Genomic DNA, 56555 nt, shown 5'->3' on the forward strand with positions numbered 1-56555 from the left:
TTCTCGATGTTGTCCATCAACTGATTGGCGAGGCTCTGCTGCGCCTCGTCCGACGCCCATGCCACGTGCGGCGTCAGGATCACGTTGGGCCGGTTGGCCGCGCGCAACAACGGATTATCGTCGGCGGGCGGCTCGCCCGCGGTCACGTCGAAGCCCGCGCCGCTGATCAGACCTTCGTCGAGCGCCTGCACGAGCGCGGCTTCATCCACGAGGCCGCCGCGCGCCGTGTTGATGATCAACGGCCGGCGCTTCATCGCGTGAAACTCGGGCATGGCGAGCATGTTGCGCGTGTGCGGCGTGAGCGGGCTGTGCACGGTGACGACGTCGCTGGTCGCGAGCACTTCGTCCCATGGCGTGTAAAGCGGACCGAGCCCTTCGCGTCCTTTGTGCGCGGCGAACATCGGCTGCATGCCGAATGCCTTGCCCAACTCCGCCACGCGCTGCCCAAGCACCCCTTCGCCGATGATGCCTAGCCGCGCGCCGGCCAGATCGTGAATCGCGTGCGTGAAGAAACAGAACTGCCCGGATTTTTGCCACTCGCAGGCGAGCACGTCGTCGCGATAGGCGACCAGATTGCGCCGCAGCGCGAGGATCAGCGCGAACGTGTGCTCTGGCACAGTGTTGATCGCATACCCGCGAATATTGCTCACTGCAATGCCGAGCCGCTGAGCGGCGGCCTTGTCGACGCAGTCCGTGCCGGTCGCCGCCACCGCGACGAGTTTCAGCTCCGGCAATTGCTCCAGCACTTCACTCGTCAGCGCGACCTTGTTGGTGATCGCAATCGACGCGCCAGCGAGCCGCTTGAGCAATTGATCCGGCGCAGTGCGGTCGTGCTCGATCAACTGATGCTCGAAGCGCGGCTCGCGCAGCACGATCTGCGGCGCGAGGGTCGTGCGGTCCAGAAAAACGATCTTATGCATGATTAGGTATCCGATGATTTACAGATGCCGCTTCGCTTCAGCGACGATATGCTGCGCGGTGATGCCGAAATGCTCGTACAGCGTCTCGGCCGAGGCGGACGCACCGAAGCCCGTCATGCCGACAAAGCCGCCGCGCTCGCCGAGATAACGGTCCCAGCCGAAACGCAATGCCGCTTCCACGCCGATCCGCACGGTGCCCGGACCGAGCACGGCGGCACGATAGGCGTCGTCCTGTTCGTCGAAAATCTCCCAGCACGGCATGGACACCACGGCGGTCGCGATGCCTTCGTCCTGCAATTGACCACGCGCCTGCAAGGCCAACGCGACTTCGGAGCCGGTTGCGAGCAGCGTCACGGCGCGCGCTCCGCCTTCGGCCTCGGTCAGCACGTAAGCGCCGCGTTGCGACAACGGCGCGGCGCTATGTGCCGTGCGCACCAGCGGCAGCGCCTGGCGCGCGAACACCAGTGTGCTCGGCCCGCGCCGATGTTCGAGCGCGAGCGCCCAGCATTCGGCGGCCTCGACGGCATCGGCGGGACGCAACACGCGCATGTTCGGCATCGCGCGCAGCGAGGCGAGAATTTCGACGGGCTGATGCGTCGGTCCATTTTTGCCGACGCCGATCGAATCGTGGCTGAACACGAAGTGCACCGGCAGGCCCATCAAAGCCGCCATGCGCATGGCCGGCCGCTGATAGTCGGCGAACGCTAGATATGTCACGCTCGTCGCGATCACGCCGCCGTGCGCCGCCATGCCGTTGGCCATCGCGCCCATCACGTGTTCGCGCACGCCGCAGTGAACGTAGGCGCCGCTATGGTCCTCGGCAGTAAACGCATGCAACTGACGCTTGTGGCCCGTGGGCGCTTCGAGATCGGCGCAGCCGACCATGCGTTCCGGCAACAGCGGCGCGAGCAGATCGCTGATCTCGCCCGAGACGGTGATGCCGGGTTGCGGTTCTCCGCGCTCCACGGCGCGTTTGCGGTAGTCGTCGAGCACGTCGCGCCAGCCTTGCGGCAGGTGGCCCGACAGGACCCGTTCGAACTCGTCCTGCTCTGCGGCGGGCAGCGCGGCGAGACGTTCGTGCCATGCGTAATACTGCGGGTCGCTACGCCGTCCTGCCGCGCGCCATGCTGCGAGGATCTCCGCGGGTATCTCGAACGGCGCGTGCGGCCAGCCAAGGGTGTCGCGCGCCGCGTCCGCGTCTGTCTGGAACAGCTTGCCGCTGTGGCCGCCACGCTGTCCTTGCAAACGCGCAATGCCGCGGCCGATCACGGTTTTGCACGCGATCATCGAAGGTCGCGGGTCCGAGCGGGCGATCGTCAGCGCCGCCGACACGGCTTCGAGATCGTGCCCGTCGACTTCGATGACCTGCCAGCCGCCCACGCGAAAGCGCGCGCAGACGTCCTCGCTGATGGAGAGGGAAGTGCTGCCGTCGTCGGTGATCTGGTTGTCGTCCCAGCAGAGAATCAGCTTGCCCAGTTGCAGATGCCCGGCGAGCGAAATCATTTCCTGGCCGATGCCTTCCTGCAGACAGCCGTCACCGACGAATGCATACGTGTAGTGGTCGACGAGCTCGCTGCCGAACTTCGCCGCGAGATACGCTTCGGCAATGGCCATGCCGAACGCGTTGGCAATGCCCTGGCCGAGCGGGCCGGTGGTGGCCTCGATACCGTGCGCCGGTTCGTACTCGGGGTGGCCCGCGCAATGCGAGCCGAGTTCGCGGAAGGTCTTGATCTGCTCGAGTCCGATGGCGTCATAGCCGGTGAGATACAGCAGCGCGTAGAGCAGCAGCGAGCCGTGACCGTTGGACAGCACGAAGCGGTCGCGATCGGGCCAGGTCGGATCGGCGGGATTGAATTTCAGGTGGCGGGTGAAGAGCGCGGTCGCGATTTCGGCCATGCCGAGCGGCACGCCCTGATGGCCTTCGCTGGCGCGCAGAATCGCGTCGATGGAAAGGAAGCGGATCGCGTCGGCCAACGGCAAGGGCGCGGGCTGAGCGGCAGCAGGAGCGGCGCGCGACAGCTGCGTGAGTGATGGAAGCGCAGTGTTCGGTGCGGCAGACGTGGCTTCGGTGGTGGACATGGCAAAAGTCTCCTCTACGCCGCTGCGTTACGTGCAGCGGGCGGCAATAGATAACTTGGACGAAGCGACCCAAATGAGCGGCCTGATTAGGCAGCCCAAATAAGCGGCCCAAATAAGCGGCCCAAATAAGCGGCCCAAATAAGCGGCCCGAAGAAGCAGGCGAAAAAAGCGTGCTGAAGAACATCGCGCGAGGCAGCGCGGCGCATGCCTCGCGCTTCAGGGGATCAACGGCTCAATGCAGGAACCCCGTCGAAATCCACGGCACGGCGGCCACAATGATCAGGCCGACCATCAACGCGGCGATGTAACCGAGAATCGGTTTCATACCTTCGTCGGGATGGATGCGGCTCACCGCGCAAGCTGAGTAGTAGCCGACGCCGAACGGCGGCGCGAACAGGCCCACGCCCATCGAGAGAATCACGACCATCGCGTAATGCACGTCGTGGATATGCATGGCGCGCGCGATCGGGAACATCAGCGGGCCGAACAGCACGATGGCCGGAATGCCTTCGAGCACGCTGCCGAGAATCACGAACACGCAGATCGAGGCCGCCATGAACATCGCCGCGCCGCCCGGCAATGCGCCGAGGGTCTGCGCGAGTTGGCCCGAGAAGCCGGATTGCGTCAACGCCCACGCCATGGCGGTGGCCGAGCCGATGATCAGCAGGATCGCGCCGGACAGCGTGGCCGTATCGATCAGCATGGGCTTGAGCCGCTGCCACTCGAAACGGCGATAGATCAGCAAGCCGGCCAACACCGCATAAGCAATGCCGATGGTGGAAACTTCGGTCGCCGTCGCGATGCCTTCGACCACCGCCGCGCGAATCACGAACGGCAGCGCGAGCGCCGGAAACGCGATCACCAGTTTGCGCAGAATCTCGCCGCGCGTTGCACGTTTGACGTTCGACATGTCCTCGCGCCGATAACGCCACTGCACGACGATGCACAACGTAATCGCCAGCACGATGCCCGGCAGCATGCCGCCCGTGAAGAGCGCCGAGATCGACACGCCGGTCACCGAGCCGAGCGTGATCAGCACGAGGCTCGGTGGAATCGTCTCGGTCTGCGCACCGGTCGCGGCGAGCAGCGCCACCAGATCACCCGGTTTCGCGCCGCGCGCTTTCATCTCCGGAAACAGCACCGGCGCGACCGCCGCCATATCGGCGGCTTTCGATCCCGAGATGCCGGACACCAGATACATGGCGCCGACCAGCACGTAAGAGAGACCGCCGCGCACGTGACCCAGCAGGCTCGCGAGAAACGCGATCATCGCCGCGGCCATGCCGGTCATCTCGATCAACTGGCCGAGGAACACGAAGAGCGGCACGGAGAGCAGGATCAGATGCGACATGCCTTCGTCCATCCGGCCCACGACGACCGGCATCGGCGTGTTGGTGGTCAGCGCGAGATAGCCGAAGGTGGCGAGTCCGAACGAAAACGCGATCGGCACGCCGCTCAGCACGCCGAGCGCCACGAGGCCGACGAAGAAGATCAGCAGGTTCACATTGCCGAGGTCGCGCAACACCGGCCCGAGCGCGATGAAGATGCCGACCAGCGCGCCGACCGTCGCGAGCGCGCCCAGCACGAGACGCCAGTTGCCGAGCCGCGCGAGCCGCACCACCGCGACCAGCAGCATCAGCGCCGAGCCGATCGGCAACGCGGCGGCGCGCCACGAGTTCGACAGTTCGAGCGCGGGTGTGGTGATGAACGACTCGTCCTGCGCGAAGCTGATCGCCGGGCCGATCACCATCGCGAGAAACGCGATCGGCGCGGCGATCGCCACCACGTCGAGAAATGCGCGCACGCCCGGCGGCGCCATGCCGACCAGCGCCGTCATCCGCATATGCTCGCCGCGCCGCAAGGCGATCACGGCGCCGAGCATGGCGAGCCAGAGGAACAGCATCGAGGCGAGTTCGTCGGACCACACGAGCGGCGAGTGCAGCAGATAGCGGCTCGTCACCCCCGCGAGCAGCACGGCGATTTCCGCGAGCACCAGCAGGGCAGCGGGTATCTCCACCAGATGCCCGAGCGCGGAATCGAGCGCACAGGCGAAGCGGTGCTGCCGCTCGTGCGAATAAGAGATCGAGATCATCGCATCACCCCAGTTTTCCGACGGACTTCTCCAGCAGGCTCCAGGCTTCGTCGCCGTATTTGCTCTTCCAGTCGTGGTAGAAGCTCGTCTTGGCCAGCGCGCCGCGGAATGACTCGCGATCCACGTCGATGAAAGTAATGCCCTTGGTTTTCAGATCGTCGCGCAGCGAACTGCTCAGCTTGGCGATGTCCGCGCGTTGCAGCATCGCGGCCTTTTCGAATTCGCGCGTGACGATAGTGCGGATATCCGCCGGCAGCCGTTCCCACGCGGCGCGGTTGCCGAGAATCCAGTAACCGTCCCACACATGCGACGTGAGGCTGATGTACTTCTGCACCTCATAGAGCTTGGCGGTGGCGATGATCGGCAGCGGATTCTCCTGGCCTTCCACCACGCCGGTCTGCAGGGCCGAATACAGTTCGTTGAAGTTGATCGGCGCCGGGCCCGCATCGAGTGCCTTGAAGAGAGACGTCAGCATCGGCGCCTGCGGCACGCGGATCTTGAAGCCCTTCAGATCGGCGGGCGCACGCAGCGCACGGGTGGACGAACTGATCTGCCGGAAGCCGTTGTCCCACACCTTGCTGACCGACACGATGCCGGACTTGGCGATCTGCGCGCGAATGTAATTGCCGAGATCGCCGTCCATCGCTTTCCACACCGCGGCGTAGTCCTTGAACGCGAAACCGGTGTTGACGATGCCCGCAGCCGGCGTGAGGGTCGCGAGAATCGACGACGCCTGGTTGAAGAACTCCACGCCGCCATTGCGCACTTGAGAAAGCAGGTCGGTGTCGGAGCCGAGCTGGTTCTGCGGAAACAGCTTGATATCGAGGCGGCCGTTGGTCGCTTCACGAATGTGATTGATCGCCTCCTGGGCGCGGATATTCACCGGATGAGTCGGATCCTGGCCGGTGGCGAGCTTGTACGAAAACTCGGGCGCGGCCATGGCGCGTCGCGAGACGCTCCACAAAGGCACGGCTGCGGACAAGGTGGCGCCGGCTTTCAGAAAGGTGCGGCGGCTGATGCCCTGCGGGGCGTTCGAACGGGTAGTCATGGTGTCTTCCTCCAATATGGCGTGTCGTTATGGTTATGCTGGAATCTCGAGCGCGGCGGCTGCACGTGTCGCGCGCCGCGCCCGTTTGCTGTCTACTGCCAGGTCTCCATCGCCGCCGCCGGCTTCCCGCCAGACGGCCCGTCCTGCCGGGACGGATCAGCCGTGAATGAGCATCCCGCCGTTCACGTCGATCACCGCGCCGGTGATATACGACGACAGGTCCGACGCGAGGAACAGGAATGCGCCGGCCACGTCGTCGGGTACGCCGAGGCGATTCAACGGAATGCCCGCGAGAATCTCGACGCGCTTGTCGTCGCTGATCTTGCCGGCGTTGATGTCGGTCTGGATCAGGCCCGGGGTCACGCAGTTCACGCGGATGCCGTCGTTGCCGAGTTCGCGCGCCATCGCTTTCGCGAGACCGAGTACTCCGGCTTTGGCCGCCGAGTAATGCGGGCCGCCGAGAATGCCGCCGCCGCGCTGCGCCGACACCGACGACATGCAGCCAATCGAGCCGCTCTTCTGTTTCTTCATTTGTGGCACGACCGCTTGCGACAGATACAGCACGCCGCGCAGGTTGACGTCGAGAATGCGATCCCAGCTCTCCGGGTCGATGTCGAGCAGCTTGGCCGCCTGGGTGATACCGGCGTTATTGATCAGGATATCGATCGAACCGAAATCGGCGACGGTGCGCTCGACGGCGGCCTGGCATGCGCCGCGATCGGTGACGTTGCACGCATAGCCGCGATGCTCCGGCCCGATCGAAGCGGCGGCTTCGATTGCGGCCTTTTCGTCCAGATCGAAAATGGCGATACGCGCGCCATGAGCGGCGAATTTGCGGGCGGTCGCCATGCCGATGCCGCGCGGCGACGCGCCGCCGGAAATGACGGCGACCTTGCCGTCGAGAAGACGTGACTCTGACATGATGCGGATCTCCTGAATGTGATGCTTATGGTTTGCTGCTTTCTTTGCTATCGGTTAATACGCTTGCTTGTGCCGATCAAATCGACGCCTAGCGCAGCCAGCCCTTGATCGTGTCGCACATCGCCTCGGTCGAAATACCGTAGCGATCGTGTAGCGTCGGCAGCGCGCCGGCATCGAGAAAGGCGTCGGGCAGGCCGATCTGGCGGAAGGGCGGCGTGACGCCGTTGGTCAGCAGCACGGTGGCCACCGCCTCGCCGAGTCCGCCGATCACCGTATGGTTCTCCGCCACGATCACGAGGCGCCCCGGCCGGCGCGCTTCGCGCAGCAGCGTGACCGTGTCGAGCGGCTTGATGGTCGGCACGTGCAGCACGCCCACGTCGATGCGATCGGCGGCGAGCGCCTTGGCCGTTTCGAGTGCGCGCATTGTCATGATCCCGGACGAGATGATCAGCACTTCGGCGCCGTCGCGCAGCAGCTTCGCTTTGCCGAGTTGGAACTGGTAATCGTATTCGTCGAGCACGACCGGCACGTTGCCGCGCAACAGCCGTGCGTACACCGGGCCGCGATGGTCGGCGATCGCCGGCACCATCTGTTCGATTTCGAGCGCGTCGCACGGGTCGATCACCGTGAGGTTCGGCATCGCGCGAAAGAGAGCGAGGTCTTCGGCCGCCTGGTGGCTCGGACCGTAGCCGGTCGTGAGGCCGGGCAGCGCGCACACCATCTTGACGTCGAGGTTGTCCTCGGCGATCGCCTGGTGGATGAAGTCGTAAGCGCGGCGCGCGGCGAACACCGCATACGTAGTGACGAACGGCTGCGCGCCTTCGTGCGCCATGCCGGCGGCCGCGCCCATCAGCAGTTGCTCGGCCATGCCCATCTGATAGAAACGCTCGGGGTATTCCTTCGCGAACAGATGGAGGTCGGTGTATTTGCCGAGGTCGGCTGTCATACCGACTACTTCGGGCCGGTTGCGCGCGAGTTCCACCAGCGCGTGGCCGAATGGTGCGGAGCGGGTGATCTGGCCTTCACCGGCGATCGAGGCGATCATCGCCGAGGTTTTCAGGCGCGGTTTCGGTGCGGCGGCGCTCATACGGTTCTCCCGGCTTCGAGCGCCTGCAGCGCGAGTTGCCACTCGTGCGCGTCGACGCGGATAAAGTGGTTCTTCTCGCGTGCTTCGAGAAACGGCACGCCGTACCCCATACGCGTATCGCAGACGATGATGCGCGGTTGCGCTTCAGAATGCGCGCGTGCCGCATCGAACGCGGCGACCACCGCCGCGAGGTCGTTGCCGTCCACGCGTTGCACGAACCAGCCGAACGCCTGCAGTTTCTCGACCAGCGGCTCGAACGCCATGACCGCTGAAGACGGTCCGTCGGCCTGCTGGTTGTTGACGTCGACCATCGCGATCAGGTTGTCGAGCTTCCAGTGCGCGGCGGACATCAGCCCCTCCCACACTGCGCCTTCGTCGAGTTCGCCGTCCGAGAACAGCGTGTAGACGGTGGCGTCCGAACCTTTGCGCTTCAGACCCAGGCAGCGGCCGACCGCTATCGTCAAGCCCTGGCCGAGCGAGCCGCCGGACATCTCCATGCCGGGTGTGTAACTCGCCATGCCGGACATGGGCAGGCGGCTGTCGTCGCTGCCGTAGGTCTCCAGTTCTTCGTCGGCGATGATGCCGGCTTCGATCAGCGCCGCGTACAGGGCGATCGCGTAGTGGCCGTTGGAGAGCAGGAAGCGGTCGCGGCCTTCCCAGTCGGGATCGTCGGCGCGATATTGCATGGCGCGGAAGTAGGCGACGGCCAGCACATCCGCGATGTCGAGCGCCTGGCCGATATAGCCTTGCCCTTGCACTTCGCCCATGCGCAGCGCGTTGCGGCGGATCTGGTAGGCGTGCTCCGCGAGCTCGGGAAAGGGCGCGGCTTCTCTGAGGTTCATTGTCTCGTCTCCTTGTTTGCATGGGCTGTATCGATGCCGCAGCCAGTGATAACAAGCGTAACCGTCCGCCCACCAGCGCTCAAACGAATTAAGATGGCCGATGGATGAATTGAATTCACGTGGATGCTGCCATGCACAATCGCGTCACACTCAAGTCGATACAAGCGTTCGAAGCGGCCGCGCGGCTTTCGTCGTTCGCGCTCGCAGCAGAAGAACTGTTCGTGACGCCTTCGGCGATCAGCCATCAAATCAAGCTGCTCGAAGAGCAATTGAGCATTCGTCTGTTTCATCGGCTGCATCGCACGGTGCTGTTGACGGACTCGGGGCGGCAATACGCAGAGGAAATCACCTCGGCGTTCGCGCGTATCGACGCGGCGACGCGCGAGATCGGCCGCGTGGCGAAGAGCGACATCCTCACGATTCATTGCACGCCGAGTTTTGCGACCCAGTGGCTGATGCCGCGCATCGCGCGGTTCAGCGCGGCACATCCGGATATCGACGTGCGTTTGAACGCGTCGTCCGAAGCGGCGGATCTGATTTCGGAAGCGGTCGATATCGACATCCGCTATGGTCCGCGCAAGCTGCAACCGGCCGGCACGTTGGTACTGGAATTGCCGCCGGAGACGATCGTGCCGCTATGCGCGCCGGCGCTCATGAGCGGCGACTATCCGCTGCGCAGCATCGAGGACTTTCAGCACCACTCGCTGATCCATAGCGAAGGCTGTCTGGTCGGCTGGCGGGACTGGATGCGTTTGCATCGAAAGACACGGATCGATATTGGACGCGGGCCGCGCTTCGACCGCTCGTTCATGGCGTTGAGCGCCGCGGTCGATGGCTTGGGCGTGTGTCTGGAGAGCCTGCTGCTCGCGCAGCGCGAACTGGAGACCGGGCGCCTTGTCGCGCCGTTCGGCGCGGACGGCCTCAGCGTAAGCGGTTATACGCTGAATCTGCTGAAGTCGCGTGCGGATTTGCCGAAGCTACGCAGCTTTCAGGATTGGCTGTTTGCCGAATTGGAGAGGTAAGGCGCTCCTCGCATGGCCGCCTCCCAGGGCATTTTTAACCAAGACGGCCTCGCACGGGACTGGGTATGCTTGCCATATTCAGTCAATGCATGCGAGGACAACAAGGTGGCGCACTATCTTTGCCATGAGCAGCCGGACCTGCTGGACTTCGAAACGACCGTGATCGCGGCGCGGCCCGGCGCTGTCGTGCTGGGCCGATCCGCTCTGCATCCGGGCGGCGGCGGGCAGGTCTCAGACGCGGCCATGCTCACGCACGCGCACGGCGCCGTGCGCATCACAGGCGTCGCGGCGGAAGGCGATATGCTGTGGCATCTGCTCGACGAGCCGCTGGAGCTGGCCGGCAACGTGCACGTGGCCATCGACGCGGCGCGCCGCGCCACCGTCGCTCAACTGCATACCGCTACGCATATTCTCAATGCACTGGTGTATCAACGTTTTGCCGGCGCGCTCGTGACCGGCGCGCAGATCAACGCGGACGGCACCGCGCGCATGGACTTCGATCTGCCCGACGCGGATAACGACGCCCTGCGTCTGCTGGAAGAGCCCGCCAACGAAGTGATCCGCAATGCGATGGACGTGCGCGTCTACTATGTCAGCGCCGACGAAGCGAAGGCAACGCAAGGCCTGATCCGCAGCCTCTCGGTGGCGCCGCCGCCGACGCCGGACGGTAACGTGCGTATCGTCGAGATCGGCGATCTGGACCGGCAGGCGTGCGGCGGCACGCATCTGACCAACACCGCGCAGTCGCGGCCCATTCGCATCGCGAAGATCGAAAACAAAGGCCGTCGCAATCGTCGTGTCAGAATCGAGCTGGTTTGATGGGTGTTCAGAAGGGAGCGTGTGCTATGGAGACATCGGATAAGAGCGAGCCGGAAGTGGTCTGCTGGCGAGACGGCGCGCTCGACGGCGCGTGTCTTGCGAGCGCACGTTATGGCAATCACAAGTTCGACCGCCATCTGCACGACGAACTGGTCATCGTCATGACGGAAGCCGGCGCGGGCCAATGCCATACGCGCGCGGGCAGCGAGATTGCCGGACCCGGCAGCGTGCTGGTGTTCGGGCCGGGCGAATATCATAGCGGTGAGGTTTGGGAGGGCCGCGAATGGATTTATCGCGCGATCTATCTCGACATGGAAGGGCTTGGCGCGCTGAGCGCGGTGTTCTCACCCGATGCGCGCGCCGACAAGCCGCTGCTGATTCCGCCGGGACTTTATCAGGATCCGCACCTCGCGGGTTTGCTGGTCAAGGCGCACGCGAGCATGGATGAACAGGGCGCTGTCTCGCTGATGGAGCGTCAGGCGAACTGGTGGGCCGCGATGGGCATGCTGGTCGGACGCTATGGGCGCTCCGGTGAGGAGCCGGTCGAGCCCCGGCGCGAAGCGCGCAAGATGGAGCAGGTGCGCGAGTATGTCGCCGCCAATTACGAGCGTGATATCTCAGTCGACGAACTGGCGGAACTGGTCGGGCTGAGCCGTTTTTACCTCACACGCGCTTTCTGCAAGGAATTTGGCTTGCCGCCGCACGCCTACGCGACCCAGGTGAGGTTGCTGGCGGCGAAGCGGATGCTCGCTGCCGGCCACAATGCGGCGACGGCCGCGGCAGCGGTGGGCTTTTACGATCAGAGCCATTTGAACCGGTTGTTCAAGCGCGCCTATGGCATCACGCCTGGCGCGTATGCGGCGTTGAAGCCGGGGCATTGAGCCGCGGCTCGCGGCTCGCGCCTCGCGTTTCGCCGCCACCATCACGCGGGCAGAGGCACATCCTCGATCAGCGCCGCCCGCACCGCACGAATCCTGCGGTCGACGAAGTACCCTCCGCCTTCCACGTAACGCAGATAAAGCCTCCCGCACAACGAGCATTGCCACACGGCGCACCGGTTATACGGGAAGTATTTCGGCGCGATAGGCGCGTCCGCCGCCCAATAACTGGTTTTGCCCGGCAGATACTCACTGAACGTCGGCTCCGGATCGTCCTCCGGCAACAGCGTGCCGATTTCCTCGAACTGCGTTTCATCGAGCGACAAAGGTTGCGATTGCCAGCCGTCGAGCGGGGTTTTCGTGCACGAGCAGGGCGCGGTAGCGCGCGTTTGCGCATTGCGCGCGAGTTCGAGGAGTGTTGCCGTGTTCAGATATTGCGCCATGTGGCCCACAATCAGTTGTTCATCATTCGTTCCCGGTGCGGAACGACCCACGAGCGGTCGAATCTGCCGTCGGCTATCGACTTCAGCGCCGCTGTTTCTTTCGCATGCTGGCGACGCGCGCCTTCGATCACCGCTTCCACGTCGGCGGGCGCGATGGCGAGCAAGCCATCTTCGTCGCCGACAATGATATCCCCGGGATGCACGACCATGCCACCGACTGTGACAGGCACGTTGATTTCGCCCGGTCCGTTCTTGTACGGCCCACGATGCGTGACGCCGCGCGCGTACACCGGAAAATCGCGCTGGCGCAGCGCGCCGACGTCACGGATCGCGCCGTCGATCACGAGACCCTGAACGCCGAGACTTTCCGCGAAGCTGGCCATGATCTCGCCCATCAGCGCCTGGGTGAGATCGCCCGCGCCGTCGATCACGAGCACGTCGCCGGGCCGGCAAAAGTCGAACGCGCGATGAATCGCGAGATTGTCCCCTGGCCGGGTGTGGACCGTGACGGCGGTGCCTGCCATGGGTCTCGGTTGGTGATAGGGCCGCAAGCCCACCATGCCGCTCGCGCGCGCCATGTTGTCGCTCAGCAGCGACACGGCCAGTTCACGCAATGCGTCTAGCGTGGCCGGCCTCGCCTGCGGCGCGGACTCGTATTCGCGCCATCCGATTGGATTCATACCGTTGCCCCTTGAGTTGCTGGTGTAGCGAGCTGTCGATCGAGTTGACGATCGAGTTGACGCGAGAGCCGCGCATACACGGCGCGCGCGTTGTCTTCGTAAATACGCTGGCGGTCGGCGTCGCTGAGCCAGTCGATGGCGTCGATATAGCGGCGGGTGTCGTCGTAATAGTGGCCGGTTTCCGGATCGATACCCTGTACCGCGCCGATGGTTTCCGACGCGAACAGGATGTTGCCGACCGGAATGACCTTGGCGAGCAGTTCGGTGCCGGGCTGGTGATAGACGCAGGTGTCGAAGAACACGTTGTTCAGCAGGTATTCGCTGAGCAGCGGACGCTTCATGTCCTGCGCGAGTCCGCGATAACGTCCCCAGTGATACGGCACGGCGCCGCCGCCGTGTGGGATGATGAAGCGCAGCGAGGGAAAGTCGGCGAACAGATCGCCCTGCAGCAATTGCATGAACGCCGACGTGTCGCCGTTGATGTAATGCGCGCCCGTTGCATGGAAGTTTGGATTGCACGACGACGAGACGTGGATCATCGCCGGCACGTCGAGTTCCACCATCGCCTCGTAGAGCGGATACCAGGAGCGGTCCGTGAGCGGCAGACCGGACCAGTGGCCGCCGGACGGATCCGGATTCAGATTGCAGCCGATAAAGCCGAGCTCTTCGACACAGCGCCGCAATTCGGCGAGGCAGTTGGCGGGCGGCACGCCCGGCGCCTGCGGCAATTGGCACACGCCGACGAAGTTGCGCGGAAACAGTTCGCACACGCGATGCACAAGGTCGTTGCATTCGCTCGACCAGAGGGCGTTGGCCTGGGCGGTGGCGAGGTGATGACCCATGCCGGCGGCGCGGGGCGAGAAGATCGTGAGGTCCGTTCCGCGCTCGCGCTGGATCCGCAGCTGGCCGGTTTCGATGCTCGCGCGAATCTCGTCATCGGTGATCGATGGCCGTGGCGGCGGCGTGCCGCCGTCCTTGAGCGCGGCGATCTGCTGCGCGCGCCAGACTTCGTGCTGGCTCGGTGCGGTCGTGTAATGACCGTGACAATCGATGATCATGGTGTGCCAATCCTGTGAGTTGTCGCTGCGCGTGCATGCGCAGCGCGCGCAGATTCGATCCGCTGTCTGTTCAATCAGCCTGTCTGGCCGTGCCGCTTTTCAGGCGCGCGGGGCGGGGTCGGCGGCGGCGAGGGAAGTTGCTTCGTCTTCCGCCGGTGTGACCCGCATGACCAGCGCGATGATCGTCGCAACAACCAGAAAGGCCGCGATCGTCAGCAAGGCCAGCTTGAAATTGCCGGTTGCGCTGCGCACGAGGCCGATGCTCCACGGCCCGACCAGGCCGCCGAATTGCGCGATGGTGTTGATCAGCGCGATCGTCGCGGCGCCCGCCGCGCCGGTCCTGAACGACGATGCGAGGCTCCAGAACAGCGGGTTGCCCGCATAGATGAACAAACCGGTCACGCACAGCAGCCCATAAGCGATCACGGGGTTCGGTGCGTAGGCGCTGCCGGCAATGGCCAGCGCGCTCATGCCGTACACGAATGCGAGGTGCTTCTTGCGGTCGCCGGTGCGATCGGAACTGCGGCTGACGAGGAACGTGCCCAGCACGCCGAGCAAAGGTGGCGCGGCCGATAAAAAACCGACTTCGAGATTGGTCAGGTGGCCGAGGCTCTTGACGATCTGCGGCAACCACAGAAACAGGCCGTAAATGCCAACCAGCGCGCAACCGAACAGGCAAGCAAGACTCCATACGCGGATGTCGCCCGCCACGCGCAGCAGCGGGAAATGCGCGTTACCGCCCACGGCTTCGCGCTCGGCGGCGAGCGTCGATTCGAGCCAGCGCTTTTCGTCGACGGACAGCCAGTCGGCATCGGCGGGGCGTTCGGTCATGATGCGCAGCGTCAGCAGGCCGAGCAGCATGGCCGGCACGCCTTCGAGAATGAACATCCATTGCCAGCCCTGCAAGCCGAGAATGCCGTTCGCGTAGGTCATCAACGCGGTGGAAATGGGACCGCCCAGCACCGCGGAAAATGAACCGGCGATGATATAGCCGCCCACCGCACGCGCGCGGTAGCGCACGGGAAACCATTTCGTCAGGTAGACGGCGACGCCCGGCAGAAAACCCGCTTCCATGACGCCGAGCAGAAAGCGCAGCACGTAGAAGCTCGAATCGTTGAACACGAACGCCGTGGCGGCGGCGACCGCGCCCCAGGTCAGGAGAATGCGTGCGATCCAGCGGCGTGCGCCCACGCGATGCAGCAACAGGTTGCTCGGCACTTCCAGCAACATGTAGCCGACGAAGAAGATGCTGCCCGCGAACCCGAACACGGCCGGACTGAACCCGAGCTGCCTGTTCATGTCCAGCGCGGCGAAACCGATATTGATCCGGTCGAGATAGTTGAAGAACATCATCGCGAAGAGCAGGGGCATCAGGCGCCCGTAGACTTTTCGCATGGTTACGGCTTCGTTGATCGCGTCCATCCTGTCTCCTACCTTGCGGCGACGGCCGTAGCCGTGGCTGCGTTCTAATCATATGTGAGCCAATGATAAGAACGCGCGCGGTGGGAGTCCAAGACCGCTTGCTTATGCTTCTATAACTGATTGCTTATAGTGCTGGGCCCGGGAGCGGCGCGGGAAGGCAACCCAGAAACGCTCGCAGATGAGGCGAAGGGTCGTCGGTGCGGAAAGTGGCTGCGAGTGTGGAGCGATACGACGAGCCGGGTCCGGTGAGGTGGCGGAAAACCACATCAGTGCGCCCGTGCCGCGCCACCGATTCGCCGATAAAGGTCACGCCCAGACCCGCGGCCACCAGTGCAATCGCGGTCTGGATTTCATAAGCCTCGTGCGCGACGACCGGGGTGATGCCCGCATCGCGATAGAGCGATTGCACGGAGCGTTTGAATTGGGCGTTCTGATGCTTCGGATACAGAATCAACGGAGTATCGGCGAGTTCGGCAATGCGCACTTTCTTGTGCGCGGCAAGCGGATGCCCCGGTTCGAGCGCGGCCATGACGCGCTCGCGCAGCAGCGGATACGACGTGCAACCTTCAATCGTTAGCGGCTGCCGGCCAATGCCGATGTGAATACGCATGTCGCGCAGCGCATCGGTCTGTTCTTCGGTGAGCATCTCGAAGAGTTTGAGTTCGACCTGCGGAAACGCCTCGTGAAATGCTTTCAGCGCGGGCGGCAGAACGCTGTACATCGACGAGCGGGTGAAGCCGATGCTCAGCCAGCCACGCCGGCCTACGCCGATTTCCTGCGCGACGAGGGTCATCTGTTCCAGCGTGCCGAGTATTTGTCGCGCCTCGCTGCACAGATACTGGCCCGCCTCGGTCAGGCTCAGCGGACGCCTCGCGCGATCGACCAGTTGCGTGCCGAGTCGTTCTTCGAGCGAACGGATCTGCTGGCTCAGTGCGGGCTGCGCGATATGCAGGCGTTCGGCGGCGCGGCTGAAGTTGAGCTCCTCCGCGAGAATCACGAAGCACTGCAGGGCTCTGACGTTCATATCGATTCTTTTCTCCGCGCCCGTCGCGGTGCGAGGGCTGGCGTTTGCGCGCTGCTCGCCGGTCGATGGAACATGCCGTAGATTTCATCGAGCAGCCAGGCAATGCCCGGATCCGCCGAAAATTGCGAGTGCGAGTGAACCTGAATTTCAATGGGCGGCAGCGCGAACGGCAAAGGCAGGATGCGAAAGGCTTTATTGCGGTTGAAACGCTGCGCGATACTCCGCGGGAAAATCACGGCGAGGTCGGTATGCTGGACGATCTCCGGCGCCACCACGAAATGCGGCAGGCGCAGCACGATATCGCGGCGCAGATTCAATTCTTCCAGCCATTGTTCGACCATGCGGTGGCCGGTCGCATTGGTGCTGGCATACACATAACGCAGGCTCGCGAGATCTTCCTTGGTCGGCTTCTGTTTGCGCAGCGGGTGACCGGCGCGCACCACGCACACATGTTCGTCGACGAAGAGCGTTCTGCTTATGCAACCGGGGTCGAGGCCGGGCACATAGCCGAGCGCGAGATCGATCTTGCCGCTGCGCATGGCCGAGCTCACCGAGTCGACGGAGACATTCGCAATTTCCAGGCGAATGCCGCGCGCGTTGCGATCGAGCATCGACAGAAGCGGCGGCAGGAAATAGAACTCCGACATATCCGACATCGACACGCGAAACACGCGCTGCGCCGTGGCCGGATCGAACTTGGCGATTTGCTGGACCGCGTCGTTGATGATCCCGAACGCCTGCGTGAGCGGCGCGTGCAGGCGCAAGGCGGCGTCGGTTGGAATCATGCCGGTGGGCGTGCGAACGAAGAGCCGGTCGTCGAACAGCACGCGCAGCCGGCGCAACGCGTGGCTGACGGCAGGCTGCGTGAGTCCGAGACGTTCCCCGGCGGCGGTCAGGCTGCGCAGATCGGAGATGGCGAGAAACACGCGCAGCAGGTTCAAGTCCGTAATGCCGGGGTGCGACTTGGTCATGACGTTCGGATCGCGGCGAGAGAGGGCATTTATTTGGGTTTCAGATTACCGTAAATGCTTCGCATAGGGAAATGCAGCGTCGCTCCGCTGTACGGCGGGAAGGCGTTGAAGTCCTGCTTCATGCTGGCCCGAACCGGCGACGCGAGGGCCGCGGCCAGCGACGCGGCATCGTCGAAAACCACCTTGTTGCGTTGCATGGACGTGGCGCGCGCCACGTCGAGGCCCGAACGGTAATCCAGACGCGTGTAGATTTCGAGCTCGCGAATGCCGGGCAATTGCACCATGAGCGGCGGATGATGCGCGAGGTAATGCGCGAGCCACGCGTTGAAGTCCTGCGCTTCGCCTTCGTAGCTGACGAGGTATGTGCAGCGCTCGGCGCGAGCGCCGGGGTCACCCGGATTCGGCGTGGCGAACTGCCTGACCGCCATGGCCTGCTGCGTGAAAGCGAGACCCGTGGTCGAAGCGCATTCGACCACGTCGTGCAACGCACCCCCCGGTTGCAGCGCGTGTTCAAGCGGTTCGAGATCGTCGAAATACCATTGCAACACGCAGCGGGGGCGGGCGGAAGTGTCGGTCGTCGACAAAGGATCGCAGTCGTCCGATTCCTCGGGCACGTGAATCGCGAGACGGCGCAATCCCTCCGTGTCGCGCGAGGCCGCTTCGAGCCGTGACAGCTCGGGGGGCCGCGCTTCTCGCTCAGGCGCACCGTGGCCAATCAGAAAGAAGCAGACTTCCACGTTCACCTCGTTGCTTGCGCGGTAAGCGGCGCGGTTGCTGGCGGCCTGCTCAAGCGATGAAACTGCCGGCCGAAATAAATCAGCCCGTCGCCGTCCGAGCGCAGCGCAACGTGGCGGATCTGCGCGAACATGACCGAGTGCGAGCCGACCGTCTTGATGTCCACGATCTCGCCTTCGAGACTGGCAATCGCATCCTGCAGCACCGGTGCCGGCGACTCGCCCACGGTCCAAGCGTGACGGCCGAAGCGCTCGTCCATCGAGCACGCCGTCATGCCGGCAAAATCACGCGCGAGTTCCTGGCACTCCGCGGCAAGCACATTGATGCACACGCTGCGGTTGCGATGCAGTACGTCATGCACGTAGCTGGCCTGATTGATACAGACGAGCATGGTCGGCGGAGCGTCCGTCACGGAGCACACCGCGCTTGCGGTGATGCCACAGCGGCCGCCGGGTCCATCCGTGGTGATGATGTTGACGGCGGCAGGCAGGCACGCCATCGCGTCGCGGAAACGCTTTCTGGTGTCTTCGATCGTCACGTTCATTTCCTTTTGCATGGCAGGAGGCTGGGCGCGCCGTGTTACGGAAAAGGCGTGACTGGCGGCACGCCCGCGAACAGCGCGCCGGAGGCGTCATACGTGCCTTCGCCCAGAAACGCATGTTGTGTCACGACGATCGAATCCCGCACGAGACGCTGCAAGCGGTTCTCGCGATAGATCGCGGCAACGCCCGCCATCTGATACGCCTGCATCACCACTTCGGCGCCGATCTGCGCGGCGTGCGTCGCGCTCAGGCGCAACAGATTCGCCTGCTCCTGCGAGACGGCATCGCCGTTGATGATCGTCCGCCATGCGGCCTCGGCGGATTCGTAGAAGAACGCGCGGGCGCTGCGCCAGTTGGCCTCCGCTTTCGCGAGGCCGGAGCGGTAATAGCCGCGGTCGGCTAGGCGCGGCGCGCCGGTGGTCGTTTTGGTCGAGCCGGACATGCCTGTCAACAGATCGAGCGCCGCCCGCGCGAGACCGATGTTGACGGCAGCGTGCACCTGGGCCTGATAGGCGACGGCGGGGTAGCGGTACAGCGGTTCGTCGATCAGCGCCGCGCCGCCGCGCACGAAGGTCCATGGCGTCTCAACGAATTTATCCCGGAGCCGCAGATCGTGGCTGCCGGTTCCCTGCATACCGACCACGTTCCAGTTCTCGACGATCTCGACCTCATGCGCGGGAAACACCGCGGTGAACGGCTTGCCCGCGGCCGCCGCGCCGCAGTTGGCGGGCGTGCCGCCGATGCCGACGCCGATCCAGTCCGCGCCCTTGCAGCCGCTCGCGAAGCGCCACTGCCCGCTCACCACGAAGCCACCCGGCGCCTGGGCAGCGGGTTGCAGCGGATAGAGGCCGCCCGAGAAAACCTGGTCGGGGCCGGTGGCGTAAATCTGCTCCTGTGTTTCGATCGGCAGCGCGGCGAGATACGTATTCGCCGAGCCGAACGCGGCCACCCAGGCAGCGGAGCCGTCGGCAATCGCGATACGTTCGAGCATCCGCAGGAATTGCGCCGGCGGCAGCGCGTCGCCGCCGAAGCGTTGCGGCGTGCTGGCGCGGAAGATGCCCGCGCGCTTCATCTTCGAGATCATGTCGCGCGGGACATGGGAGAGTCGATCGAACTCGTCGCGGCGGCGCTCGATTTCGCTGATCAGCGCGTCGAGTGTGATCGGGCCGGCGTACTCAGGATACGGATCGGCATGATCGAGCGCCCTGGGTTCGTAAGCGTAGGTCGAAACATTGCTCATCGGAAGGCTTTGCATGATGACGGCTTGAAAATGGAGTAAATGAGTTCGGACGAATTGGCGTCGGCGGGGACGTCAAGCGCTTTCGCGCTCTGCATGCTCTTTGGCCTTCGCCTCGAGCCGCAGCGCTTTGGGAAAGGTCTCCGGTGCGAAGCAGGTGGCGGCTACCGTGATCAATCCGAGCACGACCAGATAAATCGCCACCGGTGCGGCGCTGCGGTAATGCGCGAGCAGCGCGGTCGCGACCATCGGCGAGAGTCCGCCGCCGAGTACCGACGAAATCTCGCGGCCGATACCGAGCCCCGAAAACCGCAGATGAACCGGCAACAACTCGCTGATGAACGCGGGCTGTGCGCCTTCCAGAATGCCGAGCGTGATGCTGTTGGCGAGTACGAGCGCGGTGATGACTTTCCACAGCACGCCCGAGCCGAGCAGCGTGAAATACGGGTAGGCCACCAGCACCATCGCCACGGCGCCGGCGAGATAGACCGGCTTGCGGCCGATCCGGTCCGTGAGACGCCCCATCAACAGCGACACGGGGATCATCAGCAACATCGACACGGTCAAGCCGCCTAACACCCAGCTCGATTTCAGGCCGATAAACTGGCCATACGCAATCGAGAACGCGAAGAAGATGTACGACGCCGCGCCTTCGCCGAAGCGCAGGCCGAACACGGTCAACACCTGGCGCGGGCATTGGCGCAGCACTTCGACGACCGGCATGCGGGCATCGCGGCGCGTAGCCTTGACTTCGGCGAACTCCGCGCTTTCGTCGACGGAGCGGCGCATCCACAGGCCGAGCGCGACCAGCACGGCGCTGCAGAGGAACGGCACGCGCCAGCCCCAACTGTGAAAGTCGGCGGGCGTGAGCGTTTGCACGAGCAGAAACGCGGCGGTGGACAGCACGAAGCCGAACGCTGCGCCGCACGGGCTCCAGGCCGCGAGCGCGCCGCGCCGGGAGGCGGGCGCGCTTTCGTGAATCAGCAGAATGCTGCCGCTCCATTCGCCGCCTGCGGCGAGGCCTTGCAAAATGCGCAACAGCACCAGCATGACGGGCGCCGCGAGGCCGATCTGCTGATAGGTCGGCAGAAGACCCATGCACACGGTGGCCGTGCCCATGACGAGCAGCGTCAGCATCATGACCGTCTTGCGGCCGTAGCGGTCGCCGATATGGCCGCACAGCACGCCGCCGATCGGCCGCGCGATAAAGCCCACCGTAAAACCGCCGAACGCCGCGATCGTGCCCGTCAGCGGATCGCTGCCGACCGGAAAGAACAGCTTGCCGAACACGAGCGCGGCGGCGGTGCCATAGAGGAAGAAGTCGTACCATTCGAGAACCTGACCGAGCACGGCCGTCGTCACTGCGCGACGAACCTTGCTGGTGGGCCGGATGGCGGGCAGGGGTGTCAGAACGGCTGTCGCGTCAGAATTCATGGCAGTGGGAGGGTCACGAGGTGAAGGGTCGCGCGCTCACGCCTTTTTGATCGGCAGGAGCGGCGAGACGAATCCGGCAGGCATGTCGAACGATAGGACCGTGAAAAAGCGCGGTCAAATTCGGGCCAAAAATGCCCGTCATGAATCGTGTGCATGACGGTTACGCTATTGCACGCGCGGCCGTTGCAGGCACTTGCGCGTGTGGGTTCCAACGAGAGCGGGTTGGCGGTTTGTTCGGGGAACTGAGATTTGGCGAAGCGCGGCCATGGCTCTACACTGTGTTCACATTCGGCGAACCACGGAGAGAACCGGCATGCGACTGACCGATTTCGATACGCTGACGTTCGACTGCTATGGAACGTTGATCGACTGGGAAACCGGTATTTTCGAAGGCTTGCGGCCGCTGCTCACGCGTGTGGAACCGCCACTCACGCGCGACCAGGTGCTCGAAGCACACGCGCGGCACGAATCGTCGCAGCAGAGATACACGCCGGGGCGGCGTTATCAGGAGCTACTGCCGATCGTCTACAAGCGTCTCGCGGAAGAGTGGCAGGTGCCGTACACGCTCGCCGACTGCGTGGCGTACGGCAAGTCGATCCAGAACTGGCCCGCGTTCGACGATTCCGCTGCGTCGTTGCAATACCTGAAGCAGCATTACAAGCTGGTGATTCTGTCGAACGTCGATAACGAAAGCTTTGCTTATAGCAACGCGAAACTACAGGTCGAATTCGACGCGATTTTCACGGCCGAGGATATTGGCTCATACAAGCCGTCGCCGCGCAATTTCGAGTACATGCTGGAAAAGCTGGGCGAGCGAGGCATCAGGAAGGAAAAGATTTTGCACACGGCCGAAAGCCTGTTCCACGACCACAAACCGGCGAACGAATTCGGCCTCTCGTCGTGCTGGATTTATCGCCGGCACGCAAAGCAGGGCTTCGGTGCGACGATGGATCCGGGCTCACAGCCGAAGATCGACTTCCGCTTCAACAGCATGGGTGATCTGGTGAAAGCGCATCAGCGGGCTTTGCAGGCCAAATAGCGATTGAATGAAAACTGCCGCCTCGGTACAGCGCCTCTTTGGAATGTAAGGCGCTGCGCCGAGGCGGCAGAGTGTGCAGGTCAGGCGTTCAGTTGCCAGCGGGATAGCGGCTCGTCAATCAAGCCCGCCTTGGCACAGGTACTTGATCGACATGTAATCGTCGAGCCCGTACTTCGACCCTTCGCGGCCATAGCCCGATTCCTTCACGCCACCAAACGGCGCCGCTTCGCTCGACACCGCGCCTTCATTGATGCCGATCACCCCCGCTTCGAGCTGTGCGGCCACGCGGTTGATACGCCGCACGTCCTGCGTGTAGAAGTAGGCGGCGAGGCCGAACGGCGTGTCGTTGGCGAGGCGGATCGCTTCGGCTTCGTCGTCGAAACTGAAGAGCGGGGCAACCGGGCCGAAGGTTTCTTCGCAGCAGACCAGCATGTCGTCGCGCGCGTCCGTCAGCACGGTCGGCGCGTAGTAGTTCGGGCCGAGTTCCGTCAGGCGCTTGCCGCCGGTCAGCACTTTCGCACCGTGTTTGACGGCGTCTTCCACGTGACGGGCGATTTTCTCGATTGCGCGTTCGTTGATCATCGGGCCGATCTGCGCGTCCGGGTCCGTTGCGGGCGCAACCTTCAAGGCGGCGACGCGCCGCGCGAGCAGCTCGGCAAAGCGCGCATAGACGCCGGCTTGCACATACACGCGGTTCGGACACACGCAGGTCTGGCCGCCGTTGCGGAATTTCGCCGCCATCAGACCGGTGACGGCGGCGTCGAGATCGGCGTCGTCGAATACGATAAAGGGCGCGTTGCCGCCCAATTCCAGCGAGAGCTTCTTGAGCGTGCCCGCGGATTCACGCGCGAGATGCTTGCCGACCGGCGTGGAGCCGGTGAACGTGATCTTGCGCACGCGCGCGTCGGCGAGCCAATCGGCAACCGCGGCAATGCCCTGTTCACGCGAGGCCGACAGCATGTTCAACACGCCGTCCGGCAGACCGGCTTCCTGCGCGAGCGCGGCGAGGGCGAGTGCGGTGAGCGGCGTGTCTTCGGCGGGTTTGGCGACCACGGTGCAACCGGCCGCGAGCGCGGGCGCGATCTTGCGCGCGATCATGGCCAGCGGGAAATTCCACGGGGTGATGGCCGCGACCACGCCGACCGGTTCCTTCACCGCGCTCATGCGCTTGCCGCGCTGCTGCTGCGGAATCAGATCGCCGTAGATGCGGGTCGCTTCGTCGGCGAACCACGCCACGTACGACGCGCCGTAAGCCACTTCGCCGCGGCTTTCCGCGAGCGGCTTGCCCTGTTCCATCGACATCAGCTTCGCGAGGTCGTCGGTATTGGCGACGATCAGCGCGTGCCAGCGGCGCAGAATCTCGGCGCGCTCGCGCGGCAGCTTATCGCGCCAGGCGGGGAACGCGCGGGCTGCGGCGTCGGTGGCGGCGCGCGCGTCCGCGGCGCCGCTGTTCGCGACTTCGACGATCGTTTCGCCGGTGGCCGGGTTGGTGACGGCAAAGCGGGCGCCGTCGGCGGCACCGGCCCATTTTCCGTCGATCAGGTTCTGCGGGCGAATCAGTTCACTGCGCGTCAATGCGAGAGACATCGGGTTGCTCCTTCAGGTTGCCCTTGATTCGGCGAGGCTCGCGGCGGCGCGGCCGCGTACCGTGGGCCGATTGATGGATCGATGCTACGCCTGTGCCGCAATCGATCAATTTGCCAATCGGGGCGTTGGCGGTTTGTACGCCTTTTTTTTCGTGCTGTGACAGCATTTTCTGCTGAATGGCTTGCAAATTCATTTCGGCCGTCGCGGCCCGGTCGACGCGCGCACGATCAGCGTGGGCGGCGGGGCGAGCAGCATCGACGGCTGCTGGTCCGGCGTCTGGATCAGCCGGATCAGACTCTCGACCGACAACTCCGCGATCGCCGCGGTCTGAATCGCGACCGTCGTCAAAGCGGGATGCACCTGGTGCGCCAGTTGAATGTCCGTAATGCCGATCACCGAAACGTCGTTTGGCACCGCTCGGCCCAGCGTCAGCAGCGCCTGTGCCGCACCGATCGCGAGCAGGTCGTTGGTCGCGAAAATCGCGGTGAGATGCGGCCGGTTTGCCATCAGTTGCATGCAGGCGGCGTAGCCCGCGTCGATCGAGTCGCGGATTTGCAGCACCGCCGCCGCGTCGGTCTCGATACCGGCGGCGCGCATCGCGGCGCGAAACCCGTTGGAGCGCGCATCCTGCAAGCCGCCGCAACCGTCGCCGATCAGAAGGCCGATTTCGCGGTGGCCGAGCTCGAGCAGATGCCGCGCGGCCAGCTCGCCCGCGAGATGAAAATCCACGGCGATGCAAGGCAGCGCGGGAGGCGATTCCGGGTGTTCCCACATGGCCAGCAAAATCGGCGCGCTGTGCGTAGCCGACGCACACAGATCGTTGATCGTGATGTCCGTGTTCATGACTAGCACGCCGTCGGCCAGCGTGCCCGCGATCTGGTTCAGATACGCGCGGCCGATCTCGGCGTCATCGTCAGTATTGCAAACCATCAGGAAGTGGCCGGCTTTGCGCGCGGCACGCTCGGCGGCCAACACGAACTCGGGGTAGAACGGGTTCGAGATATTCGACAGCATCAAGGCGAGCGTCGACGAGCGGCCCTCGGCCAGTGCGCGTGCATTCAGGTTGGGCCGGTAGCCGAGATCGGCGATCGCCTTGAGCACGCGTTCAGCCGTTTCGGGGCGCACCTTCTCGCGGTTGCGCAGCACGTTGGAGACAGTCGCGGCGGTGACGTGAGCGCGCTTCGCAACTTCGGACAGAGTGACCATGACTTCTTTATCCCATATTCAGGGAATGCGATTCAAATGTTGCAAGCTGCGGGCGACGTTGATAACTTGCTGGAAAACATCCAGGAGACACCCGCCATGACTTTTTCCCTCGAACTCGAATTTAAGCGATTAAATGCCTGCCGCGCAAGGGTTGGCCACTTATTTTCCCAAGAAATTTAAGCGGTTAAATCCACGGAGGCAGCATGGCGGCAATTCGTTTGACGAACGTGCAGAAGTCGTACGGTGACCATCCGCCGGTGATCCGGCGCGTGAATCTGGAGATAGCGCAGCACGAGTTCTGCGTCTTTCTGGGACCTTCGGGTTGCGGCAAGTCGACTCTGCTGAGAATGATCGCGGGGCTCGAAGACCTGAGTGAAGGCGAACTGCATATCGGCGGCCGTCTGGTGAACGACGTACCTGCCGCGGCGCGCGGCGTCGCCATGGTGTTCCAGAGTTACGCGCTGTTTCCGCACATGACCGTGTTCGACAACATGGCATTCGGTCTGAAGCTCGCGAAACAACCCAAGAATGTGATCGACAGCAAGGTGCGCGAAGCCGCGCGCATTCTGCAACTGGACAGCTTTCTGGAGCGCTATCCGAAAGCGCTTTCGGGCGGGCAGCGACAGCGCGTCGCGATCGGCCGCGCGATCGTGCGGGAGCCCGGCGTGTTCCTGTTCGACGAGCCGCTGTCGAATCTCGACGCCGCGCTGCGTGGCCAGACGCGCGTCGAAATCGCGCGTTTGCATCAGCGCTTTGCCAACGCGAGCGTGGTGTACGTGACCCACGACCAGGTCGAAGCGATGACGCTCGCCGACCGGATCGTGCTGCTCCATGCAGGCGCGGACGCCGAGCGCTTCGGCAGCATTGCGCAAAGCGGCGCGCCGCTCGAGTTGTATCACCATCCAAAGTCGCGCTTCGTGGCGGGTTTCATCGGTTCGCCGCGCATGAATTTTATCGACGCCGTGGTCGATTCGATCGAGCCGGGGAGCGTAACGGTCACGCTGACGCAAAGCGGCGAGCGATTGACCGCACAGGTCGACGGTCAACGTTTGCAGCGCGGCCAGCCGGTCACGCTCGGCGTGCGGCCGGAACATCTGCGCCTCGACGGCGCCGGGCAGTCCGTGCAGTGCACGACGGTCCTGTCGGAACGGCTCGGCGAGCACAGCTATATCCACGCGGATCATACGGCGGGCACGCTCATCGCCAAGGCCGCGGGCGATACGCCGATCGGTTCGGGCGAGCGTATTGCCATTCACGTTCCGCCTTCTGCCTGTCATCTGTTCGACGCGGATGGGATTGCACTGCGGCGCAGCGCGTTCGAGCCCGAACGCGCCGCCGCTTGAGTTTTGGTTCGTGAGCGTTTGAAGCATCAACTGATTCATCAAAGCCGAATTCCGCCACAGAGCGGGTTACATTGCCGGCAGCCGCGCTGCCGGCCAACAAGGTATCAAGGAGACACAAGATGATTGCTTTTCGCCTTCGCCGTCTTGCACACGTGTCGATCGCAGCCGCGCTGGTCGCCGGTTCGCTCTGCTGTGCCGCAGTCGACGCCGCCACGCTCAACGTCAACGTATCGGCGCGCGGGAATCAGCGCTCGACATGGCAGGACGCGTTCGACAAGTTCAAGAAGGCCAATCCCGATGTCGATCTGAAGGTGACCTACATCACCGAAGAAGCGTACAAGGTGCAGATGAGCGGCTGGCTTGCCACCGATCCGCCCGACGTCGTTTCATGGCACGACGGCGAGCGCATGGCGTATTACGCGCAACGCGGCCTGCTCGAAGACCTGTCGGCGGACTGGAGCAAAAATGGCTGGTCGCAGCAGTACGCGTCGGTGAAGGATGCGTCGACGTATAAGGGCAAGCAGTACGCGGCGCCGCTCGGCTACGACGCGTACGGTTTCTTCTATCGCAAGGATCTGTTCGAGAAGGCCGGCATCAAGAGCGAGCCGAAAACGTGGGATGAATTTCTCGATGCCTGCAAGAAGCTGAAGGCCAGCGGCGTCGCGCCGATCGCGGTGGCCGCGCGCGACAGCTGGACGCTTGCCGCCTGGTTCGACTATCTGGATCTGCGCATCAACGGCAACGCATTCCATCAGCAATTGATGGCGGGCGAAATTCCCTACACCGACGCACGCGTGAAAAAGGTCTATGCCGCGTGGAAAACGCTGATCGACGATCACTACTTCATCGACAATGCGCTCTCTTACGACCTCGATTCGATCGCACCGTTTCTCGTGAACGGCAAGGCGTCGATGATGCTGATGGGCACGTTCTTCTCCGCGAGCATTCCGGCGAACCTCAAGCCGCAAACCGGCTTCTTCCGCTTTCCGGTAATCGACGCGAACGTGCCGATGGCCGAAGACGGTCCGGTCAACGTGCTGCTGATTCCCGCAAAGGCGAAAAACAAGGCCGACGCGCGCAGGCTGCTCGCCTTCATGGAACAGCCGCAGATCAACGCCGATCTCGCGAAGGGCTGGGGAACGCTGCCGTCGAACAGTCTGGCGACCGAGCCTGACGATCCGATTTCGAAGGTTGGCTTCCAGACACTCGCCAACACCAAGGGCGGTATCGCGCAGTTCTACGATCGCGACATGCAGAAGGAAATGGCCGACGAAGGCATGAAAGCGATGCAGCAGTTCTACAGCGATCCGTCGCAACTCGACGCCGTGCTCGTGCGCCTCGAAGCGACCCGTAAGCGCATCTACCAGAAGTAAAGAAGTCAGTCACGGAGCGCCGGCGGCGTAGCAACGGCCGGCGCTCGTCTTCGAATCGCCTTCGCTTTCCGACGAGGCCCGATCCATGTCTCATTCCGCAGCGCGCCGCTTACCCGCGGCTTCGCACCGTCACGTCTCGACTACGCGCCGTCATCAGCATCGCGCCGCGTTCTTCTTCCTGTTGCCGGGTTGTGCGTTGTTTTGCCTGTGCGTGGTGTATCCGATCATCAGCAGCATTTCGCTCAGTTTTTATCACTGGGACGGCATGACGCCGAAGACCTTCGCCGGCTTCGACAACTATATCGAGCTGTTTCATGCCGACACGTTTTATACGGCGCTCAAGAACAATCTGATCTGGCTCGCGCTGTTTCTGCTGGCGCCGCCGCTCGGGCTGCTGTTCGCGTTGTATCTGAACCAGCATATCCGTGGCATGCGCGTCGTGAAGTCGCTGTTCTTCGCGCCGTTCGTGCTCTCGGGCGTGGTGGTCGGTCTCGTGTTCAGCTGGTTCTACGATCCGGGCTTCGGTTTGCTGCGCCTGATCGTCGGTCATGGCATTCCCGTGCTGGGCGATCCGCATACGGTGACCTTCGGCATCGTGTTCGCCGCGTTATGGCCGCAAACACCGTTCTGCATGGTCCTGTACCTGACGGGCCTGACGGGTATCAATCCGGAAGTGGTCGAGGCGGCGCGCATGGAAGGCGCCAAAGGCGTGAAGCTGCTATGGCACGTGATCCTGCCGCAACTGCGGCCCGCCACGTTCATGGCCGTGGTGCTGACGGTGATCGGCGCATTGCGCAGCTTCGACCTGATCGCGGTGATGAGCGGCGGCGGTCCGTTCGACAGTTCCACCGTGCTCGCCTATTACATGTACGACCAGGCCATCAAGTACTACCGCGAAGGCTATTCCGCGGCGATTGCCGTCGTGCTGTTCGCCATCATGCTCGTCTACATCGTGTTCCATTTGCGCCGCATGCTGCGCGAAGAACGCTGATCTCCAAGGAGTTGCGCGTCATGTATCCGCTTCCCGTCGAACGCTGGAAACCGCTCAATCGCACGCTCTACAAAGTGTCGTTGCCCATTGCGCTGTTGATATGGCTTCTGCCGATGCTGGCCGTGCTCGTCACGTCGATCCGTTCATCCGACGAGCTGTCGCAAGGCGACTACTGGGGCTGGCCGAAGCACTTTGCGCTGCTAGAAAACTACGGCACGGCGCTCACGCAAACGCCGATGCTGCATTACTTTGCCAACAGCGTGCTGATCACGGTGCCTTCGGTGCTCGGCGCGATCGTGCTGGCGTCGATGGCGGGCTTTGCGTTGGCGACCTACCGGTTCCCGGGCAATACGGCCGTGCTATTCGCGTTCGTCGCCGGCAATTTCGTGCCGATCCAGATCCTGATGATCCCGGTGCGCGACATGGCGCTGAAGGTCGGACTGTTCAATAGCGTGTGGGCGCTGGTGATTTTCCACGTGTCGTTTCAGACCGGCTTCTGCACGCTGTTTCTGCGAAATTTCATCAAACAGTTGCCATTCGAAATGATCGAGGCCGCGCGCGTGGAAGGCGCGAGCGAATGGACCATCTATCTGCGCATCGTGTTGCCGCTGATCCGGCCCGCGCTCGCCGCACTCGGCATTCTGGTGTTCACGTTCGTGTGGAACGACTATTTCTGGGCGCTATGTCTCACGCAAGGCGACGACGCCGCGCCGATCACGGTGGGCGTCGCGGCGCTCAAGGGCCAATGGACGACCGCGTGGAACCTGGTCGCCGCGGGCTCGGTGCTGGCCGCGTTGCCTTCCGTGCTGATGTTCTTCCTGATGCAGAAGCACTTCGTAGCCGGTTTGACCTTCGGTGCAAGCAAGGGCTGAGCGCCGGTCCGACGTTATCTAACAACGAGAATCTCTCATGCAACTTGGTGTCTGTTATTACCCGGAACAATGGCCGCGCACGATGTGGGCCGACGACGCGAAACGTATGGCCGAGCTCGGCATCACCCACGTGCGGATCGCTGAATTCGCGTGGAGCCGGATGGAGCCGCGCGCCGGCGAATTCGTGTGGGGATGGCTCGACGAAGCGGTCGACACACTGGCGGCCGCAGGATTGAAACTGGTGCTCGGCACGCCGACCGCTTCGCCGCCGAAGTGGCTGATCGACGCGTATCCCGACGTGCTGCCGGTGCGCGCCGATGGCACGCGCTGGAATTTCGGTTCACGCCGGCACTACGATATATCCAGCGAAACCTATCGGCGCGAGTGCTTGCGGATCGTCACGGCAATGGCTCAGCGCTACGGGCGGCATGCCTCGATCGTCGCGTGGCAGACCGATAACGAACTCGGCTGTCACGAAACCGTGCCCAGCTATTCGCCTGCCGCGCTCGTGCGCTTTCAGACGTGGCTACGGCGGCGCTACGAAACCGTCGAAGCGCTCAACGACGCATGGGGCAACGTATTCTGGAGCATGGAGTATCCGTCGTTCGAGGCGATCGGCTTGCCGAACCTTACGCCCACCGACGCCAATCCGATTCATCTGCTCGACTTCCGCCGCTTCATGTCGGACGAGGTGGCGGGTTTTCATCGCGAGCAGATCGACGTGTTGCGCGAGCATGCGCCGGCTGCGGATCTACTGCACAACTTCATGGGATTTTTCACGACCTTCGATCACTACCGTTTCGCCAAAGACAATGCGATCGATGTCGCCGCATGGGACAGCTACCCGATCGCGCGCACTGAATCGATCTCGCTGCCCGACGAACAGAAAGCGCTCTATGCACGCACCGCGCACCCCGACGTTTCCGCGTTCGACCACGATCGCTATCGGGCAATCGGCAGCGGGCGTTTCTGGGTGATGGAGCAGCAGGCCGGTCCGGTCAACTGGGCGCCGTGGAACCCGGTGCCGGCGAAAGGCATGGTCAGGCTGTGGGCTTACGAGGCGTTCGCGCACGGCGCGGAACTGGTGTCGTATTTCCGCTGGCGTCAGTGTCCGTATGCGCAGGAGCAGATGCATTCCGGGCTCAATCTGCCGAACAACGAACTGTCGCCGGGTGGCCTCGAGGTGCAGCAGGCGGCGCGGGAAATCGCCGCGAGCGCCGCACTGTCCGAACTCGATGCACCGGCGCGTGCGGCTGTTGCAGTCGTATTCGACTACGAGACGCAATGGATGTTCGAGATTCAGCGTCATGGCAAGACCTTCGACTATCAGACGCTGGCGTTCGACTACTACGAGTCGTTGCGCGAACTCGGGCTCGACGTGGATATCGTGTCGAGCCGCGCGGATCTGTCGGCTTATGCGATGGTGGTCGTGCCGAGCATCGCCGTGGCCGACGAGGCGCTCGTGCATCAGATCGAGCGAAGCGAAGCGCAATGGGTGTTTGGCCCGCGCAGCGGCTCGAAAACCGACAGCTTCGCGATCCCCGCCACGCTGCCGCCCGGCGCGTTGCAACGCGTTCTGCCGATGCAGGTGCTCGAAGTCGAGACGCTGCGGCCCACGCTGGCACCGGCGGTGTCGATTGGCGGCGTGCCTGGCGTGGCGATGCACTGGCGCGAGCACGTGCGGGCCAACCTCGATACGCAGGTCGATGCGCAATTCGACGACACGTGGCCCGCAGTGCTCTCGCACGGCAAGGTTCGCTACGTGGCCGGCTGGTTGTCGCATGCGTTGCATCGCACGGTATTGGAGCAGGCCGCGCGCGATGCCGGCATCGAAACGCAACGGCTGGCGGAAGGCTTGCGCATCCGGCGGCGCGGCGCTCTGACCTTCGCGTTCAACTTCGGTGCGCAGCCTGTGCATGCGCCGGCGCCGGTTGCTGCGACGTTCGTGCTCGGCAGTGCGCTCCTGGAAACGGGCGACGTGTGCGCATGGAAGAGCGAATGATCTGATTGGCTGTCGACGGAATCGGATCCAACAGTGTGTGTAGTCGGAGGGTGACACTCAAGCGCTTCAACCTGGGACCAGGCGGCCTTCGGAAGAGCCGCCCATCAATAGATGGAGGATGACAGATGAACAGAAGAGAAATGCTCGGCTGGCTCGCGTCGACGGCGGCCGCAGCCGGTGTCGGCGCAACGCTCGGCGCGCCGGCGCTCGCGGCGGAGTTGCAGGCTTCGGGGCGTGGCAGTCGCTTTGCGAAAGGCGCCGACGTATCGACGCTGCTCGAACTGGAGGCGAACGGCGCGAAGTTCTATGAGCACGGCGTGCCGCACGACTGTCTGTTGCTGCTGAGAAGGCATGGCGTCGATTCGATTCGTATCAAGGTCTGGAACGATCCGGGCAACCCGAACTTCTTTCCGGCCGATCAGAGCCCCGCTGTCGGGTACAACAATGCGGACCATGTGCGCCTGCTTGCGCGCCGCGCGGCCGCGCTCGGCATGCGCGTGCTGATCGATTTCCACTACAGCGACTGGTGGGCCGATCCGGGCAAGCAGTATCCGCCGCACGCGTGGGCCGGCAAGGATATCGCGCAGACCTGCGCGTTGCTGTCGGAGTACACGACGAATGTGCTGAAGATGCTCAAGCGCGACGGCGTGCACCCGGAGTGGGTGCAAGTGGGCAACGAGATCACCGGCGGCATGCTGTGGCCGCTCGGCAAGTACGATCAGTGGGACAACCTCGCCCAATTGCTGAAAGCGGGGCACGACGCGGTCAAATCCGTTGACGATCGCATCAAGGTCATGTTGCATATCGACAGCGGCGGTAACAACGCGACGAGCCGCTGGTGGTTCGACAGCGCGACCCAGCGCGGCGTTACGTTCGATGTGATCGGCCTGTCCTACTACCCGCAGTGGCAAGGCTCGCTGAGCGATCTGCAGAACAACGCGAACGATCTCGCAACGCGCTACGACAAGGACGTGATGGTGGTCGAGACGGCCTATCCATGGACCACCAGCGACGGCGATTCCGAACCGAACGCGATGACCAACGTCGGGACGGCGAGCTATCCGCAGACGCCGGCGGGCCAGGCGCAGTTTCTCGGCGCGTTGACGGACATTGTCCAGGCGATACCGGATGGCCACGGCAAAGGCGTGTTCTGGTGGGAGCCGGAATGGATTCCGACGCCGAATGTCGGATGGAAGCTCGGCGCCGGCGATCAGTGGGACAACAACACGCTGTTCGATTTCCACGGCAACGCGCTGACGTCGCTCGATGCCTTTCGCAAACGTTAGTGGCTAGTTGAGCGCGCGGGCGCTACTTCGCGGGCGCCTGCGCCTGACGGTTCGCGCAGTCCGACGTAAATGCCATGCTGGCCTGGTCCGGCGTCATGCGCGGCGCGTCCGGGCTGTAGATCTTCTCGATGATGGCGCTGACCGCTTGCCGGTCAGCCGCGTCCTTGTAGTACTTGGCCGCCTGGTCGAGCGCTTGCGCCTTGGTCTTTTTATGCGCGCGCCACGACGCGACCTGGCCGGCGATATCGCCGATCGCAAAGCACTGATCGCTGACGGTTTGCGCGACGGCCTGAGCGGCCGGTTGCGCGAGGCACGCCGCGAGCAGCGCGGCAACGACTACGCGTTTCATTCCTTGAACCCTGTGGTGAGGTGAGCAACGTTGCCCGAGCGATGGCATGCGCCACCGCGGCAACCGAACTTGCCAACAGGCACGTAGTTTATCGGGAAGTGGCGCGCCGCGTTTTTTCACGCGACGCCGCAATAGAAAAAGCCGCCTCGCAGGGCGGCTTCAAACAGCCATCGGGTCATGCGGCGCATCCGTTGCCGGACGGCATCCTCGAGATGCGCACGCTTTCTTCAATGCCCGAACGACTCCGTCTTCGAGGCGCTCACGTTCGACACATGCGGCCGTGCCGCCTGTTTGATCAGCAACGCCACGCACGAAATCAGACCCGCCACCGCGACCATGGCGAAGATGCCCGCGAACGTGAAGTGGCGGCGCGTCAGTTCGGCCACGAGAAACGAGCCCGCAATGCCGCCGAAGCGCCCAATGCCGAGCATCCACGCCACGCCCGTGCCACGGCCTTCGGTCGGGTAGAACGCGGCGGCGAGCGCCGGCATCGACGACTGCGCGGTATTCATCAACACGCCGGCCACGAACACGACGAACACCAGCGCGCCCACGTTGCCCACCGCCTGGCCGATGAAATACACGCTCACGGCCGTCAATGCATAGCAGGCCGCGATGATCCGGTTCGCGTTGAAGCGGTCCATCAGCACGCCGCACAGCACGGCGCCCACGCCGCCGAGCGGGAACAGCGCGGAAATCAGCGTCGCGCGTTGCGGCGTGAGGCCGGCGTCCTTCAGCAGGATCGGCATCCAGTTGATCGACGCGTAGAAGATGACGAGGCCCATGAAATAGGTGATCCACAGCATCACCGAGCCGATGATGTACGAGCGCGACAGCACCACCGCCACGCCCTTGCCGCCGGTTTGCGGCGCGGTTTCGGTCATGATGAAGGTGCCCGCTTGCGCCGCTTCGCTCGAAATGCGCGAGAGCGCCGCGCGAATCCGTTCGACCGGCTGGCTATTGGCCACCATGTAGCGCACCGACTCCGGCATCTTGAGCGCCAGCAGGATCAGAAGCAGCAGCGGGGTGATGCCGCCGAGCAGCAACACGCTGCGCCAGCCGAAATGCGGAATCATCCACGCCGCGAGAAATCCGCCGAACGCGGCGCCGAGCGGAAAGCCGCAGAACATCAGATTGATCACGGTCGCGCGGCGGCGATCCGGGCAGTATTCGCCCATCATCGTGACGGCGTTCGGCATGGCCGCGCCCAGACCCACGCCGGTGATGAAGCGCAGCGTCGTCAATTGTCCGATGCTGTTCGAGAAGGCCGAGGCGAGGCACGCCACGCCGAACAGCAGCACCGAGCCGAGCAGCATGGAGCGTCGCCCGAGCCGGTCGGACAGTGGTCCCGAGCCGAGTGCGCCGCAGGCGAGGCCGAATAGCGCGGCACTCAGCACCGGCGCGAGCGCCGGCTTGGTGATGCCCCATTCGGCGATCAGGGAAGGCGCAATGAAGCCGATCGCGGCCGTGTCAAAACCGTCCAGCAGGACGATGATGAAGCACATGAAGAAGACGAGCCACTGGAACGGCGAAAAGGGATGTTCGTTGAGGAAGGTCTGAACGTTCACAGCGTTGCTGCGGCTCATGATGTGTCTCCTGACTGCGGAATACGGAAAGGCCCGCCGTAACGAGCCTTCCTCTTTTTAAGATCGTGCGCCGATTTTAGAAGCGGTGCACGATGCCCACGCCTGCGGCGAACTGGCTACGCGACGACGACGGCGCGCTCTGGAAGCCGTCGCCGATGGTTGCCGTCGCGCTGATGATGTGACCCGAGCCGGCCGTGCCCAGCGTATTGCCATTGGTGCGCTGGAACGCCTGCAATGCATAAAGGCCGGTGCGCTTCGACAACGAATAGTACTCGGACAGGTTGACCTGCTGGTACTGCGCCGAACTCGTGATGCCGTTCGCCTTGGTAGCGCGAGTGTAGCTGTAGCCGGTCGCGAAGTCCCACGAAACAGTTGGCTTCCAGTGCAGCACGACACCGCCCGTATTGAAGATCGCCGTGTCGCGGAAGCTCGAGTTGATACCCGGAATGTACTGCACATTCGAGTAAGCCGCGGACACGTCCCAGCCGTTGCCGAAGTTATAGCCGCCGGTCACGGCAAAACGCTGCTGCGCCTGTGCCGTTTGATAGCCGTTGGTCACGGCCGACACGCCCGGCTGCGCGCCGTTGTTCGACACGGTGGAATCCGCGCCGTAGGCACCGCCGCCCAGCGTCGAGTTGTTGATGCGCATGAAGCCCACCGCGACGCCAACCGGGCCGTTGATGTACTGCACCGCGCCGCTCCAGGTCGAGCCGCGGTTCAGGCTGCCCGGCACGCCGCCGAGGGCGTACGAACCGCTGAACGTGAAGCCGTACAGTTTCGGCGACGTATAGACGAGCGAGTTGTTCGCGCGGTAAATCGTGTCGAGCGCGTCGACGTCGCCCGGGTGCGCGCCGTAGTAGCCGGTGAGCCACGTGGTCGGGCTATACGGCGACAGCAGCGAGTAGTAAGCCGTGTACTGGCGGCCGGCCTGCAGCGTACCGTAGGTCGGGTTCGTCACGCCGACCCATGCCTGGCGGCCGAACATCGCATTCGTGTATTGCTGGGCGCCGGTGCTCGAGTTGAAGCCGGATTCCAACTGGAAGATGGCCTTGGTGCCGCCGCCGAGATCTTCGCCGCCCTTCAAACCGAAGCGGCTGCCGGCCCATACGCCGTTGATCATGTTCACTTTGGACTTGCCGCCGGCGTTCGAGCCAAGCGAGCTTGCGCTGCTTTGATAGCCGATACCGGCATCGACGATACCGTACAGCGTGACGCTGCTTTGCGCGAAAACCGGTGCGCTGGCGAGAGCGGCGATCGCGCATGCGATCCGGGTCATAGTGATATTGCGATTCATAAAGGTATTCTCCAATTCGACCTGCTTCGACTGACTTGAGCGTGGTTGGCGACCCGGCCGTCGTTTGATTTTTCTCCGCCGTTCTGTTCGTATGTAGAACAGCGATTCTTTGTGCGAACAAGGCTGAACTGTAAGTAAGATGGCGACGAGGGGTCAACGCGGGATTACCCCACTCTGTTGCAGATGCACATCGACCGGAAAAAGACGCTGGACAGCGCGAAGAACGAGGGAGGCCGCGGCGCGCTTTGGCGCGCCGGGGTGAGACGGGGTGTTGGCAGAAGGGGGAGCGCGGCCCTCGCAGGGCCGGCATGGTGCAGCGCGGCGCTCGGTGAACAGCGTGAAACGGTGGTCAGAAGATGACGTAAACCTTGCGCATGGTTTCCTCGACTTCCCACAGCCCTTCGGTGTTGGCTTCGAAGAAGAGCGTGTCGCCACTCTCGAAGTGGATGGTTTCCTCGTTATCGGGCGTGAAGCGTCCCCGTCCGGCAATGAAGTGCATCACTTCGGCCTGCTTGACCGAGCGGCGATAAGTGCCGGCGGTGCATTCGAAAATGCCGGTGTCGATGGCCTCGCTGCCCTTGATGACGCGTTGCACGCCCGACACCTGGATCGGCGTCGTGCCGGGCAGCCCGGCCGTGCCCCAGTCCTCCAGATTCTGCAGATTCACGCTTTGCTTGAGCTGCTGTACCTTCATCGCTACGTTGCCTTTGAGTGTGGATGGGCCGTTTCATTGGCCATGGGTTGGGGTGTTCGTCACGGTCTGCTCGATCTTGCCCAGCCGCACCACGGTCACGCCCGGCCGCAGTTGCCGCAGCGATGGCATGACGAGCATGCAGTCGTCGTAGGGCGTGGTGATGGCCTCGCCGTTCGACCAGCCGATCACGGCACCGGCCTCGGGAAAGATCTCGAGACCCGTATACGCCGCCGCGAAACGGAAATCCATGCTGGTGGCCACCACCGGCTGCGTCACGCGGACGATATGTTGCACGCCCGGCAATGGCGCAAGCCAGCCGGCCGGCAGATCCGCTTCATCGACCACGCCGGCCAGCAGCAGGAAGCGCGCGGTGGTGTCGCGCGCGACCGCAACCGCATTGCGTTCCCAATGCTGTCCGCATTCGATCAGCAGCGCGTTCTTCGGGCTGGCGGGGTCGCCGAAGCCTTCGTAATCGCGCATGCGGCGGCCTTCCGGATGGCCTTCGTCGCAGATCACGGTGGCGGGCGTGCCGAGTCGCACGGCGAGGTCGATGCCTTTTTGCAGCGGTCCCGCCACGATCAAAGGCTTACTCTTCTCGTGCATGGAGTGCAGATCGAGCAGAAGATCGACGCTGTCGATCACGGGCCGCATCGCGCGCGCACGCTCCAGCTCGCTGGACGTGCGCGAAGCATCGTCGAGCACCGCGGCAGTCCATACGCGGTTGAAATCCTGATCGACGAAGCGGGCCGCGTCCGGCTGCGCCGAATCGAAACTCCGATATGCGTCGACGTTCGCGAACGCCAGTGTGAGGCGTCCACGGCGTGGCCGCAGCGCGCACCGCAATAATTCGTCCACGACGATCGCGCCGCACACTTCGTTGCCGTGTGTGAGCGCGTTGATCATCACGTGCGGACCCGGTGCACCCGAGTCGAACGTGTGGACATAGGCGATACCGGATGCCGATTGTTCGTGGCCCGAAATATCGGGGAATTCGACTTCGATAGGGTAGGCTTCCGTGCTCATGCGAGTGTGTCCTTGCAGAGAGTGTGCGGGTTGACCGGCGAGCTCAGGCGAGCTTTGCCGCGATCGCCCGGCCGACCTCGGTGGTGTTCGCCTTGCCGCCGAGGTCGCCGGTATGCGGCCCTTCAACCAGCGTCGCCTCGATTGCGGCGAGAATCGCGTCGTGCGCCTCGCGCTCCTTGCCGGCGTGGTTGCCGAGGAAGTCGAGCATCATCGCGGCCGACCAGATCATCGCGATCGGATTGGCGATGTTCTTGCCCGCGATGTCCGGTGCCGAGCCGTGCACCGGTTCGAACAGCGACGGAAACTTGCGGTCCGGATTCAGATTGCCCGACGGCGCGAGGCCGATCGTGCCGGTGCAGGCGGGGCCGAGATCGGACAGAATGTCGCCGAACAGATTGGTGGCGACCACCACGTCGAAGCGATCAGGGTTCAGCACGAAGCGCGCGCAGAGAATGTCGATGTGCTGTTTGTCCCACGTCACGTCCGGATACTGCGCGGCAATGCCGGCCGCGACTTTGTCCCACCACGGCATGCTGATCGCGATGCCGTTGCTTTTGGTGGCCACCGTGATCTTCTTGCGTTCGCGCCGTTGCGCGAGATCGAACGCGAACTTCAGCACGCGTTCGCTGCCGTGCCGCGTGAAAACGGATTCCTGCAGCACGAATTCGCGCTCCGTGCCTTCGAACATCACGCCACCCACCGACGAATATTCGCCCTCGGTGTTCTCGCGCACGATCCAGAAATCGATGTCGCCCGCCTTGCGGCCCGCGAGCGGCGAAGGCACGCCGGCAAAGAGGCGCGCGGGGCGCAGGTTGATGTACTGGTCGAATTCGCGGCGGAACTTCAAGAGCGAGCCCCACAAGGAAATATGGTCGGGCACCGTGTCGGGCCAGCCGACCGCGCCGAACAGAATCGCGTCCGCCGATTGCAGTTGCGCTTTCCAGTCGTCCGGCATCATCTTGCCGTGCTTCGCGTAGTACTCGCAGCTCGCCCATTCAATGTGCTGATACTCCAGCTCGATGCCGAAGCGCGTTTTCACCGCCTCCAGCACGCGAATGGCTTCCGGCATGACTTCGACGCCGATGCCGTCGCCGGGAATGACTGCGATCCGATATTTCTTCGACATGTTGTGCTCCTCCGCTTGGGACTGTTTGGGGCTGCTTGGGACTGTTTGGGGCAGCTGGACGATTCGGTAACGGCTATTTTATTCCTGCTGTTTGAGACTAAAATAGTCGCTTTAGTTAAGCCACTGTGCACGATTCGTGTACAAACTCCGTTGCCACCCATCGACCTATGAGCGCCGTCCCATCTCCCGATCTCGGCGACTTGCGCGTGTTTTGCGAAGTGGCGCGCAAGTCCAGTTTCAGCGCGGCGGCGGAGGCCCTGTCGGTGTCCGCGGCGTACGTCAGCAAACGCATCAACGTGCTCGAGACTACGCTCGGTACGCGTTTATTGCACCGTTCCACGCGCCGGGTGGCGATCACCGAGGCGGGCGAGCGCGTCTACACGTGGGCCGAAAAGATTCTCGACGACGTCGATCAATTGGTGGAAGACGTCTCCACCACGCGCCGCATACCCGGCGGCAAGCTGCGCATTTCCAGCAGCTTCGGCTTTGGCCGCCGTTTCGTCGCGCCCGCGCTCGCGCGCTTTTCCGAGCGCTATCCGCAGTTGAGCGTGCGGCTCGATCTGTTCGACCGTCTCGTCGATGTGGGCGGCGAAGGCTTCGATCTGGATGTGCGCATTGGCGACGAGATCGCGCCGCATCTGATCGCGCGGCGGCTCGCGTCGAATCATCGCGTGCTATGTGCGTCGCCCGGCTACCTTGCGCGGCATGGCGCGCCGCGCCAGCTTGCCGAGCTGTCCTCGCATGCGTGTCTCGCGATCAAGGAGCGCGACCATCCGTTCGGGCTCTGGCGTTTGACGGTGCGCGGCGAGACGGTCTCGATCAAGGTCACGGGACCGTTGTCGACCAATCACGGTGAAGTGGCGGTGGAGTGGGCGCTGGCCGGGCGCGGCATCGTGCTGCGTTCCATGTGGGACGTGCGGCCGCTGCTCGAAAGCGGTCAGTTGCAGCAGGTGCTGCCCGAGGTCACGCAACCGGCGAATCTGTGGGCGGTGTATCCGGCACGGCTCGCGCAGTCGGCGAAGGTGCGGGTCTGCGTCGACTTTCTGAGTGAGGAATTCGCGCAGTGGAGTCCGCCGGCCGACGGGGCGGCCGGGGGGGAGATGGGGTGACCTGACGCGCGTTGCTAATCGATCGGATCTTTACGCTTACTTTTCGCGTATTGCGCGCACGATGATCCCGTCCCATCCGAACACGATTTTGTAGTCGCTCATTCCGAAGACTGCGAAGCAGTTTTCGCTATGCAGCAACGTCGTTCGCGCGGGTAAGCCGGTTTCGTTGACGGTGAGTCCGAATTGCCTGTTCAACTCTGTCTCTGTATCCACGTCGATAACTGTAAAGCCTGGACGCGGTACGCAGCTTTCCTTGTCGAACGCAATCGACTTCGGCGTAATCGTCATGGTCTTGCCGAGAATCCGCTTTGCCTCGGGGATACCGCCAGATATATCCGAATAGTCCACCACGTCGGTGACGACCCACTTGCCCACGAAATCGCCGACCGAAGGGGACTTCGTCTGTGCGGCGGAGGTGCCTGCACCAAACGTCATGGCGATAGCTGCGAATAGTAGGCGTCGAATCATCGCGCCCCCTGTCTGAATGGCGCGGATTCGCGCTGACGTCGGTTCAGCAGTCCTCGACTCAGCTTCGCAGGGCCGCATATCCCAATCATGCAAGGTTCCAGAGACGGCCTAGTGATGATTCTGCGAGAACAGCGTTTCGAGCGGGTAGTGGCTCTTCACGAACGGCGACTTGATGATCACGTAGCTGAAGTACTTCTCGATCCCGATGTCGCGTTCCAGCAGCCCTTCCACGATGCTCTGGTAATGGCTCACGCTGCGCGTGACGAACTTCAGCAGGTAGTCGTAGCCGCCGCTGGCAAGATGACACTCGACGATCTCGTCGACGTCGCGGATCGCATTCACGAACTTGATGAAGTCTTCCCGCCGGTGATCGGCGAGCGTGACTTCGGTAAACACGATCTGCACGTCGCCGAGCTTTTCGAGCTGGATCTGCGCACCGTAGCCGATGATGTAGCCGGCTTTCTCCAGACGCTTGACCCGGATCAGGCAAGGACTGGGCGAAAGGCCGACCGCGTCGGCAAGCTCGACGTTGGTTATGCGGCCTTTCTTCTGCAACTGGGAAAGTATGCGCAGGTCAATCCGGTCTAGCTTGCAGTCGCTGCTCATCGTAACGTTATCGCTCCGGCGATCGGTGTGGGGCTGGGATGGCCCTCTACTCTAGCATGCGTTGGCATGGGTTTTGACCTTCAACGCGGCGCGCACATCGGCTTGTGCGAGAACATCGTCGAGGGTCTTTTCAAGTCGTTCGAACATCAGATCAAACTCGGCCTCGGTGTACGAGAGCGCCGGTGCGAAGCCGAGAATGTTGTCGCCGAAGGCCCGGAAAATCAGGCGGTTTTCATACGCGGCGGCGGCGATCCGTTCAGACAGTTTGAGCGCTGGGTCGAAGCCCGCCTTGCTGTCCTTGTCGGCGACGAGTTCGAGCGCGCCGAGCAGGCCACGGTGGCGCGAATCGCCCACCAGCGGATGCGCAAGCAGCGCGTCGAGGCCGCGCGCGAAACGCGGTGCGCGCGCCACGCCGTTTGCCAGCAACCCGCCCTCGTGATAGAGGCGCAGCACTTCTAGGCCGATCGCCGCGCTCACCGGGTGCGCCGAATACGTATGGCCATGGCCGACCACCGCCTCGGCGTCGCCGTTGGCGATGCCCTGATAGATTTCGTCCGACATCAGCACGGCGCCCATCGGCGCATAGCCCGCGGTCAGGCCTTTGGCCACCGTCATCAGATCCGGCTCGACGTTTTCGCCCTGGCAGGCGAACAGCGGACCGGTGCGGCCGAAGCCGGTGATGACTTCATCGGCGACGAACAGGATGCCCAGCTTACGGCAGCTTTCACGCATTGCCGTGAGCCAGCCGACCGGCGGCACGATCACGCCGCCCGAGCCCTGAATCGGCTCGCAGAAGAACGCGGCGACGTTGTCGGCGCCGAGTTCGGCCACCTTCGCTTCGAGCGCGGCGACCGAGGCGGCGATCAGCGCGGCGTCGTCGGCAAAATCGCTGCGGTACGCGTACGGCGACGGCAGATGATGCTGGTTCGGCAGCGGCAGATCGAAGTTGCGGTGGAACGCGGGCAGGGCGGTGAGGCCGGCGCCGGTCGTCGACGAGCCGTGGTAGCCGCGTTGCAGCGCGATGATGTGTTTCTTCGACGCGCGCCCCGTGGCGTTGAAGTAATGCGTGATGAAGCGCAGTGCCGAATCCACCGCGTCCGAACCGCCGAGCGTGAAGTAGACGTGCTGCAGCGAAGCGGGCGACACCTCGACCAGCTTTTGCGCGAGTTCGATGGCCGGCTCCGAGCCGAAATGGAAGTAGCCGGTTGCGTAGGGCAGTTTTTGCATCTGCGCGGTAGCGGCGTCGACAATGCTTTGCTGGCCGTAGCCGACGTTCACGCACCAGAGTCCGGAAAACGCGTCGAGCAGTTCGTTGCCGGCCGCGTCGCGCAGAAACGCGCCGCTGGCGGACTCGAGGACGGTGACGCCGCGTGCTTCGTGCGCGCGGTAGTTGATGACCGGGTGAATCAGATGCTTGCGGTCGGCTTCGATGAGCGATTGAATCGGCATGATGGTTTCTCGTCGCGGGAAGGGGCTGTTGACCGTCCCATACTACTGATCAGCGGCGATCGCCTGCTCACCTAAACAATTGCCTGAAAAGCGCGCACGACGCGTTTTGATGCGTGACCTCAGCATTTTATGCTGCGAACGCTGAAAAGCCGTGTCGCGCGGGCGTTTCGTCCGGTTCTGCCCTCAATAGCCTTGCGCGCGGTCGATCTGGCCAACCATAGGCAAGCCCGCGCGATGGCGGCGCAGGTTCTCCAGCACTACGTCAACGGCGGTGTCGGGCCGCGTCGCACTCGCGATATGCGGCGTGATACGCACGCGTGGATGCGTCCACAACACATGACCGGCGGGCAGCGGCTCGGGATCGGTGACGTCGAGAATGGCGTTGTGCAACTGACCGCTTTCGAGCGCCGCGAGCAAATCCTGCTGATTCAGATGCGGACCACGCCCCGTTTGAATCAGCGAGGCGCCGCGCGGCAGCTTCGCGAACAATTCCGCATTGAGCAGCCCGCGCGTGGCGGGCGTGAGCGGCAGCAGACAGATGAGGATGTCGGTGCGAGCGAGAAACGCATCCAGCGCGCCTTCACCGGCATAACAGTCGACGCCCTCGATCTCGCGAGCCGAACGGCTCCATCCCGCACAGTCGAAACCGAACAGACGCAGCCGTTCCAGCACGGCCGTGCCGAGCACGCCGAGCCCGAGCACACCGACGCGGCGCTGGCTGGCGGGCTTGAGCGGCAGCTCGCGCCAGACCTGCTGCTGTTGCTGAAGGCCGTAGTCGAACAGATCGCGATGAATGGTCAGCACAGCCTGTGTGACATATTCGACCATGCCTTCCACGATGCCCGGTTCGATCATGCGCACCACGGGCACATGCTCCGGCACGCCGGACAGATCGAACTGATCGATACCCGCGCCGACCGAGAACACGACTTCCAGGTTAGGGAAGGTGCGCGTCGGGTCTTCAGGTGGCTGCCAGGCGGCGAGATAGCGGATCGCGGCCGGATCGCCGAGTTCGGGCCAGATATGAAACGGCAAGTCCGGCGCTTTCTGCGCGAAGAGTTTCGCCCACTGGGCGCCGCGCGCCGGGTCGGCTTTATAGAGGAAGGCCATGATGGTCAGCAGATTGCCTGGTTGATGATGCCGTATTGCAGGTAATGCGCATCCTGTCCGCCGCTCGCGGCCTGGCCCGGCGTGGCGGGGCGGATCATTTTGACGACCGTGTCCACGCGCGGCAGCCCCAGCTGTTCCAGCCATTCGGTCAGACCGCTTTCGCCCGGCGTGTCGATACGCACGAACACGCCTTCGTTCAGCGCCAGCCAGTGGCTGATGAGCGCCTTCGCACGGCTCGATTCCTCCGAGGCGGGCGCGACCACCGGACCGATCGCAAAGCCGCGCCCGAAGCGGCGAAACAGTGCGAAGCCGATCAGTTCGCCGTCGCGGTCGAGCGCGATGCCGTCGGCGGCGCCCAGCAGTGCGGGCAACACTTCGCCGCGGTCCAGGCCGCTGGCCCGCGACGCCAGTTCGACCAGCCGCGCGGTATCGCTCGAACCGAGCGGACGCAACCGTTCGCCGGGCGGCAAGGACACGAGCGGCGGCTGGAACGCCGCGCCCTGATGCTGATCGAGCGTGCCGGTCGCGCGAAAGCCGAGCTTTTCATAAAGTGGCTGGCCCGCGGGGGTGGCGTGCAGGAAGGTGACGCGCCCGCCCAGTTCTTCCAGCACCAGATCCATCAGCTTTCTGCCGATGCCGCGCCCCTGGTGCGCCGGCGACACGATCACCATGCCGAGCGAACCATGCTCGGCTCCGTATTTCCAGCACAGAGCGGTGCCGATCACACCGCTCGGGTCTTCCGCGACGAAGCCCACGCCCAGTTGCGCCACGAATCGCCAGTCGTCCGGGCGATGCGGCCATTTGACTTCGACGGTCAACGCGTGCGCAGCGGCGATGTCCTCGAGGGTGAAGCGTCTATAGGTAATCGAATCGGACACGCCGAGCTCCCTGATTGACTGAAGGCTTACGCCGTCACTGTGTCATCCGGTGCGCGGTGTGACTAGGACGATCTTTTTATCGCGGCCCCCGGAAAGGACCGCAGCGCAATTCGATGCAAAACGCCAGGTCCGGGCACGCATTACAGGTGAGTTCTGCTGCGCGGCGATTTTTGTCGGCGACATATGCCACGCCGCCGGCTCTACGATTTTGTCATGGCGGCAACGGTCTCGGGACCGCGCCGCGCGAGACCACCAGCCAGTCACACAGGACACCTCTCTCATGGACAGCTTCAATCCAGACGACGTCGCGATTCGCAGCGGACACTACATCGGCGGTGAATATGTCGAGGCGGGCGAGCATCGCATCGAGGTGGCGCGTCCATCGGACGGCGTGGTGTATGCCTCGGTGCCGCTCGCCGACGCCGCGATGGTGGACCGCGCCGTCGAGAACGCATGGCAGGCTTTCAAACACAGTGGCTGGGCGCGCATGGCGCCGCGCGAACGCGCGAAGATCCTGCGCCGTTTCGCCGAGCTGGTCGAAGCCGACGCGCTGACGCTCGGCCGTCTGGAAGCGCTCGGCTCGACGCGCCCGATTGCGCAGGCGATCGGCTGGGACGTGCCGTTCACCGCCGAGGGCATCCGCTTTTACGCCGAGTTCGCCGACAAGTTGGGTGGCGACGTGGCGGCCACCGATCACGATCATCTCGGCATGACGATCGCCGAACCCTACGGCGTGATCGGCGCGATCGCGCCATGGAATTTCCCGCTGGTCATGGCGTCGTGGAAGATCGCCCCGGCGCTGGCGGCCGGCAATGCGGTGGTGCTCAAGCCCTCGGAGATGACGCCGTTCTCGGTCTTGCGGCTCGCCGAACTGGCGGTGCAGGCGGGCGTGCCGGCCGGCATTTTCAACGTGATCCAGGGCGATGGCCGGGTGACCGGCGACGAACTGGTGCGCCATCCGAAGATCAGCAAGGTCACTTTCACGGGTTCCACGCGGACCGGCGCGTCGATCATGGCCGCGTGCGCTACCAGCGGCACCAAGCCGGTCACGCTCGAACTGGGTGGCAAAAGCCCGCAAATCGTATTCGCCGACGCGCCGCGTCTGGACGATGTGGCGCGCCGTATTGCCGGCGCGATCACGGGCAACGCGGGGCAAGTGTGCGTGGCGGGCTCGCGCCTGCTGGTCGAGCGCAGCCTCGCTGAGCCGCTTGCCGAACGCATCGGCAAGATCTTCGCCGAGTTGAAGCCCGGCGCGACATGGGCCGCGGGCACGACGCTCTCGCCGATCATTTCGGCGCCGCAGGCGGCGCGCATAGAAGGCATTGTCGGACGCACGCTGGAAGCCGGTGCGACGCTGCGCTACGGCGGCGCGAGAGCCGACGGCGGCGCTGATGGCGCGTTCTACGCCCCGACCTTGCTCGCGGACGTCACGGCGCACTCCGAAGCGGTGCGCGAAGAAGTCTTCGGGCCGGTGCTGACGCTGCAAACCTTCGATACCGAAGAAGAAGCGCTCGCGCTCGCGCAGCATCCGGAGTACGGCCTCGCGGCCGGCGTGCATACCGCCGACCTCGGCCGGGCGCTGCGTTTCGTGCGCGGGCTCGAAGCAGGCACGGTGTGGGTGAACCGCTATGGCCGCACCTCGGACTTCATGATTCCCACGGGTGGCTACAAGCGCTCCGGCATCGGCAAGGACCTGGGCCGCCAGGCCTACGAGGCGAACCTGCGTTTCAAAAGCGTACTGATCGACCTGCGGGCCTGAAGACGCCTTTGAGCACCCGCCGGCCGCTTCGCGCGCCGGTCGCAAACCCAGTAGGGGCAAGGGTTTAGCCTGATCGCCGCATTCTGTGCTGTCAGCGGCCCGAAAACGCATGGTTTGTGTCACCGGCAGCGCCCTAATCAGGAACATCTATGTTTTTGCGCTGATTAAATCTTTTACAGGAATTAGCTTTTGTCGATCTGAGCGGGTGCGAAGCACTTGCTCAGATCCCCTGCAAGATAGTTGCTGTTTTCGCCAATGAACTCCGACCACGAGTTCACCATCACGATAGGACTGCACCATGATCGAATTCGAACCGAAATACATCACCTTCGACTGCTACGGCACGCTGACCAAATTCCACATGGCCGACATGACGCGCGAGCAGTACGGTCATTTGCTGAACGGCGAAGACCTGGAAAAGCTCGTCGCGTTTTACTCGGGCTACCGTCGCGACGAAGTGCTCGGCGCATGGAAACCCTATCGCGACGTGGTGGTCAACGCGCTGCGCCGCGCGTGCAAGCGCATGAACGTCGAATTCAACGAAGCGGGCGCGCAAAGCATCTATGACGCCGTGCCGACCTGGGGTCCGCATCCGGACGTGCCGGAAGGCGTCGCCCGTCTGGCGAAGAAGTACAAGCTGGTGATTCTCTCGAACGCTTCGAACAACCAGATCCAGAGCAACGTCGACAAGCTCGGCGCGCCGTTCTACAAAGTCTTCACGGCCGAGCAGGCGCAGTCGTACAAGCCGCGCATGCAAGGTTTCGAATACATGTTCGACCAGCTCAACTGCAATCCGGAAGACGTGCTGCACGTGTCGTCGAGCCTGCGCTACGACCTGATGACCGCGCACGACCTGGGCATCAAGCACAAGGTCTTCGTCAACCGCGGCCACGAACCGTCGACGCCGTACTACCAGTACTACGAGGTCAACGACATTCCGCATCTGGCTTCGGAACTCGGCCTGTAAGCGCCGGTTGCATTTGCGCCCGCCAGACACTGCCCACCGCCTCGCTCATTGCCCATCTCAAGGACCTCACGGATGAAGCTCGATTCCTATTGGCTCGACACCGCGCCGCCACTGCTGTCGGCGTGCGAGGGTCCGGTCGACGGCCAGACCGATGTGGTCGTGATCGGCGGCGGCTTCACCGGACTGTCGGCGGCGCAGGCGTTGGGCAAGCGCGGCGCCACGGTGACCGTGCTCGACGCGGGTCGCATTGGCGGCGGCGCGTCCGGGCGCAACGGCGGCCAGGTCAATACCGGAGTCGCGCAGGACTTCGTCGCGCTGGTCGCGCAACTCGGTGTGGAGCGCGCGAGCGCCTGCTACCGCGCGTTTTCGGACGCGGTCGACACGGTCGAGCGTCTGATCCGCGAGGAAAACATCGACTGCAATTACATCGCGACCGGCAAGCTGAAGTTGGCGTCCAAGCCGCATCATCTTGCGCATCTGGAAAAGACGGCCGAAGCGATTCGCCGCGAAGTGGATACGGATATCGAACTGATCGACCGCAGCCGTATTCGCAGCGAAATTCAATCCGACAGCTTTTACGGCGGATTGCTGCAACGGCACGGCGGCCAGATGCACATGGGCAAGTTCACGGTGGGTCTCGCCGAGGCGGCGGTGCGCCGCGGCGCGAAGCTGTACGAGAACGCGGCGGTCACTGCCATCGCGAAAGACGGCGGCGGCTTTCGTATCACCTCGGCGCGCGGCGAAGTGCGCGCGAAGCAGGTGCTGATCGCCACCGGCCCGTCGCGGCACGGTCCGTTCGGCTGGTACCGCAGGCGTCTCGCGCCGGTCGGTTCGTTCATCGTGGTGACGGAGCCTGTGGCGCCGGCGTTGCTGGCGCAAGTGTTTCCGAACCGGCGTGCGTACACCACCACGCGTTTGATGCACAACTACTTTCGCGTGACGCCGGATTCGCGACTTCTGTTCGGCGGCCGCGCGCGCTTCACGGCGTCCGAGAGGCCGTCCGATGCGAAGAGCGGTCGCATCCTGCAAGAAGGCCTCGCCGCGATGTTCCCAATGCTCGCGCATGCGCGCATCGACTATTGCTGGGGCGGTCTGGTGGACATGAGCGCCGATCGTCTGCCGCATGCCGGCCAGCACGACGGCATTTATTTTTCGATGGGCTACAGCGGCCACGGCACGCAGATGTCCACGCACATGGGCCAGGTGATGGCCGATGTGATGGACGGCCACGAAGACCAGAATCCGTGGCGCGAGTCCGAATGGCCCGCGATTCCCGGCCACACCGGCAAGCCCTGGTTCCTGCCGCTCGTGGGGACGTACTACCGCATCAAAGACATTTTTTATTGATCGTTTGTTGTTCGATTGGCAGTCAAAACCACGCAGCCACGCCTGCTTAACCTCGTTGCTCACCTCGCGGAGAAGTTCGATGAATAAGGAAAACTCGCAACATGGCGCTCTTGGACTCGGAAGCGAGTTGGAGCGATTGACTGCCAAAGGCGCGTCGCGGCGCGGCGTGCTGCGCGCAATGGCCGCCGCCGGCATGATGTCGGTCACCGGCGCCGGCTTGTTGACCGCCAGCGGCGCGGCGCTCGCGCAGGCCAAGCCGAAGCAGGGCGGCAAGATCCGTGTGGCGACGCAATCCGCTTCCGCGGCCGACACGCTCGACCCCGCGAAGGGTGCGCTCGGCACCGACTACGTCCGCGGCTTCATGTTCTACAACTGTCTGACCGAACTCGATGCGCATCTCGGCGCGAAGATGTCGCTGGCGACCTCGCTCGATACGAAAGACGCCACCGTGTGGGTCGTCAAGCTGCGCAACGGTGTGCAGTTCCACGACGGCAAAGCGCTCGCGCCGGCCGACGTGGTGTATTCGATCATGCGCCACAAGGATCCGGCCACCGCCTCGAAAGCGAAGACGCTGGCCGATCAGATCAAGGAAGTGAAGGCCACCGGCCCGAACGAAGTGACGATCACGCTGGAAGGCCCGAACGCCGATCTTCCGGTGATCCTCGCCACCTCGCATTTCCAGATCATCAAGGACGGCACCAAGGACTTCAAGACGGCGATCGGCACCGGTCCGTTCAAGGTCAAGGAATTTTCGCCGGGCGTGCGCACGGTCGGCGTGAGAAACGAGAAGTACTGGAAGCCGGGCATGCCGCACCTGGACGAGATCGAACTGATCGGCATTGGCGACGAATCGGCGCGCGTAAACGCGCTGCTCTCGGGCGACGTGCAACTGATCAACGCGGTGAGCCCGCGTTCGACCACCCAGATCAAGGGCGCGGGTGGTTTCTCCGTGCTGGAGACGAAAACCGGCCTGTACACCGACCTGGTTGTGCGCGACGAAGGCGGCATTACCGGCAACGACGATTTCCGGCGTGGCATGATGTATTTGCAAGACCGCGAGCAGATGCGCCGCGCGATCTTCCAGGGTTACGGCACGATCGGCAACGACCAGCCGATCGATCCGACCAACAAGTACTACCTGGCCGGCTTGCCGCAGCGCACCTTCGATCCGGACAAGGCGAAGTTCCATTTCCAGAAGGCGAAGGTCGGCAGCGCGCCGATCCAGATTTTTGCTTCGCCGGCGGCCGAAGGCTCGGTTGAAATGGCGATGTTCCTGCAGCAGGTCGCGCCGCAAGCCGGTCTGAATCTGCAAGTGTCGCGCGTGCCGGCCGACGGCTACTGGTCGAACCACTGGATGAAGCATCCGCTGGGTTTCGGCAATGTGAATGCGCGCCCGAGCGCCGACGTGATCTTCACGCAGTTCTTCAAGTCGGACGCGCCGTGGAACGAAGCGAACTGGAAAAGCCCGAAGTTCGACCAACTGCTGCTTCAGGCACGCGGCGAACCGGACGACGCCAAGCGCAAGAAGATCTACGGCGACATGCAGGTGCTGGTGCATGAAACGGGTGGTGTCGGCATTCCGCTGTTCCAGAGTTCGCTCGACGCCTACACGGACAAGCTCAAGGGTCTCGGCTCGATTCCGCTCGCCGGCCTGATGGGTTTCATGTTCGCGGAAAATGTCTGGCTCGAGGCCTGAGTCGGATCTGAAGGGCGGTTACGAAGGGTTTCCGGTCTGACGAACTGGAAAGTCACACCCTGCAACACGCGCGCCGCGTTTCGAGCGGCGCGCGGCTTCAACTGAAGAGGCGACTCTCGATGAAAGCACATGCGCAACGTCTCATCGCCGCGCGCCTCGGCCTCGCGCTACTCACGCTGCTGCTGGTGTCGGCAGTCGTGTTCGCCGTCACCGGGCTGCTTCCCGGCGACGCGGCCCAGCAGGCGCTCGGCCAGGCGGCGACCCCCGAAGCCGTTGCCGCCTTGCGGCATCAATTCGGCCTCGACCAGCCCGCGCTGCAACGCTACTGCGTGTGGCTTCTGCATGTGGTCAGCGGCAACTTCGGCACCTCGCTGTCGAACAATCTGCCGGTCAGCCAGCTGATCGCGACGCGGCTGCCCAACTCGCTCGCGCTGGCCGGCCTGACGGCAGTGGTCGCGGTGCCCGTGGCGCTCCTGATCGGCATTTCGTCGGCGATGTTCCGCGGCTCGCTGCTCGACCGCACGCTCAACGTGCTCACACTGTCGACCGTCGCGGTGCCGGAATTCCTCATCGCGACGATCGCCGTGCTGATCTTCGCCGTCAAACTGCGCTGGCTGCCGGCGCTGTCGTATCTGTCGGAAGTGCATTCGTTCGGCGCGCTGCTGCGCATCTACGCAATGCCGGTGATGACGCTGTGCTGCGTGCTGGTCGCGCAGATGGCGCGCATGACGCGCGCCGCGGTGCTCGATCAGCTCAATTCGTCGTACGTGGAAATGGCCTTGCTCAAGGGCGCCTCGCCGGTGCGCGTGGTGTGGCGGCACGTGCTGCCGAACACCATCGGCCCGATCGCCAACGCCGTGGCGCTGAGTCTGTCGTATCTGTTCGGCGGCGTGGTGATCGTCGAATCGATCTTCAACTATCCGGGCCTCGCGAGCCTGATGGTGGACGCCGTGACCAACCGCGACATGCCGCTCGTGCAGGGCTGCGTCATGGTGTTCTGCGCGGCGTATCTGGCGCTCGTGCTGATCGCCGACCTGTGTCAAATCGTATCCAACCCGAGGCTGCGTCGATGATGAGCCAACCTACCAATCCCCACCACATTCCCCACGCGGGCACGGAACTGTACGACGTGCGCCGCGACGAACTGGTCGTCGAGCCCGCGCCCGTGGAAGCGGTTGCGCTGAAACAGGGCGTGCTCAAACGCCTCGTCCACCGCTTCTCGGTACTCGGTCTGATCGGTCTGCTGATGGTAGCGTTCTGGCTGCTGGTCGCGTTCATCGGGCCGCTCGTCGCACCGTACAAAGGCGGCGCGCTGACCTCGACGGAAATTTTCGGCCGCTATAGCGCGGCGTATCCGCTCGGCACCGACTATCTCGGCCGCGACATGCTCAGCCGGATTCTCTACGGCGCGCGCTACACGGTCGGCCTGGCGCTCGCCGCGGCGGTGCTCGCGAGCGTGATCGGCACGTTCTTCGGCCTGCTCGCGGCGGTGTCGGGCCCCTGGGTCGATGAAATCCTGAGCCGTCTGTTCGACGCGCTGATTTCGATTCCGAGCAAGGTGCTCGCGCTCGTCGTGATCGCCGCGTTCGGCTCGTCGATCCCGATGCTGACCACAGTCGCCGCGCTGGCCTATATTCCCGGCGCGTTCCGGATTTCGCGCTCGCTCGCGGTGAACCTGATGGGCCTCGAATACGTGCAGGTGGCGAGAGCGCGCGGCGAAGGCATCTTCTATATCGCACGGGTCGAAGTGCTGCCCAACATGATTCACCCGATGCTCGCCGACTTCGGCCTGCGCTTCGTGTTCATCGTGCTGCTGCTGAGCGGGCTCTCTTTCCTCGGCCTTGGCGTGCAGCCGCCGAACGCCGATTGGGGTTCGCTCGTGCGCGAGAACATCGGCGGCCTGTCGGAGGGCGCGCCCGCCGTGCTGATGCCGGCCGTCGCGATTGCGACGCTGACCATCGGCATGAATCTGCTGATCGACAACCTGCGGCGTCGCGGCCGTAGCCACGGAGGTGCGTGATGGCTGAGCGGGACATGATCGAAGTGAGGGGCCTGAGAGTCGTCGCGGGTGCGGCGCCGGGGCCGGTGACAGAGATCGTCAAGGGTGTCGATTTCTCGGTGAAGAAGGGCGAAGTGCTCGCGCTGATCGGCGAGTCCGGCTCGGGCAAGACCACCATCGCGCTGTCGCTGCTCGGCTATGCGCGAGCCGGCTGTGCGATCAGCGGCGGGTCGGTGCGCATCGGCGAGGTCGACGTGTTGTCGCTCGACGCGAAAGGCCGCCGAGCGTTGCGCGCGCGCACCGTCGCGTATGTTGCGCAGAGCGCGGCGGCCGGCTTCAATCCGGCGCGCACGATCATGGATCAGGTCACCGAACCGGCGCTGCTGCATCACCTCATGACCAAAGAGGCGGCGTGCGCCAAAGCGATTGGCCTGTTCCGCTCGCTCGCGTTGCCCGCGCCGGAAACGATCGGCGAGCGCTATCCGCACCAGGTGTCCGGCGGTCAGTTGCAGCGCTTGATGGCGGCGATGGCGTTGATCACCGATCCGGCCGTCGTCGTGTTCGACGAGCCGACCACGGCGCTCGACGTCACCACGCAGATCGAAGTGCTCGCGGCCTTCAAGAAAGTGGTTCGCGAACTCGGCACCACGGCGGTCTACGTATCGCACGATCTGGCGGTGGTCGCGCAAATGGCGGACCGCATCGTCGTCCTGAACGGCGGCGCGGTGAAGGAAAACGGCGCGGTCGCGCAAGTGCTCGACGCTCCTGTGGATGCTTACACGCGCCAGTTGCTGGCCGCCACGCGCCGTCCGGAAGCGGTGCTGGAATTGCCGCCGACCCTGGGCAAGCACGTGCCGCCGCTGCTGGAGATTCGCGGGCTGTCCGCGGGTTATGGCCGCATCGACCGGTATGGCGCGCCCGCCGTGCGCGTGCTCGACGACGTCAGTCTGTCGATTCCACGCGGCAGCACGCTCGGCGTGATCGGCGAATCCGGCTCCGGCAAGACGACGCTCGCGCGCGTGGTGGCGGGTCTGGTCGACCGGGCGCGCGGCGAGGTGCTGTTCAACGGCGAGTCGCTGCCGGCGCAGCTCTCGCGCCGCACGCCGGAGCAATACCGGCAGATCCAGATCGTGTTTCAGAACGCCGACACGGCGTTGAACCCGAGCCACTCGATCGCTGACATCCTCGCCCGGCCGCTCGCGTTCTATCACCATCTGCGTGGCTCGGCGGCGAAGAAGCGCATGCTGGAACTGCTCGATCTGGTGAAACTGCCGGCCTCCATCGCCACGCGCACGCCGGCGGGGCTCTCGGGCGGCCAGAAGCAGCGTGTGAATCTGGCGCGCGCGCTCGCCGCCAATCCCGCGTTGATTCTGTGCGACGAAGTGACTTCCGCGCTCGACACGGTGGTCGGCGCGGCGATCCTCGATCTGCTCGGCGAATTGCGACGCGAACTGGGCGTGTCGTACATGTTCATCAGCCACGATATTTCAACGGTCCGCGCCATCTGCGATGAAGTGATCGTGCTGTATGCGGGGCATCGCGTGGAAGCGGGGCAGCGAGATGTGCTCGCCGCGCCGCCGTATCACCCGTACACGGGCTTGCTGGTGGATTCGGTGCCGGCGCTCAAACCCGGCTGGCTCGACGCGCGCCGCGAGATCGTCGCCACCGCTTTGCCGGCGATGGGCGAAAGCGCCGATATTGCCGAGCTGTGTTCGTTTCGCGCGCGCTGTCCTGTACGTATCGACGGCAAGTGCAACGTGACACCGCCCTCGATGAAGCGGCTGCCCTCGGGCGCGGAGATTCTGTGCCACCATCCGGCCGCCGAACTGAACCGTTTGCAGAGCGTAGAGGCGACCCCGGCATGAGCGGACGATTTGTGCGCGTCGCGGAAGCCGGCCGCAAGACCTTTCCGATTACCGTGGACGGCGTGGTGCGCGAAGCCGCCGAAGGCGACACGCTGATGGTCTCATTACTCACCGGCACGCGCACGTTGCGCGATTCCGAATTCGGCGACGGCCGGCGCGCGGGCTTCTGCCTGATGGGCGCCTGCCAGGACTGCTGGGTGTGGACCGCGCAAGGCGAGCGCGTGCGGGCTTGCAGCACGCCGGCCACACCCGGCATGTCGATCGTCACGAAACTCGCGGATGCCGGGGAGGGTGTATGGCCCCGCGTGTAGTGATCATCGGGGCCGGGCCGGCGGGTGTGCGCGCGGCGCAGGCGCTAGTCGAAGCGGGCCTGCGGCCTGTCGTTATCGACGAATCGCGGCGCGACGGCGGACAGATTTATCGGCGTCAGCCGGAAGGCTTTTCGCGCAGCTATGACACGCTCTATGGCACGGAGGCCGCGCGTGCCGCGTCGCTGCATCAGAGCTTCGATACGCTGAAAAGCAGGATCGACTATCTGCCGGAAACGCTGGTCTGGAATATCTCGTCGAACACCGTGCATCTGGTGAGCGGCACGCGTTACCGCACGCTCGTATTCGATGCGCTGATCGTCTGCAGCGGCGCGACGGACCGGCTGATGCCCGTCAAGGGCTGGCATCATGCAGGCACTTATAGCCTCGGCGGCGCGCAGGTCGCGCTGAAGTCGCAAGGCTGCGCGATCGGCTCGCGCATCGTGATGATGGGCAGCGGGCCGCTGCTGTACCTCGTGGCCGCGCAGTACGTGAAGGCGGGCGCGCAGGTGGCGGCGGTGCTCGATACTTCGACGTTCATGCAGCGCGTGGCCGCGTTGCCGCGTCTGCTGGCGATTCCCGCCGCGCTCAGAAAAGGTATTGCGTTGACGCGCGTGATCGCCGACGCGCGCGTGCCGGTTCATCGCGGCGTGCAGCCGCTCGAAATCAAAGGCACGCCGCAAGATGGCGTGAGCGCGGTCGAGGTCGCGCTACCCAATGGCAAGCGCCTCGAACTGGCATGCGATGCGGTTGCGCTCGGCTACCACCTGCGCCCCGAGACGCAACTCGCGGACCTCGCGGGTTGCCGCTTCGTGTTCGACGACAACGCCCAGCAGTGGCTGCCGCAAATCGATGCCGACGGCCGCAGCAGCATCAAGGGCGTCTACCTGGCGGGCGACGGCGCGAGAGTGCGCGGTGCCGACGCGGCGGAACGCTCGGGCCGTCTCGCGGCGCTCGCGGCGATGCAGGATCACGGCATGCCGGTCAACGGCGTGGAGCGCTTGCGCGCCGAACTCGCGCGCTTCACGCGGTTTGCCGCGGGCTTGCGCGAAGCTTTCCCGTGGCCGGCGAAGTTCGCCGCGTCGCTGCCGGACGAGACGATCGTCTGCCGATGCGAAGCGATTACCGCGGGCGAATTGCGCCGCGTGGTCCGCGCGAGCGGCGCGAAGGAAGCCAATCGCGCGAAGGCGTTTTCGCGCGTCGGCATGGGCCGTTGCCAGGGGCGTTATTGCGGCCACGCCGGCGCGGAGATCATCGCGGCGGCGGCGTGCGTGCCGTTATCGTCAGTGGGACGGCTGCGCGGCCAGGCGCCGGTCAAACCGCTGCCCGTGGCGCTGACCGAAGAGGCGATCGACGAAACGAGCAGCGAGGTGAGCCAATGAGCGCGACGACTCGCAACGAAGCCGATGTGATCGTGATCGGCGGCGGCATCATGGGGACGACGACGGCGTTCTTCCTGCGTCAGCGCAATCGCTCGGTGATTCTGCTCGAACGCGGACTCACCGGCCAGCAGGCAAGCGGCGTGAACTTCGGCGGCATTCGCCGGCAGGGCCGCGCGCTGCCGCAACTGGCCATGGCCAACCGCGCGCTGCGCACGTGGCAGCGCTCGGCGGAACTGCTCGGCGAGGACATCGAGTTTCTGCCTTCGGGCCACACGCGCGTGTGCTACCACCAGAAGGATGTCGAGAATTTCGATCAGTATGCAATCGACGCGCGCGCCTACGGACTCGAACTCGAAGTGCTGCATGGCGACGCCATGTTCAGGCGCTTTCCGTTTCTCGGCCGCGAAGTGCTGGCGGCCTCGATCTCGCCGCTCGACGGCCATGCCAATCCGCGCCTCGCCGCGCCCGCGTTCGGTCGCGCGGCTGCGCGGCTCGGCGCACAGGTGATCGAGGACACGGAGATCGTTCGCGTGGAAAAGGATGGTGGCCGGTTTCGCGTGGAAAGCGCGCGTGGCGACGTCTACTGG

At 64.0% G+C, this 56555-nt stretch carries 52 protein-coding genes (2 of these 52 cut by a window edge); 21 read left to right on the forward strand and 31 right to left on the reverse strand.

The genetic code is table 11. The features are described 5' to 3' along the window. The 7 genes from P0D71_RS26165 to P0D71_RS26195 all read right to left on the reverse strand — a co-directional run. Positions 1 to 920, reverse strand: the 5' portion of a protein-coding gene (locus P0D71_RS26165) for a D-2-hydroxyacid dehydrogenase (protein WP_408482809.1). It extends 46 nt beyond the left edge of the window; 920 of the gene's 966 nt are visible here — the first part of the coding sequence; its start codon is at positions 918 to 920; its stop codon lies beyond the left edge, outside the window. A gap of 18 nt (positions 921 to 938) precedes the next feature. Next, positions 939 to 2999 (reverse strand): transketolase, encoded by a 2061-nt coding sequence (gene tkt, locus P0D71_RS26170; protein WP_408482810.1) that lies wholly within the window; start codon positions 2997 to 2999, stop codon positions 939 to 941. A 232-nt stretch (positions 3000 to 3231) separates the two neighbouring features. Further along, the gene (locus P0D71_RS26175; RefSeq protein ID WP_408184834.1) at positions 3232 to 5091 is read right to left on the reverse strand and encodes a TRAP transporter large permease; all 1860 of its coding nucleotides are present in this window, start codon (positions 5089 to 5091) and stop codon (positions 3232 to 3234) included. Positions 5092 to 5095: 4 nt separating this feature from the next. Next, positions 5096 to 6139 (reverse strand): TRAP transporter substrate-binding protein, encoded by a 1044-nt coding sequence (locus P0D71_RS26180; protein WP_408482812.1) that lies wholly within the window; start codon positions 6137 to 6139, stop codon positions 5096 to 5098. 156 nt (positions 6140 to 6295) lie between these two features. After that, positions 6296 to 7060 carry an SDR family NAD(P)-dependent oxidoreductase gene (locus P0D71_RS26185; RefSeq protein ID WP_091803195.1) on the reverse strand — a complete coding sequence of 255 codons (765 nt, stop codon included), beginning with the start codon at positions 7058 to 7060 and terminating at the stop codon, positions 6296 to 6298. Positions 7061 to 7148: 88 nt separating this feature from the next. Continuing rightward, positions 7149 to 8147 carry a transketolase family protein gene (locus P0D71_RS26190; RefSeq protein WP_091803191.1) on the reverse strand — a complete coding sequence of 333 codons (999 nt, stop codon included), beginning with the start codon at positions 8145 to 8147 and terminating at the stop codon, positions 7149 to 7151. Then, positions 8144 to 8989, reverse strand: a complete 846-nt coding sequence (locus tag P0D71_RS26195) for a transketolase (RefSeq protein WP_408482815.1) — start codon at positions 8987 to 8989, stop codon at positions 8144 to 8146. Before P0D71_RS26195 ends, P0D71_RS26190 begins: the two co-directional genes overlap by 4 nt. Positions 8990 to 9120: 131 nt before the next feature. On the opposite strand from P0D71_RS26195, the gene gcvA reads away from it, so the two are divergent. From gcvA to P0D71_RS26210, 3 genes are all read left to right on the forward strand, one after another. Beyond that, positions 9121 to 10011: a transcriptional regulator GcvA gene (gene gcvA, locus P0D71_RS26200; RefSeq protein ID WP_408184830.1), complete on the forward strand. Its 891-nt coding sequence runs from the start codon at positions 9121 to 9123 to the stop codon at positions 10009 to 10011. A 105-nt stretch (positions 10012 to 10116) separates the two neighbouring features. Then, positions 10117 to 10830 (forward strand): alanyl-tRNA editing protein, encoded by a 714-nt coding sequence (locus P0D71_RS26205; protein ID WP_091808848.1) that lies wholly within the window; start codon positions 10117 to 10119, stop codon positions 10828 to 10830. Positions 10831 to 10856: 26 nt separating this feature from the next. Then, the gene (locus P0D71_RS26210; RefSeq protein WP_408482817.1) at positions 10857 to 11711 is read left to right on the forward strand and encodes an AraC family transcriptional regulator; all 855 of its coding nucleotides are present in this window, start codon (positions 10857 to 10859) and stop codon (positions 11709 to 11711) included. A gap of 41 nt (positions 11712 to 11752) precedes the next feature. Here P0D71_RS26210 and P0D71_RS26215 read toward each other — a convergent pair whose 3' ends face one another. From P0D71_RS26215 to P0D71_RS26260, 10 genes are all read right to left on the reverse strand, one after another. Further along, positions 11753 to 12151: a hypothetical protein gene (locus P0D71_RS26215; protein ID WP_091803177.1), complete on the reverse strand. Its 399-nt coding sequence runs from the start codon at positions 12149 to 12151 to the stop codon at positions 11753 to 11755. Between the two features lie 11 nt (positions 12152 to 12162). Then, complete coding sequence (locus P0D71_RS26220; protein WP_091803174.1) at positions 12163 to 12831, reverse strand: RraA family protein; 669 nt, start codon at positions 12829 to 12831, stop codon at positions 12163 to 12165. Further along, entirely contained in the window at positions 12828 to 13889 is a 1062-nt protein-coding gene (locus P0D71_RS26225; protein WP_408482819.1) for an amidohydrolase family protein, read from the reverse strand. The genes P0D71_RS26220 and P0D71_RS26225 overlap by 4 nt, the downstream gene beginning before the upstream one ends. 99 nt (positions 13890 to 13988) lie before the next feature. Continuing rightward, the gene (locus P0D71_RS26230) at positions 13989 to 15311 is read right to left on the reverse strand and encodes an MFS transporter (protein ID WP_408482821.1); all 1323 of its coding nucleotides are present in this window, start codon (positions 15309 to 15311) and stop codon (positions 13989 to 13991) included. A 124-nt stretch (positions 15312 to 15435) separates the two neighbouring features. Further along, positions 15436 to 16335, reverse strand: a complete 900-nt coding sequence (locus P0D71_RS26235; protein ID WP_091803165.1) for a LysR family transcriptional regulator — start codon at positions 16333 to 16335, stop codon at positions 15436 to 15438. After that, positions 16332 to 17306 carry a LysR family transcriptional regulator gene (locus P0D71_RS26240; protein WP_091803161.1) on the reverse strand — a complete coding sequence of 325 codons (975 nt, stop codon included), beginning with the start codon at positions 17304 to 17306 and terminating at the stop codon, positions 16332 to 16334. Before P0D71_RS26240 ends, P0D71_RS26235 begins: the two co-directional genes overlap by 4 nt. Before the next feature lie 29 nt (positions 17307 to 17335). After that, positions 17336 to 18043, reverse strand: coding sequence for an EthD family reductase (locus P0D71_RS26245; protein ID WP_408482823.1), 708 nt, complete (start codon positions 18041 to 18043; stop codon positions 17336 to 17338). 2 nt (positions 18044 to 18045) lie between these two features. After that, positions 18046 to 18597: a 4-hydroxyphenylacetate 3-monooxygenase, reductase component gene (hpaC, locus tag P0D71_RS26250; RefSeq protein ID WP_408184822.1), complete on the reverse strand. Its 552-nt coding sequence runs from the start codon at positions 18595 to 18597 to the stop codon at positions 18046 to 18048. Between the two features lie 23 nt (positions 18598 to 18620). Further along, positions 18621 to 19823 carry an acyl-CoA dehydrogenase family protein gene (locus P0D71_RS26255; RefSeq protein ID WP_408482863.1) on the reverse strand — a complete coding sequence of 401 codons (1203 nt, stop codon included), beginning with the start codon at positions 19821 to 19823 and terminating at the stop codon, positions 18621 to 18623. Between the two features lie 72 nt (positions 19824 to 19895). Further along, positions 19896 to 21254, reverse strand: coding sequence for an MFS transporter (locus P0D71_RS26260; protein WP_408482825.1), 1359 nt, complete (start codon positions 21252 to 21254; stop codon positions 19896 to 19898). A 313-nt stretch (positions 21255 to 21567) separates the two neighbouring features. Here P0D71_RS26260 and P0D71_RS26265 point away from each other — a divergent pair, with 313 nt between their 5' ends. Then, positions 21568 to 22293: a haloacid dehalogenase type II gene (locus P0D71_RS26265; protein ID WP_408482827.1), complete on the forward strand. Its 726-nt coding sequence runs from the start codon at positions 21568 to 21570 to the stop codon at positions 22291 to 22293. A 114-nt stretch (positions 22294 to 22407) separates the two neighbouring features. Here the strand turns inward: P0D71_RS26265 and P0D71_RS26270 are convergent, their stop codons facing one another. From P0D71_RS26270 to P0D71_RS26280, 3 genes are read right to left on the reverse strand one after another with little or no spacing between them, the layout of a single operon-like run. Next, complete coding sequence (locus P0D71_RS26270; RefSeq protein ID WP_091803140.1) at positions 22408 to 23880, reverse strand: NAD-dependent succinate-semialdehyde dehydrogenase; 1473 nt, start codon at positions 23878 to 23880, stop codon at positions 22408 to 22410. Continuing rightward, positions 23855 to 24073 (reverse strand): hypothetical protein, encoded by a 219-nt coding sequence (locus tag P0D71_RS26275; RefSeq protein WP_408184819.1) that lies wholly within the window; start codon positions 24071 to 24073, stop codon positions 23855 to 23857. Before P0D71_RS26275 ends, P0D71_RS26270 begins: the two co-directional genes overlap by 26 nt. Then, positions 24070 to 25086 carry a LacI family DNA-binding transcriptional regulator gene (locus P0D71_RS26280; protein ID WP_091803138.1) on the reverse strand — a complete coding sequence of 339 codons (1017 nt, stop codon included), beginning with the start codon at positions 25084 to 25086 and terminating at the stop codon, positions 24070 to 24072. The genes P0D71_RS26275 and P0D71_RS26280 overlap by 4 nt, the downstream gene beginning before the upstream one ends. A 203-nt stretch (positions 25087 to 25289) precedes the next feature. On the opposite strand from P0D71_RS26280, the gene P0D71_RS26285 reads away from it, so the two are divergent. The 6 genes from P0D71_RS26285 (at position 25290) to P0D71_RS26310 (ending at position 32953) form a co-directional block, all read left to right on the forward strand. After that, complete coding sequence (locus tag P0D71_RS26285; protein WP_408482829.1) at positions 25290 to 26429, forward strand: ABC transporter ATP-binding protein; 1140 nt, start codon at positions 25290 to 25292, stop codon at positions 26427 to 26429. A gap of 119 nt (positions 26430 to 26548) precedes the next feature. After that, entirely contained in the window at positions 26549 to 27802 is a 1254-nt protein-coding gene (locus tag P0D71_RS26290) for an ABC transporter substrate-binding protein (RefSeq protein ID WP_091803132.1), read from the forward strand. Positions 27803 to 27887: 85 nt separating this feature from the next. Further along, positions 27888 to 28793 carry a carbohydrate ABC transporter permease gene (locus P0D71_RS26295; protein ID WP_408184816.1) on the forward strand — a complete coding sequence of 302 codons (906 nt, stop codon included), beginning with the start codon at positions 27888 to 27890 and terminating at the stop codon, positions 28791 to 28793. A 20-nt stretch (positions 28794 to 28813) separates the two neighbouring features. Continuing rightward, the gene (locus P0D71_RS26300; protein ID WP_091803125.1) at positions 28814 to 29665 is read left to right on the forward strand and encodes a carbohydrate ABC transporter permease; all 852 of its coding nucleotides are present in this window, start codon (positions 28814 to 28816) and stop codon (positions 29663 to 29665) included. 37 nt (positions 29666 to 29702) lie between these two features. Then, entirely contained in the window at positions 29703 to 31667 is a 1965-nt protein-coding gene (locus P0D71_RS26305) for a beta-galactosidase (protein ID WP_408482831.1), read from the forward strand. A gap of 125 nt (positions 31668 to 31792) precedes the next feature. Further along, positions 31793 to 32953 carry a glycoside hydrolase family 53 protein gene (locus tag P0D71_RS26310; protein WP_408482833.1) on the forward strand — a complete coding sequence of 387 codons (1161 nt, stop codon included), beginning with the start codon at positions 31793 to 31795 and terminating at the stop codon, positions 32951 to 32953. A 22-nt stretch (positions 32954 to 32975) separates the two neighbouring features. Here P0D71_RS26310 and P0D71_RS26315 read toward each other — a convergent pair whose 3' ends face one another. From P0D71_RS26315 to P0D71_RS26340, 6 genes are all read right to left on the reverse strand, one after another. Continuing rightward, positions 32976 to 33302, reverse strand: coding sequence for a hypothetical protein (locus tag P0D71_RS26315; protein ID WP_091803117.1), 327 nt, complete (start codon positions 33300 to 33302; stop codon positions 32976 to 32978). 227 nt (positions 33303 to 33529) lie between these two features. Beyond that, on the reverse strand, positions 33530 to 34888 hold the full coding sequence (locus tag P0D71_RS26320) for an MFS transporter (RefSeq protein WP_408184812.1): 1359 nt from the start codon (positions 34886 to 34888) through the stop codon (positions 33530 to 33532). Between the two features lie 76 nt (positions 34889 to 34964). Continuing rightward, positions 34965 to 36182: a porin gene (locus P0D71_RS26325; protein ID WP_286162094.1), complete on the reverse strand. Its 1218-nt coding sequence runs from the start codon at positions 36180 to 36182 to the stop codon at positions 34965 to 34967. Between the two features lie 349 nt (positions 36183 to 36531). Next, a complete protein-coding gene (locus tag P0D71_RS26330) occupies positions 36532 to 36876 on the reverse strand; it encodes a cupin domain-containing protein (RefSeq protein WP_408184811.1) in 345 nt (114 codons plus the stop codon). 33 nt (positions 36877 to 36909) lie between these two features. Continuing rightward, positions 36910 to 37899 (reverse strand): succinylglutamate desuccinylase/aspartoacylase domain-containing protein, encoded by a 990-nt coding sequence (locus P0D71_RS26335; RefSeq protein WP_408482836.1) that lies wholly within the window; start codon positions 37897 to 37899, stop codon positions 36910 to 36912. A gap of 43 nt (positions 37900 to 37942) precedes the next feature. Next, positions 37943 to 39025 carry a tartrate dehydrogenase gene (locus tag P0D71_RS26340; protein ID WP_408353822.1) on the reverse strand — a complete coding sequence of 361 codons (1083 nt, stop codon included), beginning with the start codon at positions 39023 to 39025 and terminating at the stop codon, positions 37943 to 37945. Between the two features lie 167 nt (positions 39026 to 39192). Between P0D71_RS26340 and P0D71_RS26345 the strand changes: the two genes are divergently transcribed. Next, a complete protein-coding gene (locus tag P0D71_RS26345; RefSeq protein ID WP_408482838.1) occupies positions 39193 to 40134 on the forward strand; it encodes a LysR substrate-binding domain-containing protein in 942 nt (313 codons plus the stop codon). Positions 40135 to 40170: 36 nt separating this feature from the next. On the opposite strand, the gene P0D71_RS26350 is transcribed toward P0D71_RS26345, so the two are convergent. From P0D71_RS26350 to P0D71_RS26370, 5 genes are all read right to left on the reverse strand, one after another. Next, complete coding sequence (locus tag P0D71_RS26350) at positions 40171 to 40569, reverse strand: hypothetical protein (RefSeq protein WP_408482840.1); 399 nt, start codon at positions 40567 to 40569, stop codon at positions 40171 to 40173. A 141-nt stretch (positions 40570 to 40710) separates the two neighbouring features. After that, positions 40711 to 41208, reverse strand: coding sequence for an Lrp/AsnC family transcriptional regulator (locus tag P0D71_RS26355; RefSeq protein WP_011491802.1), 498 nt, complete (start codon positions 41206 to 41208; stop codon positions 40711 to 40713). Between the two features lie 51 nt (positions 41209 to 41259). After that, positions 41260 to 42657, reverse strand: coding sequence for an aspartate aminotransferase family protein (locus P0D71_RS26360; RefSeq protein ID WP_091803097.1), 1398 nt, complete (start codon positions 42655 to 42657; stop codon positions 41260 to 41262). 183 nt (positions 42658 to 42840) lie between these two features. After that, positions 42841 to 43767, reverse strand: a complete 927-nt coding sequence (locus tag P0D71_RS26365; RefSeq protein WP_408353814.1) for a 2-hydroxyacid dehydrogenase — start codon at positions 43765 to 43767, stop codon at positions 42841 to 42843. Positions 43768 to 43772: 5 nt separating this feature from the next. After that, positions 43773 to 44645 carry a GNAT family N-acetyltransferase gene (locus P0D71_RS26370; protein WP_408482842.1) on the reverse strand — a complete coding sequence of 291 codons (873 nt, stop codon included), beginning with the start codon at positions 44643 to 44645 and terminating at the stop codon, positions 43773 to 43775. Between the two features lie 280 nt (positions 44646 to 44925). Here P0D71_RS26370 and P0D71_RS26375 point away from each other — a divergent pair, with 280 nt between their 5' ends. The 10 genes from P0D71_RS26375 to P0D71_RS26420 all read left to right on the forward strand — a co-directional run. Next, the gene (locus P0D71_RS26375) at positions 44926 to 46404 is read left to right on the forward strand and encodes an aldehyde dehydrogenase family protein (protein WP_408482844.1); all 1479 of its coding nucleotides are present in this window, start codon (positions 44926 to 44928) and stop codon (positions 46402 to 46404) included. A 298-nt stretch (positions 46405 to 46702) separates the two neighbouring features. Next, on the forward strand, positions 46703 to 47371 hold the full coding sequence (locus P0D71_RS26380; protein ID WP_091803081.1) for a haloacid dehalogenase type II: 669 nt from the start codon (positions 46703 to 46705) through the stop codon (positions 47369 to 47371). A gap of 72 nt (positions 47372 to 47443) precedes the next feature. Further along, positions 47444 to 48718: an NAD(P)/FAD-dependent oxidoreductase gene (locus P0D71_RS26385; RefSeq protein ID WP_408353806.1), complete on the forward strand. Its 1275-nt coding sequence runs from the start codon at positions 47444 to 47446 to the stop codon at positions 48716 to 48718. Positions 48719 to 48797: 79 nt separating this feature from the next. Next, entirely contained in the window at positions 48798 to 50414 is a 1617-nt protein-coding gene (locus tag P0D71_RS26390; RefSeq protein WP_091803074.1) for an ABC transporter substrate-binding protein, read from the forward strand. 119 nt (positions 50415 to 50533) lie between these two features. Beyond that, the gene (locus tag P0D71_RS26395; RefSeq protein ID WP_091803071.1) at positions 50534 to 51487 is read left to right on the forward strand and encodes an ABC transporter permease; all 954 of its coding nucleotides are present in this window, start codon (positions 50534 to 50536) and stop codon (positions 51485 to 51487) included. Next, complete coding sequence (locus P0D71_RS26400) at positions 51484 to 52434, forward strand: ABC transporter permease (RefSeq protein WP_408482847.1); 951 nt, start codon at positions 51484 to 51486, stop codon at positions 52432 to 52434. The genes P0D71_RS26395 and P0D71_RS26400 overlap by 4 nt, the downstream gene beginning before the upstream one ends. Further along, positions 52434 to 54278 carry an ABC transporter ATP-binding protein gene (locus P0D71_RS26405; protein ID WP_408482849.1) on the forward strand — a complete coding sequence of 615 codons (1845 nt, stop codon included), beginning with the start codon at positions 52434 to 52436 and terminating at the stop codon, positions 54276 to 54278. The genes P0D71_RS26400 and P0D71_RS26405 overlap by 1 nt, the downstream gene beginning before the upstream one ends. Beyond that, positions 54275 to 54589 (forward strand): (2Fe-2S)-binding protein, encoded by a 315-nt coding sequence (locus P0D71_RS26410; RefSeq protein WP_408482851.1) that lies wholly within the window; start codon positions 54275 to 54277, stop codon positions 54587 to 54589. Before P0D71_RS26405 ends, P0D71_RS26410 begins: the two co-directional genes overlap by 4 nt. Further along, positions 54574 to 55968 carry an FAD/NAD(P)-dependent oxidoreductase gene (locus P0D71_RS26415; RefSeq protein WP_091803059.1) on the forward strand — a complete coding sequence of 465 codons (1395 nt, stop codon included), beginning with the start codon at positions 54574 to 54576 and terminating at the stop codon, positions 55966 to 55968. Before P0D71_RS26410 ends, P0D71_RS26415 begins: the two co-directional genes overlap by 16 nt. After that, positions 55965 to 56555, forward strand: partial view of an NAD(P)/FAD-dependent oxidoreductase gene (locus tag P0D71_RS26420; RefSeq protein WP_408353794.1) — the 5' portion only. It continues 579 nt past the right edge of the window; 591 of the gene's 1170 nt are visible here — the first part of the coding sequence; its start codon is at positions 55965 to 55967; its stop codon lies beyond the right edge, outside the window. Before P0D71_RS26415 ends, P0D71_RS26420 begins: the two co-directional genes overlap by 4 nt.

The sequence above is a fragment of the Paraburkholderia sp. RL17-383-BIF-A genome (genome assembly GCF_046028015.1).
GTDB lineage: Bacteria > Pseudomonadota > Gammaproteobacteria > Burkholderiales > Burkholderiaceae > Paraburkholderia.

What these genes read in the sequence shown, in the direction of transcription:
- P0D71_RS26280 (WP_091803138.1), bottom strand. Translation starts at nt 25,086, where the DNA reads ATGGTCACTCTGTCCGAAGTTGCGAAGCGCGCTCACGTCACCGCCGCG.
- P0D71_RS26295 (WP_408184816.1), top strand. Translation starts at nt 27,888, where the DNA reads ATGTCTCATTCCGCAGCGCGCCGCTTACCCGCGGCTTCGCACCGTCAC.
- P0D71_RS26365 (WP_408353814.1), bottom strand. Translation starts at nt 43,767, where the DNA reads ATGGCCTTCCTCTATAAAGCCGACCCGGCGCGCGGCGCCCAGTGGGCG.
- P0D71_RS26400 (WP_408482847.1), top strand. Translation starts at nt 51,484, where the DNA reads ATGATGAGCCAACCTACCAATCCCCACCACATTCCCCACGCGGGCACG.
- P0D71_RS26210 (WP_408482817.1), top strand. Translation starts at nt 10,857, where the DNA reads ATGGAGACATCGGATAAGAGCGAGCCGGAAGTGGTCTGCTGGCGAGAC.
- P0D71_RS26385 (WP_408353806.1), top strand. Translation starts at nt 47,444, where the DNA reads ATGAAGCTCGATTCCTATTGGCTCGACACCGCGCCGCCACTGCTGTCG.
- P0D71_RS26190 (WP_091803191.1), bottom strand. Translation starts at nt 8,147, where the DNA reads ATGAGCGCCGCCGCACCGAAACCGCGCCTGAAAACCTCGGCGATGATC.
- P0D71_RS26255 (WP_408482863.1), bottom strand. Translation starts at nt 19,823, where the DNA reads ATGAGCAATGTTTCGACCTACGCTTACGAACCCAGGGCGCTCGATCAT.
- P0D71_RS26260 (WP_408482825.1), bottom strand. Translation starts at nt 21,254, where the DNA reads ATGAATTCTGACGCGACAGCCGTTCTGACACCCCTGCCCGCCATCCGG.
- P0D71_RS26240 (WP_091803161.1), bottom strand. Translation starts at nt 17,306, where the DNA reads ATGACCAAGTCGCACCCCGGCATTACGGACTTGAACCTGCTGCGCGTG.
- P0D71_RS26265 (WP_408482827.1), top strand. Translation starts at nt 21,568, where the DNA reads ATGCGACTGACCGATTTCGATACGCTGACGTTCGACTGCTATGGAACG.
- P0D71_RS26285 (WP_408482829.1), top strand. Translation starts at nt 25,290, where the DNA reads ATGGCGGCAATTCGTTTGACGAACGTGCAGAAGTCGTACGGTGACCAT.
- P0D71_RS26215 (WP_091803177.1), bottom strand. Translation starts at nt 12,151, where the DNA reads ATGGCGCAATATCTGAACACGGCAACACTCCTCGAACTCGCGCGCAAT.
- P0D71_RS26315 (WP_091803117.1), bottom strand. Translation starts at nt 33,302, where the DNA reads ATGAAACGCGTAGTCGTTGCCGCGCTGCTCGCGGCGTGCCTCGCGCAA.
- P0D71_RS26380 (WP_091803081.1), top strand. Translation starts at nt 46,703, where the DNA reads ATGATCGAATTCGAACCGAAATACATCACCTTCGACTGCTACGGCACG.
- P0D71_RS26175 (WP_408184834.1), bottom strand. Translation starts at nt 5,091, where the DNA reads ATGATCTCGATCTCTTATTCGCACGAGCGGCAGCACCGCTTCGCCTGT.
- P0D71_RS26395 (WP_091803071.1), top strand. Translation starts at nt 50,534, where the DNA reads ATGAAAGCACATGCGCAACGTCTCATCGCCGCGCGCCTCGGCCTCGCG.
- P0D71_RS26270 (WP_091803140.1), bottom strand. Translation starts at nt 23,880, where the DNA reads ATGTCTCTCGCATTGACGCGCAGTGAACTGATTCGCCCGCAGAACCTG.
- P0D71_RS26340 (WP_408353822.1), bottom strand. Translation starts at nt 39,025, where the DNA reads ATGTCGAAGAAATATCGGATCGCAGTCATTCCCGGCGACGGCATCGGC.
- P0D71_RS26180 (WP_408482812.1), bottom strand. Translation starts at nt 6,139, where the DNA reads ATGACTACCCGTTCGAACGCCCCGCAGGGCATCAGCCGCCGCACCTTT.
- P0D71_RS26415 (WP_091803059.1), top strand. Translation starts at nt 54,574, where the DNA reads ATGGCCCCGCGTGTAGTGATCATCGGGGCCGGGCCGGCGGGTGTGCGC.
- P0D71_RS26290 (WP_091803132.1), top strand. Translation starts at nt 26,549, where the DNA reads ATGATTGCTTTTCGCCTTCGCCGTCTTGCACACGTGTCGATCGCAGCC.
- P0D71_RS26375 (WP_408482844.1), top strand. Translation starts at nt 44,926, where the DNA reads ATGGACAGCTTCAATCCAGACGACGTCGCGATTCGCAGCGGACACTAC.
- P0D71_RS26345 (WP_408482838.1), top strand. Translation starts at nt 39,193, where the DNA reads ATGAGCGCCGTCCCATCTCCCGATCTCGGCGACTTGCGCGTGTTTTGC.
- P0D71_RS26195 (WP_408482815.1), bottom strand. Translation starts at nt 8,989, where the DNA reads ATGAACCTCAGAGAAGCCGCGCCCTTTCCCGAGCTCGCGGAGCACGCC.
- P0D71_RS26230 (WP_408482821.1), bottom strand. Translation starts at nt 15,311, where the DNA reads ATGGACGCGATCAACGAAGCCGTAACCATGCGAAAAGTCTACGGGCGC.
- P0D71_RS26300 (WP_091803125.1), top strand. Translation starts at nt 28,814, where the DNA reads ATGTATCCGCTTCCCGTCGAACGCTGGAAACCGCTCAATCGCACGCTC.
- P0D71_RS26330 (WP_408184811.1), bottom strand. Translation starts at nt 36,876, where the DNA reads ATGAAGGTACAGCAGCTCAAGCAAAGCGTGAATCTGCAGAATCTGGAG.
- P0D71_RS26350 (WP_408482840.1), bottom strand. Translation starts at nt 40,569, where the DNA reads ATGACGTTTGGTGCAGGCACCTCCGCCGCACAGACGAAGTCCCCTTCG.
- P0D71_RS26355 (WP_011491802.1), bottom strand. Translation starts at nt 41,208, where the DNA reads ATGAGCAGCGACTGCAAGCTAGACCGGATTGACCTGCGCATACTTTCC.
- P0D71_RS26320 (WP_408184812.1), bottom strand. Translation starts at nt 34,888, where the DNA reads ATGAGCCGCAGCAACGCTGTGAACGTTCAGACCTTCCTCAACGAACAT.
- P0D71_RS26325 (WP_286162094.1), bottom strand. Translation starts at nt 36,182, where the DNA reads ATGAATCGCAATATCACTATGACCCGGATCGCATGCGCGATCGCCGCT.
- P0D71_RS26275 (WP_408184819.1), bottom strand. Translation starts at nt 24,073, where the DNA reads ATGAATTTGCAAGCCATTCAGCAGAAAATGCTGTCACAGCACGAAAAA.
- P0D71_RS26225 (WP_408482819.1), bottom strand. Translation starts at nt 13,889, where the DNA reads ATGATCATCGATTGTCACGGTCATTACACGACCGCACCGAGCCAGCAC.
- P0D71_RS26410 (WP_408482851.1), top strand. Translation starts at nt 54,275, where the DNA reads ATGAGCGGACGATTTGTGCGCGTCGCGGAAGCCGGCCGCAAGACCTTT.
- P0D71_RS26390 (WP_091803074.1), top strand. Translation starts at nt 48,798, where the DNA reads ATGAATAAGGAAAACTCGCAACATGGCGCTCTTGGACTCGGAAGCGAG.
- P0D71_RS26405 (WP_408482849.1), top strand. Translation starts at nt 52,434, where the DNA reads ATGGCTGAGCGGGACATGATCGAAGTGAGGGGCCTGAGAGTCGTCGCG.
- hpaC (WP_408184822.1), bottom strand. Translation starts at nt 18,597, where the DNA reads ATGCAAAAGGAAATGAACGTGACGATCGAAGACACCAGAAAGCGTTTC.
- P0D71_RS26310 (WP_408482833.1), top strand. Translation starts at nt 31,793, where the DNA reads ATGAACAGAAGAGAAATGCTCGGCTGGCTCGCGTCGACGGCGGCCGCA.
- P0D71_RS26360 (WP_091803097.1), bottom strand. Translation starts at nt 42,657, where the DNA reads ATGCCGATTCAATCGCTCATCGAAGCCGACCGCAAGCATCTGATTCAC.
- P0D71_RS26335 (WP_408482836.1), bottom strand. Translation starts at nt 37,899, where the DNA reads ATGAGCACGGAAGCCTACCCTATCGAAGTCGAATTCCCCGATATTTCG.
- tkt (WP_408482810.1), bottom strand. Translation starts at nt 2,999, where the DNA reads ATGTCCACCACCGAAGCCACGTCTGCCGCACCGAACACTGCGCTTCCA.
- P0D71_RS26220 (WP_091803174.1), bottom strand. Translation starts at nt 12,831, where the DNA reads ATGAATCCAATCGGATGGCGCGAATACGAGTCCGCGCCGCAGGCGAGG.
- P0D71_RS26305 (WP_408482831.1), top strand. Translation starts at nt 29,703, where the DNA reads ATGCAACTTGGTGTCTGTTATTACCCGGAACAATGGCCGCGCACGATG.
- gcvA (WP_408184830.1), top strand. Translation starts at nt 9,121, where the DNA reads ATGCACAATCGCGTCACACTCAAGTCGATACAAGCGTTCGAAGCGGCC.
- P0D71_RS26235 (WP_091803165.1), bottom strand. Translation starts at nt 16,335, where the DNA reads ATGAACGTCAGAGCCCTGCAGTGCTTCGTGATTCTCGCGGAGGAGCTC.
- P0D71_RS26185 (WP_091803195.1), bottom strand. Translation starts at nt 7,060, where the DNA reads ATGTCAGAGTCACGTCTTCTCGACGGCAAGGTCGCCGTCATTTCCGGC.